General features: G+C 34.4%; 50 protein-coding genes and 1 tRNA gene (2 of these 51 running past the window's edge). 22 read left to right on the forward strand and 29 right to left on the reverse strand.

Annotation, left to right across the window (positions count from 1 at the left end; genetic code table 11):
* Together AP058_RS15350 and AP058_RS15355 are read left to right on the forward strand one after the other, a co-directional pair.
* A protein-coding gene (locus AP058_RS15350) for an HlyD family secretion protein (protein WP_066312847.1) crosses the window boundary here: on the forward strand, window positions 1-449 show its end. The gene continues 598 nt to the left of window position 1, outside the view; only the last 449 of its 1047 coding nucleotides appear in the window; its start codon lies off the left edge, out of view; it ends in the stop codon at window positions 447-449.
* A 1-nt stretch (window position 450) separates the two neighbouring features.
* Entirely contained in the window at window positions 451-2034 is a 1584-nt protein-coding gene (locus AP058_RS15355) for an MFS transporter (RefSeq protein WP_066312849.1), read from the forward strand.
* Here the strand turns inward: AP058_RS15355 and AP058_RS16725 are convergent.
* Window positions 1987-2280, reverse strand: coding sequence for a DUF6814 family protein (locus tag AP058_RS16725; RefSeq protein WP_369815181.1), 294 nt, complete (start codon window positions 2278-2280; stop codon window positions 1987-1989). The two genes, AP058_RS15355 and AP058_RS16725, sit on opposite strands and share 48 nt — an antisense overlap.
* A gap of 676 nt (window positions 2281-2956) precedes the next feature.
* Window positions 2957-3029: transfer RNA gene (locus tag AP058_RS15360), tRNA-Phe, on the reverse strand.
* Window positions 3030-3128: 99 nt separating this feature from the next.
* Between AP058_RS15360 and AP058_RS15365 the strand changes: the two genes are divergently transcribed.
* The 6 genes from AP058_RS15365 (at window position 3129) to AP058_RS15390 (ending at window position 9371) form a co-directional block, all read left to right on the forward strand.
* Window positions 3129-3863 carry a type III pantothenate kinase gene (locus AP058_RS15365; protein WP_066312851.1) on the forward strand — a complete coding sequence of 245 codons (735 nt, stop codon included), beginning with the start codon at window positions 3129-3131 and terminating at the stop codon, window positions 3861-3863.
* Window positions 3856-5100 (forward strand): hypothetical protein, encoded by a 1245-nt coding sequence (locus AP058_RS15370; RefSeq protein WP_066312853.1) that lies wholly within the window; start codon window positions 3856-3858, stop codon window positions 5098-5100. Before AP058_RS15365 ends, AP058_RS15370 begins: the two co-directional genes overlap by 8 nt.
* Window positions 5101-5145: 45 nt before the next feature.
* Window positions 5146-5703 (forward strand): LPS export ABC transporter periplasmic protein LptC, encoded by a 558-nt coding sequence (lptC, locus tag AP058_RS15375; RefSeq protein WP_066312856.1) that lies wholly within the window; start codon window positions 5146-5148, stop codon window positions 5701-5703.
* Window positions 5704-5707: 4 nt separating this feature from the next.
* Window positions 5708-5902, forward strand: coding sequence for a hypothetical protein (locus tag AP058_RS15380; RefSeq protein WP_066312858.1), 195 nt, complete (start codon window positions 5708-5710; stop codon window positions 5900-5902).
* Between the two features lie 4 nt (window positions 5903-5906).
* A complete protein-coding gene (locus tag AP058_RS15385) occupies window positions 5907-7166 on the forward strand; it encodes a hemolysin family protein (RefSeq protein WP_066312859.1) in 1260 nt (419 codons plus the stop codon).
* 108 nt (window positions 7167-7274) lie between these two features.
* Window positions 7275-9371: a peptidylprolyl isomerase gene (locus AP058_RS15390; protein ID WP_066312861.1), complete on the forward strand. Its 2097-nt coding sequence runs from the start codon at window positions 7275-7277 to the stop codon at window positions 9369-9371.
* Window positions 9372-9450: 79 nt separating this feature from the next.
* Here AP058_RS15390 and AP058_RS15395 read toward each other — a convergent pair whose 3' ends face one another.
* Window positions 9451-10368 carry a GYDIA family GHMP kinase gene (locus AP058_RS15395; protein ID WP_066313541.1) on the reverse strand — a complete coding sequence of 306 codons (918 nt, stop codon included), beginning with the start codon at window positions 10366-10368 and terminating at the stop codon, window positions 9451-9453.
* Between the two features lie 85 nt (window positions 10369-10453).
* Window positions 10454-11779, reverse strand: coding sequence for a hydroxymethylglutaryl-CoA reductase, degradative (locus tag AP058_RS15400; protein WP_066312863.1), 1326 nt, complete (start codon window positions 11777-11779; stop codon window positions 10454-10456).
* Between the two features lie 202 nt (window positions 11780-11981).
* Here AP058_RS15400 and AP058_RS15405 point away from each other — a divergent pair, with 202 nt between their 5' ends.
* The 6 genes from AP058_RS15405 (at window position 11982) to AP058_RS15430 (ending at window position 20329) form a co-directional block, all read left to right on the forward strand.
* Window positions 11982-14150 (forward strand): S9 family peptidase, encoded by a 2169-nt coding sequence (locus AP058_RS15405; protein WP_066312865.1) that lies wholly within the window; start codon window positions 11982-11984, stop codon window positions 14148-14150.
* A gap of 8 nt (window positions 14151-14158) precedes the next feature.
* Window positions 14159-15661, forward strand: coding sequence for a peptide MFS transporter (locus AP058_RS15410; protein WP_066313547.1), 1503 nt, complete (start codon window positions 14159-14161; stop codon window positions 15659-15661).
* Window positions 15662-15767: 106 nt separating this feature from the next.
* A complete protein-coding gene (locus tag AP058_RS15415; protein ID WP_231739699.1) occupies window positions 15768-17351 on the forward strand; it encodes a peptide MFS transporter in 1584 nt (527 codons plus the stop codon).
* Window positions 17352-17368: 17 nt separating this feature from the next.
* Window positions 17369-19174 (forward strand): peptide MFS transporter, encoded by a 1806-nt coding sequence (locus AP058_RS15420; RefSeq protein ID WP_066312869.1) that lies wholly within the window; start codon window positions 17369-17371, stop codon window positions 19172-19174.
* 37 nt (window positions 19175-19211) lie between these two features.
* Entirely contained in the window at window positions 19212-19673 is a 462-nt protein-coding gene (locus AP058_RS15425) for a thioredoxin family protein (RefSeq protein WP_066312873.1), read from the forward strand.
* A gap of 206 nt (window positions 19674-19879) precedes the next feature.
* On the forward strand, window positions 19880-20329 hold the full coding sequence (locus AP058_RS15430; RefSeq protein WP_066312876.1) for a hypothetical protein: 450 nt from the start codon (window positions 19880-19882) through the stop codon (window positions 20327-20329).
* A 6-nt stretch (window positions 20330-20335) separates the two neighbouring features.
* Here the strand turns inward: AP058_RS15430 and AP058_RS15435 are convergent, their stop codons facing one another.
* The 5 genes from AP058_RS15435 to surE form a co-directional block, all read right to left on the reverse strand.
* On the reverse strand, window positions 20336-22249 hold the full coding sequence (locus AP058_RS15435) for a ComEC/Rec2 family competence protein (RefSeq protein ID WP_197413414.1): 1914 nt from the start codon (window positions 22247-22249) through the stop codon (window positions 20336-20338).
* A gap of 141 nt (window positions 22250-22390) precedes the next feature.
* Window positions 22391-22870: a C40 family peptidase gene (locus AP058_RS15440; RefSeq protein ID WP_066312882.1), complete on the reverse strand. Its 480-nt coding sequence runs from the start codon at window positions 22868-22870 to the stop codon at window positions 22391-22393.
* A gap of 4 nt (window positions 22871-22874) precedes the next feature.
* Window positions 22875-23990 carry a lipid-A-disaccharide synthase gene (gene lpxB, locus AP058_RS15445; protein WP_066312885.1) on the reverse strand — a complete coding sequence of 372 codons (1116 nt, stop codon included), beginning with the start codon at window positions 23988-23990 and terminating at the stop codon, window positions 22875-22877.
* A 48-nt stretch (window positions 23991-24038) separates the two neighbouring features.
* Complete coding sequence (locus tag AP058_RS15450; protein WP_066312888.1) at window positions 24039-24311, reverse strand: hypothetical protein; 273 nt, start codon at window positions 24309-24311, stop codon at window positions 24039-24041.
* Complete coding sequence (gene surE / locus AP058_RS15455) at window positions 24304-25083, reverse strand: 5'/3'-nucleotidase SurE (protein ID WP_066312889.1); 780 nt, start codon at window positions 25081-25083, stop codon at window positions 24304-24306. The genes AP058_RS15450 and surE overlap by 8 nt, the downstream gene beginning before the upstream one ends.
* Window positions 25084-25300: 217 nt before the next feature.
* Between surE and AP058_RS15460 the strand changes: the two genes are divergently transcribed.
* Together AP058_RS15460 and AP058_RS15465 are read left to right on the forward strand one after the other, a co-directional pair.
* A complete protein-coding gene (locus tag AP058_RS15460) occupies window positions 25301-27490 on the forward strand; it encodes a carboxy terminal-processing peptidase (RefSeq protein WP_066312890.1) in 2190 nt (729 codons plus the stop codon).
* Window positions 27491-27565: 75 nt separating this feature from the next.
* Window positions 27566-28387 carry a DNA/RNA non-specific endonuclease gene (locus tag AP058_RS15465; RefSeq protein ID WP_066312892.1) on the forward strand — a complete coding sequence of 274 codons (822 nt, stop codon included), beginning with the start codon at window positions 27566-27568 and terminating at the stop codon, window positions 28385-28387.
* A gap of 1 nt (window position 28388) precedes the next feature.
* Here AP058_RS15465 and rodA read toward each other — a convergent pair whose 3' ends face one another.
* From rodA to purH, 6 genes are all read right to left on the reverse strand, one after another.
* Window positions 28389-29624: a rod shape-determining protein RodA gene (gene rodA / locus AP058_RS15470; RefSeq protein WP_066312894.1), complete on the reverse strand. Its 1236-nt coding sequence runs from the start codon at window positions 29622-29624 to the stop codon at window positions 28389-28391.
* Between the two features lie 17 nt (window positions 29625-29641).
* Window positions 29642-31594, reverse strand: coding sequence for a penicillin-binding protein 2 (gene mrdA / locus AP058_RS15475; protein WP_066312896.1), 1953 nt, complete (start codon window positions 31592-31594; stop codon window positions 29642-29644).
* The gene (locus tag AP058_RS15480) at window positions 31591-32097 is read right to left on the reverse strand and encodes a rod shape-determining protein MreD (protein ID WP_066312898.1); all 507 of its coding nucleotides are present in this window, start codon (window positions 32095-32097) and stop codon (window positions 31591-31593) included. The genes mrdA and AP058_RS15480 overlap by 4 nt, the downstream gene beginning before the upstream one ends.
* Window positions 32090-32914: a rod shape-determining protein MreC gene (gene mreC, locus AP058_RS15485; protein WP_066312901.1), complete on the reverse strand. Its 825-nt coding sequence runs from the start codon at window positions 32912-32914 to the stop codon at window positions 32090-32092. The genes AP058_RS15480 and mreC overlap by 8 nt, the downstream gene beginning before the upstream one ends.
* A gap of 84 nt (window positions 32915-32998) precedes the next feature.
* Complete coding sequence (locus AP058_RS15490) at window positions 32999-34027, reverse strand: rod shape-determining protein (protein ID WP_066312904.1); 1029 nt, start codon at window positions 34025-34027, stop codon at window positions 32999-33001.
* Window positions 34028-34082: 55 nt separating this feature from the next.
* Window positions 34083-35609, reverse strand: a complete 1527-nt coding sequence (gene purH, locus AP058_RS15495; RefSeq protein ID WP_066312907.1) for a bifunctional phosphoribosylaminoimidazolecarboxamide formyltransferase/IMP cyclohydrolase — start codon at window positions 35607-35609, stop codon at window positions 34083-34085.
* 165 nt (window positions 35610-35774) lie between these two features.
* On the opposite strand from purH, the gene AP058_RS15500 reads away from it, so the two are divergent.
* Window positions 35775-37025 carry an ABC transporter permease gene (locus AP058_RS15500; RefSeq protein ID WP_066312910.1) on the forward strand — a complete coding sequence of 417 codons (1251 nt, stop codon included), beginning with the start codon at window positions 35775-35777 and terminating at the stop codon, window positions 37023-37025.
* An 83-nt stretch (window positions 37026-37108) separates the two neighbouring features.
* On the opposite strand, the gene accD is transcribed toward AP058_RS15500, so the two are convergent.
* The 3 genes from accD to AP058_RS15515 all read right to left on the reverse strand — a co-directional run bounded on the left by accD (window position 37109) and on the right by AP058_RS15515 (window position 41760).
* Window positions 37109-37963 carry an acetyl-CoA carboxylase, carboxyltransferase subunit beta gene (gene accD / locus AP058_RS15505; protein WP_066312913.1) on the reverse strand — a complete coding sequence of 285 codons (855 nt, stop codon included), beginning with the start codon at window positions 37961-37963 and terminating at the stop codon, window positions 37109-37111.
* A 109-nt stretch (window positions 37964-38072) separates the two neighbouring features.
* Entirely contained in the window at window positions 38073-39140 is a 1068-nt protein-coding gene (gene fbaA / locus AP058_RS15510; RefSeq protein WP_066312915.1) for a class II fructose-bisphosphate aldolase, read from the reverse strand.
* 64 nt (window positions 39141-39204) lie between these two features.
* Window positions 39205-41760 (reverse strand): BamA/TamA family outer membrane protein, encoded by a 2556-nt coding sequence (locus AP058_RS15515; protein ID WP_066312918.1) that lies wholly within the window; start codon window positions 41758-41760, stop codon window positions 39205-39207.
* A 37-nt stretch (window positions 41761-41797) separates the two neighbouring features.
* On the opposite strand from AP058_RS15515, the gene AP058_RS15520 reads away from it, so the two are divergent.
* Window positions 41798-42526: an RNA methyltransferase gene (locus AP058_RS15520; RefSeq protein ID WP_066312920.1), complete on the forward strand. Its 729-nt coding sequence runs from the start codon at window positions 41798-41800 to the stop codon at window positions 42524-42526.
* A 29-nt stretch (window positions 42527-42555) separates the two neighbouring features.
* Here AP058_RS15520 and AP058_RS15525 read toward each other — a convergent pair whose 3' ends face one another.
* The 11 genes from AP058_RS15525 to AP058_RS15580 all read right to left on the reverse strand — a co-directional run bounded on the left by AP058_RS15525 (window position 42556) and on the right by AP058_RS15580 (window position 52672).
* The gene (locus AP058_RS15525; protein ID WP_066312922.1) at window positions 42556-43269 is read right to left on the reverse strand and encodes a porin family protein; all 714 of its coding nucleotides are present in this window, start codon (window positions 43267-43269) and stop codon (window positions 42556-42558) included.
* Between the two features lies 1 nt (window position 43270).
* The gene (gene ubiE / locus AP058_RS15530) at window positions 43271-44002 is read right to left on the reverse strand and encodes a bifunctional demethylmenaquinone methyltransferase/2-methoxy-6-polyprenyl-1,4-benzoquinol methylase UbiE (protein WP_066312924.1); all 732 of its coding nucleotides are present in this window, start codon (window positions 44000-44002) and stop codon (window positions 43271-43273) included.
* A 600-nt stretch (window positions 44003-44602) separates the two neighbouring features.
* Window positions 44603-45085: a dihydrofolate reductase gene (locus AP058_RS15540; RefSeq protein WP_066312929.1), complete on the reverse strand. Its 483-nt coding sequence runs from the start codon at window positions 45083-45085 to the stop codon at window positions 44603-44605.
* 2 nt (window positions 45086-45087) lie between these two features.
* Window positions 45088-45438 (reverse strand): 2TM domain-containing protein, encoded by a 351-nt coding sequence (locus tag AP058_RS15545; RefSeq protein WP_066312937.1) that lies wholly within the window; start codon window positions 45436-45438, stop codon window positions 45088-45090.
* A 317-nt stretch (window positions 45439-45755) separates the two neighbouring features.
* Window positions 45756-46607, reverse strand: coding sequence for a thymidylate synthase (locus AP058_RS15550; protein ID WP_066312940.1), 852 nt, complete (start codon window positions 46605-46607; stop codon window positions 45756-45758).
* A 31-nt stretch (window positions 46608-46638) separates the two neighbouring features.
* The gene (locus tag AP058_RS15555; RefSeq protein ID WP_066312943.1) at window positions 46639-47268 is read right to left on the reverse strand and encodes a bifunctional nuclease family protein; all 630 of its coding nucleotides are present in this window, start codon (window positions 47266-47268) and stop codon (window positions 46639-46641) included.
* Between the two features lie 174 nt (window positions 47269-47442).
* Window positions 47443-48411, reverse strand: coding sequence for an electron transfer flavoprotein subunit alpha/FixB family protein (locus AP058_RS15560; protein ID WP_066312946.1), 969 nt, complete (start codon window positions 48409-48411; stop codon window positions 47443-47445).
* A 74-nt stretch (window positions 48412-48485) separates the two neighbouring features.
* Window positions 48486-49232 (reverse strand): electron transfer flavoprotein subunit beta/FixA family protein, encoded by a 747-nt coding sequence (locus AP058_RS15565; protein ID WP_066312952.1) that lies wholly within the window; start codon window positions 49230-49232, stop codon window positions 48486-48488.
* A 108-nt stretch (window positions 49233-49340) separates the two neighbouring features.
* The gene (locus tag AP058_RS15570; protein WP_066312955.1) at window positions 49341-50150 is read right to left on the reverse strand and encodes a hypothetical protein; all 810 of its coding nucleotides are present in this window, start codon (window positions 50148-50150) and stop codon (window positions 49341-49343) included.
* Window positions 50151-50354: 204 nt separating this feature from the next.
* Entirely contained in the window at window positions 50355-51986 is a 1632-nt protein-coding gene (locus AP058_RS15575; RefSeq protein WP_066312958.1) for a carboxypeptidase-like regulatory domain-containing protein, read from the reverse strand.
* A complete protein-coding gene (locus tag AP058_RS15580) occupies window positions 51986-52672 on the reverse strand; it encodes a GLPGLI family protein (protein WP_066312961.1) in 687 nt (228 codons plus the stop codon). The genes AP058_RS15575 and AP058_RS15580 overlap by 1 nt, the downstream gene beginning before the upstream one ends.
* Before the next feature lie 434 nt (window positions 52673-53106).
* Here AP058_RS15580 and AP058_RS15585 point away from each other — a divergent pair, with 434 nt between their 5' ends.
* From AP058_RS15585 to AP058_RS15600, 4 genes are all read left to right on the forward strand, one after another.
* On the forward strand, window positions 53107-54084 hold the full coding sequence (locus tag AP058_RS15585; RefSeq protein WP_066312964.1) for a pyruvate dehydrogenase complex E1 component subunit beta: 978 nt from the start codon (window positions 53107-53109) through the stop codon (window positions 54082-54084).
* A 65-nt stretch (window positions 54085-54149) separates the two neighbouring features.
* Window positions 54150-56654, forward strand: coding sequence for a DUF5686 and carboxypeptidase-like regulatory domain-containing protein (locus AP058_RS15590; protein WP_066312966.1), 2505 nt, complete (start codon window positions 54150-54152; stop codon window positions 56652-56654).
* Between the two features lie 142 nt (window positions 56655-56796).
* A complete protein-coding gene (locus AP058_RS15595) occupies window positions 56797-57327 on the forward strand; it encodes an inorganic diphosphatase (protein WP_066312968.1) in 531 nt (176 codons plus the stop codon).
* Window positions 57328-57432: 105 nt separating this feature from the next.
* Window positions 57433-57671 carry the 5' portion of a sodium-translocating pyrophosphatase gene (locus AP058_RS15600; protein ID WP_066312971.1) on the forward strand. 2323 nt of this gene lie beyond the right edge of the window, so 239 of the gene's 2562 nt are visible here — the first part of the coding sequence; the start codon lies at window positions 57433-57435; its stop codon lies off the right edge, out of view.

Genomic DNA, 57671 nt, shown 5'->3' on the forward strand with positions numbered 1-57671 from the left:
TAATTCAGGCAAAGCAAGCGGTCGCAGATCATGCCGCACTCTTTTTCTCGTACACAATAATAACAGCTCCGTATGACGGTTGGGTTGGTAAAAGAACGATTCAACGCGGACAGTTAATTAAAGAAGGGCAAACTGTAGTGTCTATAGTAAGCAAAGAGAAATGGATTACAGCTAATTTTAAAGAAACGCAATTGCAATATTTGAAGGTGGGACAAGAAGTAAATGTGGAAGTCGACGCAATGAGTGGAGTTAGTTATGTCGGAACCATCAGTAGTATTTCACCTGCTAGTGGTGCACGTTTTTCGCTACTTCCGCCAGATAATGCGACAGGTAATTTTGTAAAAATTGAACAGCGAATTCCAGTAAAAATTAAACTTAAAGAAATGAATAAGCAGTCCGATTTTTTGAGAGCAGGCATGAACGTAAAAGTCATCGCAGAAGATCGTTAGTATGAATAATCAAAGTGTTTTTAAATCATGGGTTCCCAATTGGGCGATTATTGTAATTTTATTTGTTTGCTTGCTGCAATCGATGATTTTATTAGGAGTATATACGTCGAACGTGGCGTATGCAGCCAGTTTTTTAGACATAGAGCCCGAAGATCTGCAATTTGCAATGTCTGTAACTTACGGCACGCTATTAGCCACGATTTTGATAGAAAACAGATTCTCTAGTTTCTTTCCTGCAAAAAATTACTTGATGGCGATTTATTCGCTAATTGCGATCACGATTATTTCATCTTCTTACACTCATAATTTTGCTTTATTTCTTTTATTACGAATGATCGAAGGGATGTTAATGGCGTTACCCGCACTTACCATTCGACAGTTATTAATCGAGCGTTTTCATAGCAAAAATGCTATTGTAATTGGCTTTTCATTTTACTACGGTTCTTTGTTATTATCTACGCCTTTCATAATGAATATTGGGGTTTGGTTTCTGGATAATTACGATTGGAAATATATGTTGTATGTTTCGGGTATGTTGCAAGTTCTGAATGTTTTTTTAATTCTGATAACATTTAGAGGGCATCGAATTACAAAGAAAATTCCATTGTATCAAATCGATTGGGTCAGTTATGTTTTGGTATTGACTGCTATTTTATCTGGCGCGTATTTTTTTGTATATGCCGAAAAGCTGTACTGGTTCGACTCGTCACAATTGGTTTTTAGTTTGATACTTTCGCTCCTCACTGCAGGTTTATTTGTTTTTAAAGAACTGTCGGTGAAAAGACCAAGTTTTAATTTTGAAGTTTTTAGGTACGCCAATTTGCGAATTGGTTTTTTACTTTTTTTTCTGTTTTATATCTGTAGAGCAACACTCAGTTTGTGTCATACGGCAATGTTTTCGATCTGGAACTGGGATCCGTCAAGAGTAGCAGCGGTACAATATCTCAACGGATTTGGAAACGTGATCGGACTTGTTTTGGCAGCTCTTTTTTTAATAAAGTCCGTGCCAACAAAATATATTTTTATAATGGGATTTTCACTTTTAGCACTTTTTCATTTTTGGTTTAGTTTTCTTTTTGTGCCAGATGTTGCTTTGTCAGATATTGTACTCCCTTATGTAATTCAAGGTGTTGGCGTCGGGTTATTGTTTGTCCCTTTGGTGTTTTTTACCACATCAACTGTTCCTCAAAAGTTAATTCCTTCTTCGGGAATTGCTGCTGTTTCCGCTCGTTTTTGGGGAAGCACCATCGGATTTTGTATTATGCAAAATGCAGTAGTTTTTTTGCAGAAGAAGCATTTTTTAAAATTCAGTCAATTTGTAACTGCAAGTAGCATTAAAACTCAAGAAGCATTAGCAAAATCGGCTCAAGGTTTTATCGCTAAAGGATTTTCTGATGATGATGCTCATACGCTAGCTTTAAAAAAAATTTTGAACGCCGTGAACAAACAGTCAATTTTACTGAGTGATATGGAGATTTATACAGCAGTCGGTTATGGCTTAGTGCTTTTAATTGTTTTTATTTTCTTCAATCAACATTTAAAACAAAGCTTTAACTTCTTTAAAAAGAAACTCTGGATTGGTTAAAATAGAGTCCTTCGCTCCTTTATAGATTTTCACTATCCTAATCTCTTTAATGGCGAAGTAACCAAAAACACCTAATCTGGATACTATAAGTGGCGTAAGAATAAATAATATAATGATTCCGAAAACCAAATCTTCTTGCTTATGAGAGAAGAATTTTGGCAAACCAAATTCGAATACACAAAAATAAGAGGCAGCAGCAGCTAATACCAACCAAAGGATTCCTAATATTCTTTTGACTTTAGTCATGTTTACTACTTTTAAAAGTGGTTAATCGTTGGTCTTTTTAGTATTATCAATGTAAATCATTCCGATGACAAAACAAATAGAAGCAATTGTGATTGAATACCAAAGCCCATTGGTCTGAAGCATTTATTGTAATTTCGGTACGACCGTCTCATTTCATTTTCTGACTAGAAGTTTCTGTAATTCTTTTGTATATGGCAACTGTTTGATCAGTATAAATAATAGTAGTAGCGTAGCTTTGTTTGTTATCTATATTATTTGCTGAGGTAGCAAGAGTACATAATTCTGTTTTGTTGACCAAGTTTGTGGTTTCGTACTGTTTTGTTAAATAGGACGATATAGTAAAACGGCCAAGAGCATCCCGCTCATCATGAGGTACTTTCTTCCAATTTTATCGCTTACTCAACCAAATAGCACGAAAAGAGGAGTGCCGAGTAACAACACAATTCCTAGTAATTCACCAAATAGTCGTACAACAAATCCGGCAGCAAAAGTGGTCAAAGTAGATAAAAAGCAGTAAAAGTAGGGAAAGAGTGCTCGTATTTTTCAATTCACTTTTTTCGTGTCTAATTGTTTACTGAAAAGCATAGTTGTAGAGCGGAAAATTTTAGTAGAAGAGAATGTATGTTTTTTACAAACTGTATAAAAACAAAAAACCCACTCGTTTGAGTGGGTTTTGTGGTACCTCCAGGGTTCGAACCAGGGACACATGGATTTTCAGTCCATTGCTCTACCAACTGAGCTAAGGTACCGTGCTTGTTGCGGGTGCAAATATAGGATGTTTTTTAGTTTATCCAAAACAATTTTTAAAAAAAATCTATTTGTACCTTTGCCAAAGCAAATATTTAAATATGATTTTAGCAATTGATGTGGGTAATACCCGAATTAAAGCAGCTGTTTTTGAGGATACTAGTCTTTTAGAAGTTTTTGTTTTTGACGCGATTGAGCTCGAAAAAAAAATTGAAAATATTTTAAAAAAATTTCGAAAGACTACAGTTTTGATGGTTGCTTCGGTTGGGAAAATAGAAAAACACGCTTTTTTGGCTTTCGAAAAACAACTCACCGTTCATTTTATCACACATAAGGATATTTTCCCCTTTCAAAACAAATACGAAACACCTACCACATTAGGAATTGATCGAATGGTATTGGCTGCTGGAGCTACTTTGTTATATCCAAAGCAAAATAGATTAGTGATCGATGCAGGTACTTGCGTGACCTACGATTTTATAGATGCGGAAGATAATTATCTAGGCGGCGCCATTGCGCCAGGTTTGCGACTGCGTTATGAAGCGCTACACAATTACACGGCAAGATTACCATTGTTGCACCTTGAAGAACCACAAAGTTTTATAGGAAATTCAACCAATCAATCGATTCATTCCGGAATAGTGAACGGATTTATCTATGAGATAGATGGTTTTGTAGTCGAATATGCCACTTCTTTTTTAAATTTTATAATAATTTTAACGGGTGGAGATTCAGATTTTTTGGCTAAACGATTAAAAAATACCATATTTGCCAATTCAAATTTCCTTTTAGAAAGTTTGAATCAATTATATCTATACAAAATCAACAATGATTAAAAAAATTCTTATAGGCACTTTTTTGCTCGTGTCTCTTGTTTCTTTTGCTCAAGAAGGAACTTCTTCCCCTTATTCTTATTTTGGTATTGGTGATATTCGGTTCAAAGGATCATTAGAAACACGCTCGATGGCTGGAGTAGGAGTAGAAATGGATAGTATTCACTTAAATATTCAGAATCCAGCGAGCTATTCTGCTTTAAAGTTAACCACTTTTGGGGTGGGAGCCTCTTATTCAAGTACGACACTAAAAACAGATAAAGAAAGCGTGGGCACAAATCGATCTACTTTCGATTATTTAGCTGTTGGTGTTCCAATGGGTAAATTCGGAATGGCGTTTGGTTTGATTCCATATTCTTCAGTGGGATACCGCATCGAATCGATATCGAACGATCCAACAATCGCAAGTAAAAGAAACGATGGTTCTGGAGGATTAAGTAAAGTATTTTTAGGCCTTGGTTATATGATAAAACCGGGATTCTCTATAGGAGCTGATATTCAATATGGTTTTGGTAAAATAGAGTCGACTAGTTTAGAATTTATTCCGACTGTTCCAGTTGGAACGCGACAAAAAAATCGATCGGAATTATCTGGAGTTAATTTTAATGTGGGCGCCATGTACGAAACAAAAATTAACACCAAATTAAATTTGTACGGAAGCGCTAGTTACGGATTCGCTGCAAATCTTAATTCTGACAATATGCGTCAAATTTCAACTTTTGACTCTAATAACTTTATATTAGATAGTTTGCCTACAATGCGCTCGAAAGTCGGACTTAAAATTCCAGGAAAAATAAGTCTTGGTGCAGGTATTGGTGAAAAAAGAAAATGGTTAATAGGTACGCAACTTACTTTTCAAGGAGCTTCAGATTTTGATGACAACTTGGGAACTGCGCCGTCTACAGATGTGATTTATAAAAGCTATGCTAAATATGCCGTTGGAGGATATTATATTCCAAACTACAATTCATTTTCAAGCTATTTTGAAAGGATTGTTTACCGTGGAGGATTTAGATATGAGAAATCTGGATTAATTATTAATTCGGAAGATATTAACGATATCGCTCTTACCGTTGGAGCTGGATTTCCTATTACTGGAGTGTTCTCTAACGTTAATTTAGGATTAGAAGTAGGTAAAAAAGGAACTACTAACTCTGGATTGATACAAGAAAATTATTTTAATGTAAGTATCGGTTTTTCACTTAACGACAAGTGGTTTAGAAAGAGTAAATTTGATTAATTCATTTTCTAAATTGGCGTGAATTTAAATGTGTTACATTTACAAATGATTCAACTAAAAAATATCAGAATACCTACACTTGTCACAGCTCTTGCTGTGACACTGTTTTTTGGTTGCGAGAGTAATTTTAAAGATGTTCAGAAAATAAACTACAGTGAGTTTGTACCTGCAAGTGACGCGGATACAGTCGATGTAAAATATACTGATTCTGGTCGAATTACAGGCGTTCTTAAAAGCCCTAAAATGCTAGATTATGCTACCGTAGCTTTTCCGTTTACCGATTTTCCAAAAGGTATTGATGTTACTTTGTATGATAAAAAAGGAAAACGTACCTTTATTGTCGCTAATTATGCTGTTTCTTACAAACAAACCGGCATAATTGATTTGCAAGGAAACGTAAGAATTAGTTCTGAAGCAGGGCAAAAATTAGAAACCGAACAGCTGTTTTTTGATCAAAAAAACGAATGGTTTTACACCGAAAGAAAATTTAAATTGACTGATAATACGAAAGGTGTTTCGTATGGTCAAGGAATAGATTTTAGTAAAGATTTTAAAATTATTAATTCGCAACGCGTCAGTGGCGAGTTAGAAACAAAAGAGTAATATTATGCGCTATTTAAAATATACAACGTATGTTTATTTGTTTTTTGGGGTTTTTTTCCTCTACGATGGTTTTGTAAAAGTATCGCATGAAGATACAACGTACTGGCTTAGTTTTGCTATTGCAGTAGTAGCCATTTCGATGTTCTTCTTTAGAAAAAGATTTGCCAAGAAAATGGAAGATCGCAACAAAAAACCATAAATAAATGGAAATTAGTATTATCGTACTATGTTTGTTTTTTTCTGCTTTTTTCTCAGGAATGGAAATTGCTTTTATTTCTTCAAATAAAATCTATTTAGAAATTGAGAAAAAACAAGACAATTTCCTGTCCAAAATATTAACCAGACTTACAGCAAAACCATCCAAGTTTATTGCTGCGATGCTTATTGGTAATAACGTGGCGCTCGTTATTTACGGGTTTTTTATGGGGGATTTAATTTTAAAATGGATCGTTTCTTCCGGATATGAGTTTTCAGAATTTACAGCTTTACTAATTCAAACCGTAATATCTACGTTTGTCGTCTTGTTAACAGCCGAATTTTTTCCGAAAGTCTTTTTTCAGATTTATGCCAATAGTTTAATTAAGATTTTTGCTATTCCTGCTTACATTTTTTACCGTCTTTTTTACTATCTCTCCACATTTTTTATTTGGGTTTCTGATTTTTTTCTGAGAAAATTTTTCAAAACTGAAGGAGATCAAGTGCAGTTGTATTTTTCGAAAGTAGAATTAGGCAATTACATTACCGAACAAATGAGTTCTGTTGAAGACAACGAAGAGGTTGATTCTGAAATTCAAATTTTTCAAAATGCATTGGAGTTTTCAGGTGTAAAGGCAAGAGATATTATGACGCCTCGTACCGAGATTTCTGCGGTTGATATATCAGACTCTGTATCTGAACTTAGAGAAATCTTTGTAGAAACAGGCTATTCTAAAATATTGATCTGCAATGAAAGTTTAGATGATATTGTGGGCTACGTACACTCTTTTGACTTATTTAAAAAACCCAAGACGATTCAATCTATCTTAATGTCGGCAGAATTTGTTCCTGAAACAATTTTTATAAAAGATGTACTTAATATATTGATTAAGAAACGTAAAAGTGTTGCTATCGTTTTAGATGAGTATGGTGGAACGTCGGGAATAATAACGGTAGAAGATATTGTAGAAGAGCTTTTTGGAGAAATTGAAGACGAACATGATTCTGACGAGGAATTAATCGAGAAAGAAATTAAAGAGGGCGAATATCTATTTTCAGCTCGATTGGATGTGGAGTATTTAAATGAAACGTACAAACTAGATATTCCAGAAGAAGATTCATACGGTACTTTAGGAGGGTTTATTGTGGATCACACCAAAGAAATTCCGCAAATAGGTGAAGAAATTACAATAGGAAATTATCACTTTATCATAGAAGAAGCCATAAATAAGCGTGTCGAATTGGTTCGAATGACAATAAAAGAGTGATTATTTTTAGAAAATAGAAAAATCTTTTAAAATAAAACAGTACTTGTATTATTATTAAGTAGATAATTGTATTTTCGCAAACTGAATATCAAATTAACAACAATAAAAATGGCAGTTTTAGAAAAAATTAGACAGCGTTCCGCTTTATTGATAGGGGTTATTGCAGTTGCATTATTTGCTTTTATCATTCAAGATCTTATTGGTAACGGAACATTAAGTCAAAGTTCAAAAGATGTAGGAAGTATCAATGATAAAGATATTTCATTTGAAGATTTTAGAGTAAAAGTAACGAATGTTGAAAAAAGTGGACAAGGAATTACGTCTACTGAAGCTGCAAACAGAGTTTGGGACCAAGAAGTTTCGGTTGCTTTATTAACTTCAGAATTTGATAAATTAGGTTTACAAGTTGGCGAAAAACACTTACTAGAAGTTTTAAAAACAGATCAAAATATTGGTGGAAACCCGATGTTTTTAAATGCTGCTGGAATGTTTGATGTAAATAAATTCAAAGAATTCTTTAAAAGCAATCCAGAGCAAGCGCAGTTTTTAAAAGATAGAGAAGCAGATGCTGAATTGAATGCAAAGTTCCAAATGTACAATACATTGGTAAAAGCAGGATTATACACTACAGTTGCTGAAGGTAAAATGCAATATGAAATGGAAGCTGGAAAAGCTAACTTTTCTTATGTTGCTGGTTTGTTTTCGTCTATAAAAGATAGTGATGTCAAAATTAGCGATGCTGATATTACTTCATACATGAAAAAAAACGAGAAAAAATTTAAAGCAGATGAATCTCGTGAAGTAGAATATGTAGCAATTGAAGATAAACCTTCGACAGAAGATGTGTCAGATATTAAAGCAAAATTAAATTCTTTATTGAGCGGAAGTGTTGTTTACAACCAAGCTACTGGTAAAAATGATACTTTAGCTGGTTTTAGAACTACAAAAAACATGTCTGAATTTGTGAACTCTAATTCAGATGTTCCTTACGATTCAACTTACATTGCTAAAAACAGTTTGCCAGCTGTAGATGCAGATAAATTATTCAATTTAGCTCCAGGAGAAATTTACGGACCTTATGTTTTTGGAAACTACATGTGTATTTCTAAATCATTAGGTAAAAAAAGTGGTGTGAATGTAAAAGCAAGTCATATTTTGATTAGCTATGAAGGTACTCAAGTTCCAAACCAAAAAGAAAAAAGAAGTAAAGAGGAAGCAAAAGCAAAAGCAGAAGAAGTTCTATCTCAAGTAAAAGCAAATCCAGACAGTTTTTTAATGTTAGCATTTACTGCATCTGATGATTCTTCGGCACAACAAGGTGGTGATTTAGGTTATTTCGGACCAAACCAAATGGTAAAGCCATTTAATGATTTTGTATTTAATAATTCGATTGGAAGCATTGGTTTAGTAGAAACGCCTTTTGGTTTTCATATCATTAAAGTAACAGACAAACAAGACGGAATTCGCTTGGCAACTGTTGCTCAAAAAGTACAAGCTTCTGAAAGCACGTCGGACAGAATATTTACACAAGCAACTAAATTTGAAATGGCTGCTGCTGATAAAGATTTTAACGCGACTGCAAAAGAAATGAAATTAACTGTTGCTGCTCCAGTAACTTTAAAACCAATGGACGAGCGTTTTGGACCTATTGGAAATCAAAGAACGTTAGTGAGATGGGCTTTTGATAAAGAAACAAGCACTGGTGATGTAAAACGTTTTGAAGTAGCAAACGTAGGTCACGTTATTGCTAAATTGAAAAAAGTAAATAAAGAAGGTTTAATGCCTGTAGATCAAGCACGACCTTTTGTAGAGCCAATTTTAATTAAAGAGAAAAAAGCAGAAATGCTTAAAGCTAAAATGAAAGGAACTTCTATGGACGCTGTTGCTAAAGCGGCGGGAACTACAGTCTTACAAGCTACAGATGTTACTTTGGCAAATCCAATGTTGACTGGTGTAGGTTTTGAGCCTAAAGTAGTGGGAACTGCTTTTGCTTTGGCAGCAAACAAAATGTCTACTCCAATTGAAGGTACAACAGGGGTTTATGTAGTGCAAACAAAAAGTGTTGTTAAAGCACCTGCTTTAAAAGACCACGCTTCGTACGTAGCTTCTTTAAATTCGCAAAATGCTTCACAAGCGGGTAGAGTTCTTCCTGCATTGAAAGACAATGCGAAGATAAAAGATAACAGAAGTCAGTTTAATTACTAAGATTCTCTGAAATTATAAAAGGTAAAAAAAGCCGAAACATATATTTGTTTCGGCTTTTTTTATTGAATAAATTTTTTGGTTATAAAAGTATCATTTCGTCGTAAGCCAAAACGGTATCGTAACCTTTGTCTGTAAAATATTGTTTTGGATTTTCTTTTGAGATAGCCATGACAAAATCGCCTCCCCATGCACCTAGGCTTTTAATTACCCCATCAAAATCAGAGAAAAAATGTTCTTTGACTGTGTGCAGTTCTAAAACATTACTCATAAAAATCTCGTGCTGCTGCAGGGTCTTAGCGAAATCTTTTGCGGTCTCGGCAGTTAAGGTTTTTTCGGTGAGGTTGTTTATGGTGGCTATATTATGTGCTAAATTGTTGCTTTTGTGGTTGTAGTATGCGCTGATGGCAGCTTTGCTACTTTGCTTTTTATTGAGGTAGATAAAGTGAATGTTAGCTGTAAAATCAGGTTCAAAACTGACGGTTGTAACTTTTGGTTCTCCATCGATTAATTGATAAGTTATGGGCTTGTCGTTTTGCGCGCAAGCAATATCGTATCCACTGCCTCCAAAGCTATTTTTAAGCAGCGTAAACGCGTCAATTTTGGCCCATTGCGCTATGTTGTTTAATAGAGTGGAAGATGTGCCTAATCCCCATTTTCTAGGAAACGTAAGATGGGTTTCGACTTGATAGCCTTTTGCTGTTTTTATAAAATTTGGATCAAGTAAATACGCTTCGTGCAAAATGTTGATCAGCGTACTTTCGATGGTTTCTATTTCTGGTTTTTTGTTTGCTATGATGGCGTCAAAGGAAAAATTATTTTCGAACCAGATTGAACCGTCAAAATCGTAGCTTTTCCATTGAATTTGTTGATTTTCTCCAGGTGAAACCACTAAATTTTGTCCGGTTTTGGTGGGTAATGCCAAAGCAATTGCACCGTCTAAAACTAAGTATTCACCTGTAATTAGGAGTTTTCCGTTACTGTAATAAGTTTGTTGCATGTCGGTTTTTTTAGCCCCGGTAGCAGCGGCATCCTTTTGTGGCGGTGTTCGCCACAAAAGATACAGCGGATGACGGGATTAGCTACTACAAAATAGTAGTTCGAATTTCTTGAATATAATTAACAACGGCGCTATGAGAAACCGTGTGTTTTTTGAAGTGTTTTTGGATCAGAGCGCGTTCGTCGTCGGTTGCTTCAAATTGATTGATGATGTTATTTAGGTGCATTTTCATGTGGCCTTCTTGTATACCAGTGGTTGTTAAGGAGCGTAAAGCAGCAAAATTTTGTGCTAAACCAGCTACGGCAACCACTTGCATTAATTCTGCTGCAGATGGTTTTTCGAGCATTTCTAAACTAAATTTCACGAGCGGGTGCAAGGAAGTTAATCCGCCAACTGTACCTAAAGCCAATGGAATGTCTAGCCAAAAAGTAAAAATATCGTTCTCGATTGTGGCATGTGATAAGCTAGAATATGATCCACTTCTGGCTGCGTAAGCATGTACGCCAGCTTCTACAGCTCGGAAATCATTTCCGGTAGCAAGTACGACCGCATCGACACCATTCATAATTCCTTTGTTGTGCGTCACCGCTCTAAATGGTTCTATCTCGGCAATTTGAACGGCTTGAACAAATCGTTTGGCAAACTCGTGTGGATTTGTAATGTGTTTTTCTTCGAGTTCTGCGACGGGGCAAGACACTTCGGCTCTAACGATACAATTAGGAACGTAATTAGACAAAATACTCATAATTACCTCGACTCTTTCGTCGTTTTCTCTAAGCAGTTCGTATTGGTGCGCGTTTTCAGTAAGCGTCTTAGCAAATTGCTCCAAGCACGAATTGATAAAATTTGCACCCATGCTGTCCTTGGTGTCAAAAGTAGCATGCAATTGATAATAATTCGGGAGCGATTCGGTTTTGTCTTTAAGAACAATATCCAAAATTCCGCCACCGCGCTGTTGCATGTTTTTGGTTAAAGCCTGCGTATCCTCAAAGAATTTGGCTTTGGTTTGTGCAAAAAACAGATCTAAGTGCGACGCATCTCCACTATATAAAAAATGAACTTGTCCTATTTTTTCGGTGTTGAGAACCGTTGCTTTGAAACCGCCACGAGTTGCCCAAAATTTTGCCGACTTGGATGCTGCTGCCACAACCGAACTTTCTTCGATTGCCATCGGAATTGTTTTGTATTGCCCATTAATTAGGAAATTTGGAGCAATACCAAGCGGTAAATAGAAATTGGTAATGGTGTTTTCGATAAACTCGTCATGCAGTTTTTGGGTTTTCTCGTCAGAATTCCAGTATTTTTGAAGTAAACGTATGGCTTCGTTTGGAGAGGAAAAGTACTGATTGGCGATCCAATCTATTTTTTCTTGTTTGGATAATTTTGAAAATCCAGCAACAGCGTTGTTCATTATCAATTGATTAAATTCGTAGTGAGTTGCAAAGATAGAGTTTTACAACTTTTAATGCAGCCTTGTTTGTAATCTTATCCCTAAGTTCGTTTCGCTCCAATAATGTTTAGTTTATTTTTCCTTAACATTTAACACACAAAATATGCTATATGTGTTTTTTTTTCATTAAAATTGGGCTCTTTTTTAGATTTAAATCAAAAGTATGAATTTACACAAATTTACTGCAGTTCTTTTATTTATAAGTTGTTCAATTTTTGCACAGCAACAAATTACAGTTGAAAGTCTTTACAATGGTACTTTTCGCACCAAAGGAATGGACGCGTTGCAAGCCATGAAAAATACGAATCAATATACCGTATTGGATTTTGACAGGGCTAGTCGTAGTATGAAAATTGATTTGTATGATTATGCAACTTTAAAAAAAGTATCTACTTTAATTGATACCAAAGAACATTCGGATTTACCGATGATTGATAGTTATACTTTTGATACCAACGAAAAATCGATTTTATTAGCGTGCAAAACCACTCAAATTTTTCGTCATTCGTTCACGGCCGATTATTATTTGTTTGAAATTGCCTCTAAAAAACTAACTAAATTATTTGATTTCCAGGTTCAAGAGCCTACTTTCTCTCCAGATGGAACGAAGATAGCCTACGCCAAAGACAACAATTTGTTTTTATACGATATCGCTTCTAAAAATAGTAAGCAATTAACTACGGATGGTAAAAAGAATGCTGTAATTAATGGTATTACGGATTGGGTTTACGAAGAAGAATTTGCTTTTGTTCGCGCGTTTGATTGGAGTAAAGACAGTAAAAAATTAGCGTACATTCGTTTTGATGAAACGCAAGTTCCTGAATTTTCGATGTCAATTTTTGAGAAGGATTTGTATCCAACCATTCAAACCTTCAAGTATCCAAAAGCAGGAGAGAAAAACTCTGAAGTTTCTTTGCATATCGTAGATGTTGCAGCAAATACCACTAAAAATGTTGATTTAGGAAAGTACAATGATTTTTATATCGCAAGAATACAGTGGACCAATGAGGCTAATGTGTTATCGGCCCAAGTTTTAAACCGCCACCAAAATAATTTAGATTTACTTTTTATCGATGGTATTTCGGCAGCACCGAAAGTGGTTTTGAATGAAAAAGATAAAGCGTATGTTGATGTAACCGATAACTTGACATTTTTAAAAGACAATAGTTTTATTTGGACTAGCGAAAAAGACGGATTCAACCATATATATGTATATGACAAAAACGGGAAACTTAAAAATCAAGTAACCAAAGGAAACTGGGAAGTAACAGGCTACTATGGTTTTGACGAAAAATCGAAAACGGTATTTTACCAATCGACAGAAAATGGGTCGATTAATAGAAGTGTGTATAAAATTGGTTTAGATGGATCTAAAAAAGTAGCATTGTCTAACGAAATTGGAACAAATAATGCCACCTTCAGTCCGAATTTTGACTACTATATCAACACTTTTTCTACTGCTTCACAACCTACAATTTATACTTTAAATAATGCTAAAGCTGGTAAAGTGGTTCAAGTAATTGAAGACAATAAAGCGCTAGCTGAAAAATTGAAAGCGTATAATTTACCGCAAAAAGAGTTTTTTGTCTTAAAAACTGAAAAAGAACAGGAGTTAAATGCTTGGATTTTGAAACCAAAAGATTTTGATCCAAATAAAAAATATCCTGTTTTTATGCATCAGTATTCTGGTCCAGGATCACAACAGGTAGCAAATCAATGGATCGGTTCTAACGATTATTGGTTTGCGATGCTCACGCAACAAGGCTATATTGTGGCTTGTGTAGATGGTCGTGGTACTGGATTTAAAGGTGCTGAATTTAAAAAAGTGACGCAACTGCAATTAGGGAAATACGAAGTAGAGGATCAAATTGATGCAGCGAAAGTTTTGGGCAATTACAGTTATGTAGATAAAACTAGAATTGGAATTTTTGGCTGGAGTTATGGTGGTTTTATGGCATCAAACTGTATTTTTCAAGGAAACGAGGTGTTTAAAATGGCAATTGCTGTGGCACCCGTAACCAATTGGAGATTTTATGATAGCGTTTATACGGAGAGATACATGACCACACCGCAAGAAAATGCAACAGGATATGATCAAAATTCGCCAATTAACCACGTAGATAAACTAAAAGGTAAATTTTTACTTATTCATGGTTCTGCCGATGATAACGTGCATGTGCAAAATACAATGCAAATGATGGAAGCATTAATTCAAGCTAATAAACAGTTTGAGTCGCAAATTTATCCAGACAACGATCATGGTATTTACGGTGGGAAAACGCGAGTGCAGCTTTACACGAAAATGACTAACTTTATAAAAGATAATTTATAATGAGTCAGATGAATACCGCAAAATTAAGCTTAGAAGAAATTCAAAATTTTGAAGGAAAGTATCCAAAACAGCTTTGGTATTTGTTTTTAGTAGAAATGTGGGAACGTTTCTGTTTCTACGGAATGCGTGGTGTTTTGACCATTTTTATGGCTGATCAGCTATTAGGTCTTTCGCTTTCTGATAAAGAAGCAAATTTAAAATACGGTGCAATTCAGGCTTTTGTCTACGCTTTTACTTTTATTGGAGGAATTTTTGCAGATAAGATTTTAGGTTTTAAAAAGTCCTTATTTTTTGGTGGAATTGTTATGATTGCGGGAAATTTAATTATCGCTTTTTCTCCCCAAGATTTATTTTACTTAGGAATCGCATTAACCATTATAGGGACTGGTTTTTTTAAACCTAACATTTCTTCGATGGTCGGTGAATTGTACAAAGAGGGAGACAGCCGACGTGATGCTGGTTTTGGTCTTTTTTATTCGGGTATAAATATCGGTGCACTTTTAGGAGGTGCTGTTTGTGTGTATTTGGGTACTAGTGCAGATTACGGATGGAGTTACGCTTTTATGGCGGCAGCAATAGTTATGGTTTTTGGGTTGATTACTTTTATGATTACCAAAAATTCTTTAGGACCTATAGGCGATTCGCCACTTGTAGACTCGACTCCATCTAAACGAACTACTAAAGAAATAGCCGTTTATATTGGTGCTTTGTTAAGCATTCCGTTAATTTATATCATGATTAAGAATACTGATTATACCGATTATTTCATGTACACAATCGGACCATTAGCGGTATTGTATTTTTTATATGAAACGTTTAAGGAAAAGGACAATGCTGCCAAAAAGAAATTATACGCAGCCTTTATTTTTATACTTTTCTCGGTTATTTTTTGGGCCTTCTTTGAGCAAAGTGGTGGTTCTTTAGCCTTATTTGCCAAATATAATTTATCGGATGAACTGTTGTTCTTTAATATAAACCCGAATATCGTTAACAATACTTCAAATTCATTATTTGTAATTATTTTTAGCCCAATTGTTGGTTTACTTTGGTTGGGAATGGCCAAGCGAAAAATTGAACCGAATACAGTGATTAAATTTGGAATCGGATTTTTAATTTTAGCAGCAGCTTTTTATGTGTTTTACTACACCCGATTTTTTGCAAACGTCGAAGGAATAACTTCTTTAAATGTATTTACAGTAGCGTATTTGGTAGTTACTTTTGCCGAATTATGTCTTTCGCCAATCGGACTTTCGATTATGACAAAATTGTCACCGAAACGTTTGTCAGGAATGATGATGGGAATGTGGTTCTTAGCTAGTGCTTACGGACAATATGCTGCAGGATTATTGGGTGCGGGAATGTCTTCACCAGATGAAAACGCTTCTGTGCATGAAAAATTAATTGGTTTTACCGATGGCTACTATCAATTGGCAATTTATGCGTTAATTGCGGGAGTTATACTAATTGTAATTTCTCCGTTGATTAAAAAATTAATGCAAGAAGTAAAATAGTACAGTAGATCTAAAAAAAATGCTTTTCATTTTTTGAAATGTGCTTCTTTTGAATATTGTACAGTACTCACTTTTTTAAAGATAACTTATAACTTAAACCTATATAATGATGGTATCAAAGCAGGATGAATTATTACTAAAACATTTAGAGAACAGAGGCGTTGATCAGGCGTTGGTTATGGATCACCCCGCTTCGTTATTTGTATTGTTTTTCACAGAAATGTGGGAGCGCTTTTCATATTACGGAATGCGTGCTTTATTAACAGTTTTTCTAGTAAGTGAACTTATCAATGGTGGATGGGCTTGGACAAATGAAGAAGCTCTAAAATTATACGGTGTATATACAGGGCTGGTTTATTTGACTCCCTTATTAGGAGGAATGATAGCCGATCGATTTACTGGCTATAGAAAAGCAATCTTGATTGGAGCTTTGGTGATGACTTTAGGTCATATTTCTATGGCGCTAGAAGGTTTTGGATCTAGTTTTTTTTATATAGGATTGCTCTTTATGATTTTGGGTAACGGTATGTTTAAGCCAAATATTTCATCAATGGTGGGTCAGTTGTATCCAGATACTAGTTCGAAAAAAGATTCAGGCTATACTATTTTTTATATGGGAATCAATGCAGGAGCATTTTTAGGAATGTTATTGTGTGGTTATATTGGTGAGAAAATCGGATGGCATTACGGATTTGGATTAGCAGGTGTATTTATGTTTTTCGGAATGTTACAGTTCTTCTTTGCGCAAAAAATATTCGGTGTAATTGGACAAGATGTAAATATTGCGAAAAAATCAGAATTAGCTGCTGAAGAAAGTGCGGAAGTTGCAAATGAGCCACACGTTGTTAGAGATCGATTAATCGTTGTTTCGGTTTTAATGATTGCAAGTATATTTTTCTTCTTTGCCTTTGAGCAAGCGGGAGGTTCGATGACTTTGTTTGCAAAAGATTATACGCAAAGAGCTTTAACAGGAGATTCGGCTGTATTTTTTAAATGGGTAGATGCTATTTTAACCATTTTTCCAATAGCGATTGTAACTTATGTTCTAGTTGGTTTGGCCAAGAAAATTTATGCGAAATATCCATTAACTATAATTTTTACCAGCATCTCTTTTGTAATAATCTGGGGATTAGGAATTTGGAAAGTTAACCGTGAGTTTTCTCTAGAAACTACGGAGGTTACTGTTTCTTGGTTTCAAATTTTAAATTCATTCTTCATCATTACGTTAGCTTCTTCTTTTAGTAAAATATGGGAGAAAGTATGGAATCCTTCGGGACCCGTTAAATTTGCAATGGGACTTATTTTTGTTGCGGTTGGTTTTTTTGCACTTTCCTACGGAAGTATGAGTATACCGCAAGGAGCAAAAACGGCGAGTGTTAGTATGATTTGGCTAGTTTTAGCATACTTCTTTCATACTGTGGGAGAATTGTGTTTGTCACCGGTAGGATTGTCTTATGTTAGTAAATTATCTCCTAAGAAATTTGTTGGCCTGTTGTTCGGACTTTGGTTTACTGCTTCGGCAATTGCTAATTTTATTGCAGGATTTACAGGAGCATATATAGATAAAATTTCAGCAATGTATTCTATGTCTACTTTCTTTATCATTATCGCTGCCATACCGTTGTTCGCCGCATTAATGTTGTTGCTGTTCAATAGGAAATTAGTAAAAATGATGCACGGTATTAAATAAAAAGAAACAACTATTTTATGAATCAAAATTCAACGGATCAATTTTTTGAAAATCCTGTTTTAGGTCACCCTTCGGGTTTATTTGTTTTGTTTTTTACAGAAATGTGGGAGCGTTTTTCATTTTACGGAATGCGCTCATTGCTGATCTTATTTTTAACCACCTCTTTTGTAGACGGTGGTTGGGCATGGACACGTGAAAACGCATCTGCCTTATTCGGGTCTTATGTGGGCTTGGTCTATTTATCAACTATGTTGGGCGGGTATTTTGCCGACAAAATAATCGGGTTCAGATGGGCTGTTGTTGTCGGAGCGGTGTTAATGACATTAGGGCACGCATCAATGGCGTTAGAGTCAGAGTTTTCGATTTACTTGGGATTGGTTTTGTTGGTTTTTGGAAATGGTTTTTTTAAGCCAAACATGACCTCAATTATATCTGAAATGTACAAAGATCGACCAGAGAAGAAAGATGGAGCTTATACTTTGTTTTACATGGGTGTAAATGCGGGTGCTTTCTTCGGAATCTTACTTTGTGGCTATTTAGGTGAGAAAGTGGGTTGGAGTTATGGTTTTGGATTAGCAGGAATATTTATGTTTTTCGGAATGTTACAATTTTGGTTGTCGCAAAGTATTTTTGGCGATATCGGTTTGAAACCAAGTAAAGAAAGTATTGCGAAAGCAGAAGCTTTGGATACCGATAAACGAAATCCGTTTGCACCTTGGCAGTTGGTTGTTATAGGTTTGTCAGCCACTTTAGGACTTTTGTGGATTTTGAACGATCCGGCATCAAAAATATCTGGTGGTAAAATAAATGTATTTAGTTTCTTAGGCGAAAATGGAAATTCAATTGCAATTGTAACTGCACTGCTTTTATTCATCATATTATTGGTATATCGTTTTACGCAGTATTCCACAATAACGCGTCAAAAATTAATGGCGGTTACGTTTTTTGCTTTTCTAACTATTTTCTTTTGGGCAATATTTGAACAATCTCCAAACAGTTTAACGATTTTCGCGAGTGATTATACTAATCGTGTCCTGGAAGGAAGTTGGAGTTTAACGTTCTTAGTCATTAATTCGTTAATCACTATTTTGCCACTTGCAATTATAACTTATGTATTATTGTCGTTGTTTCAAAAAACATTCAAAAATTACGCAGTAGCGAATCTTATATTAAGCACAAGCTTTATCATTGTTTGGGCCATCGCAATTTGGATGTTAGCCCGCGATTATTACACTGCAGGTTATCTTACGCTATCAGATGACACCTTACAAATGCTTAAAATTGAAAAAGTTACCACGGCCTTGACTGAAGTTCCCGCTACGTGGTTTTCTACTTTAAATTCATTGTTCATTATAACTTTAGCCCCTTTATTTTCTAAATGGTGGGAAAGTAAATACAACCCTTCTGCGAATATGAAATTCGGAATCGGTATGGGATTATTAGCGCTTGGAATGGCTTGCATTGCTTTTGGAGCCAATGGAATCGAAGCTGGAGCAAAGACCGCTTCTGTTAGTATGATCTGGCTGATTTTAGTATACTTATTCCATACGATGGGCGAATTGTGTATTTCTCCTGTTGGATTGTCTTACGTAAGTAAGCTAGTTCCAGCACGTATGATTGCATTTATGTTTGGAGTTTGGTATTTAGCCGTAGCTATTGGTATGAAAGGTGCTGGTATGTTTGGAGAGAATATTGACAAGATCGCTAATGAGCACGGTTTGAGTTATTTCTTTTGGATGTTAACGATAATATCGCTAGCCGTAGGTTTGTTCTCGATCGTGATGAGCCCTGTTATTAAAAAGTTAATGCACGGTGTACGCTAAAAAAAATAGTATTTTTGTAGCCTAAAATAAATTTTTAATGAAAAAGATAGTAATGATGCTCTTTGTGGTCTTTGGATCACTATCGATGCAAGCACAAAATTTGAATTGGCATACTGATGTTAAAGAGGCAATCGCTGTAAGTAATAAAGTAAAGAAGCCTTTACTTCTTTTTTTTACTGGAAGTGATTGGTGCGGATGGTGTATTCGTTTGCAAAAAGAAGTTTTAACAACGCCAGAGTTTGCAAAGTGGGCAAGTGAAAATGTAGTGTTGGTAGAATTAGATTATCCAAGACGTTCCAATCAATCTCCAGAAGTGAAGAATCAGAACAATGAATTACAGCAAGCCTTTGGTATACAAGGTTTTCCAACCGTATATTTTGCAAGTGCAGAAAGTATTGGTGGTAGAATAAATTTTAAAGGTCTTGGTAGTACTGGCTATGTAGCTGGTGGTCCAGCACCGTGGCTTCAAGCAGCCAATAGTATTCTTAGTCACAAATAGCATTTATTTTTAACTAATAGAAGTCCTTAATGATAACGTCATTAAGGACTTTTGTCGTTTAGTTATGCTATTTTATTGCGTATCTTTTCTCTTAATTTATTTTTAACCGCTATTTGTATATAAAATAATCAATAAAAAAACATATAATAAAAAAATTATGTTAAATTGGCTTTTTAAATACCAGCAACGCCTCAAATATAGATACTATGAGAAGAACTTTACTATTTTTATTATTACTCGTATTTTCAAATATAAACGGTCAAATACTTGAGTGGAAAACAAGTTTGACTGATGCTATAGAAATTAGTAATAAAACGCGCAAACCGATGCTAATCTTGTTTACAGCCAATAATATGGACGGAGATTTGCAAGCCGAAGTTTTTAAAACGTATGATTTCAACGATTGGTATAAAAAGAATGTCGTTTTGGTTCGACTAGACTTGTCTGATTCCAGCTTATTGCCAGAGGTAAAAGACAGCAATTTAAAGATTAAAAATGCTTTTGGTGTGCAGGACTTACCGGTGGTTTGCTATGCTAAAGCTAATATTCGGAACAATCGAACCACGTTTCAACTTTTAGGAAAAGTGGCTTACGATCGTTCAGGGGTTAAAAACTGGATTAGAAAATCCAATGATGCAATTAATGAAGTAGAATAAGTTTTTTTAGTGAATATTGTAGTATCCCATTTCATACGTTGTATGAAATGGGATTTTTTTAGCAGCACAGGTTTGTCTCCAACTATCCACAATATATTTTGAATTGCTTGCGTCAGCTATGACTAATTTTGCTGATGTAGCTTTAAGTAAACGCTCTAAATTTACTTTTGGCGATTCGCGAAGTACTACGATGTCAGATGCAATTGTGTCGATAAAAAAACTAGAGCTATCAATTATTTGTATTTTATGATTGTTGAAGAAAAGAAAATTAGGCATTTGTTTAATGGTGATCTTAGCCGTGTTTTTTGTTAGATAGGGCTTGGTGTCCCAATCTCTATTTGATGTTTCAGTCTTGTTTAGAGATTGAAAAATTGTAATTTGATTGCCTTTCTTTAAGCTCATGATCGTTTTTTTAGGGCTGTTAAATACGATCATTTCTGATTCACTTTCTGTTTTTATTTTTTCATAAATTAAAACTAGCTGCAGTGAGACAAGAGCAATACCCATAACTATTAGATGGGGGTAATTGGCTTTTTTAAGATAAAATACAAAAGTAACAATCAGAAGAAACGCACTTAACATTAGAATGCTTGAAAAAGAAATGTCTTGGATCACAAAATGCTTAAAGGAGGCGATTTGTGCGATGAATTTATTCAAATATATAATTAAGTAATGCAGTATTTTGCAAGGTAGGAAAGAAGGAATTCCGATTAAAGCTAAAATAATTGTAATAATTCCAACATACATAATTATAGATACTAACGGAATTACAACCAAATTAGTAATAAAAAATAGTCCTGGAAATTGATGAAAGTAGTAGAGGCAAAGTGGTAATGTTCCTAATTGTGCCGCTAGAGATACGGTTAGTAAATCATATACTTTCGAAAAAAAATAATGTTGTGGTCTGTATTTTTTAAATAAAGGCTGCATCCAAACAATAAAGAATACGGCACTATAACTCAACTGAAAACCAACATCAAATAAACTGTTAGAATCGAATAGAAGAATTAAAAATGCCGAAAGTAATAAAGTGTGATACGTATTGCTAGGTCGTTTTAAGTAATCTGAAATCGCAAATGCAGAGAACATTAACGTGGCTCTAACTATAGAGGGAGAAAGCCCTGTTAGAATAGCGTAGAAAGACAAACAAACTAATGTTAATAATAATTTTGCAAAGTTGTTCCGTTTGGAATTAGGGATCCGACTCAAGAAGAAATTAATAAATAATAATACAAATCCAACATGCAGGCCAGAAACAGCTAGTAAATGTGTGGCTCCAGCAAATTGATAATTTGTAATTGTCTCTGCATTTATATCTTGTCTTTGACCTAGGAGTAAAGCAATGGCGACGTTTAATTCATCATTATTTAAGCCATTTACTTTTAAATTTTCAATTATTCTCGATCGTATCTTGTCACAGTAATACCAAATATCTTTTCGGTAGGAATTTGAATTTAGTACAGAACTGGGACTGCAATAGACTTGAGCATAAATTTGCTTGGTGTTTAAGTACTGCGCATAATTAAACTGAAACGGATTTTTAGGTGTTGCAATTGGTACGAGTTTCTCCTTTGTTGCTACTAGTAACCCAGTTTTAAATTGTTTGTCGCTAACGTCTTTTTTGACATTTAGGATAATTTTGCCCGTGTAGTTTTTATTGTCAATGCTTTGTATTGTGCCGATGTATCGGTGATGAAATGAATTTGATTTTAATTTTTCTCTAATTACAACTTGCAGATAGACAGCTTCCTTAAAGGCTTTAAGGTAGTTCGTATAGTTTGTTTGTTGTTTGCTTTGTGTCTGCAAGTTGTAGACAACAGATCCTGCTGAAAAAGCAGTGAAGCAAGTGAGTACGCCAAATAGTATCGTTAGCTTGTGCAGATAATTTAAGAAAGCAAGAATAACGGTAAGCAAAAACAAAAAAAGAATGTTTTTGTCAGTATCTAAAAATACTTCAAACGAAAATAAAATGCCTAAAATAAAGCAAATTATAAGTTTAGTTAAAGGAAATTGTAGCAGTTTCATCGCTGCTAAAATAATAAAATTTAGTAAGAAATACGCTTAATTTATTACTCGATTAATCTGCGCGAAACTATTTTTATAATAATTTTGTTTTGTTGAAGAAATAATAACTCCTTTAGAGGTTGAGGAGTGTATGAATTTTATTTCTTCTGCAGTGACTTCTGTAATTAAACCCACATGATTTATCTTGGAACTGTTGTTTGTTTTAAAAAAGATCAAGTCTCCTTTTTGCGCTTTTTTTATCGAAATAATAGTTCCGATTTTTGATTGTTCGTAAGAGCTTCGCGGTAATGATATCGATTTTGTTTGAAAAGTGTTGTAAACCAATCCAGAGCAATCAAAACCCGCTTTAGTGGTTCCTGCGTATTTATATTTGGCTCCCAAATTATTCGAAGCTGTGTTAACTAAATCAGTAGTAACTTTATATGTATCGAAAGTACTACTTGTTGCTGTTGGTGCAGTCGATTTACAAGCAGTAAAGAGCGCAAGAGCGATTACTATTAGTGTGATTTTCTTCAAAAGATTAATTTTTTAATGCTTCTACAATTAAATGTGCCGTTTTTTCGCTAGCACCTAAACCACCTAATTTCGACTCTAGTTCATCGTATTTTGTTAACACTTTTGCTCTGTAAGTTGGCTCTAGTATTTTATTTAATTCTTCTTTAATGCGTTTGGTAGAGCAGTCGTCTTGTATCAATTCAGTTACAATTGGTTCATCCATAATTAAGTTAACCAACGAAATGTATTTTAACGTAATTATGCGTTTGGCAATTTGATACGAAATTGCGTTGGCTTTGTAACAGACTACTTCTGGGATTTTGAATAGTGCAGTTTCTAAGGTTGCCGTTCCAGAAGTTACCAAAGCAGCAGTTGAACTGCGCAATAAATCGTACGTCTTGTTGGAAACAAACGTAATGTTTTTATGATCAATGAATTGTTCGTAAAACTGATAATCTTGACTAGGAGCACCAGCAATTACAAACTGATATTCTTTAAAATCAGGAACAACACTAAGCATTACTTGCAACATTTTTGTAATTTCTTGCTTGCGACTTCCTGGTAAAATGGCAATGATCGGTTTATCAGATAAATTATTTTCTTCTTTAAATTTTTTTTCATCAAATGCCGATTGATTATGTATCGCATCAATCAAGGGATGGCCTACAAATTCTACTGGAAAATTATGCTTCTTTTCGTAAAAGTCTTTTTCGAATGGCAAGATTACAAACATCTTGTCGATATCTCTCTTAATTGCTGTAATTCTGTTTTCTTTCCAAGCCCAAATTTGTGGCGAAATATAATAGTATGTTTTGTATCCTAAACGTTTTGCCCACTTTGCAATTCGCATATTGAATCCCGGGTAATCAATAAAAATTAATACATCAGGCTTGAATTTTAAAATATCTTTTTTGCAAAAGCCAATATTACTTAAAATAGTTTTTAAATTAAATACTACTTCAGCGAAACCCATAAAAGCTAGGTCACGGTAATGTTTTACCAAATTTCCGCCTGCTTTTTGCATTAAATCACCGCCCCAAAAATGAATTTCAGCGGTCGGATCTTCTTTATACAAAGCCTTCATTAAATTAGATCCGTGCAAATCGCCCGAAGCTTCTCCAGCAATAATGTAGTATTTCATTTTTTGAGAATTAAAAGTGAAGCTCCAAAGAGTTTTACAAATATAAAATTAAATAATCAAAGTGAAAAAAGTGAGTAACAGCACTGCAGCAATAACTCCTTTTGCCATGCTTTCTTTGTTCTTTTTTAGCAAAAAAGCAAAGAGAATTAAATCGAGAATTGTGCCCAATGTAATTACTTTTCCTAAATGGTTATTGCTTTTTATAGCAAGATAACTTTCTCTAAAAGGTATATCGGTAAAAAGAGTAATAAATAATATGGTTCCAATAAGTGCCATTGCAATTCCGCTAAAAAGTCCGATAATAAAATCTTTTTTATTCATTCCAGTTCCAAGTGTTAAGTTGTTGTTTAAAATGATGTGCAGTTAAGTCGAATTGAACGGGTACGATAGAAATGTAGCCGTGTTTTAAAGCCCATTCGTCAGTATCTTCGCCTTGATCTTGATTGACAAATTCACCCGAAAGCCAGTAATAATCCTTACCCGAAGGCGTTTGTCTTTTGTCAAATTTCTCCACCCAAAGTGCATTGGCCTGTCGGCATATTTTTATTCCTTTTATTTCTTTTTTAGCAAGTTTAGGAAAGTTTACATTTAATACAACACCATTTGCTAAGCCATTTGCCAGCGTTTCTAAAGTAATTTTTTTAATGAATGATTTTATTTCTTCAAAATTGGCATTCCAATCATAATCCAGTAAAGAAAATCCTATGGCAGGAATTCCTTCGATTCCAGCTTCAACTGCAGCACTCATTGTTCCCGAATAAATTACGTTTATCGAGGAATTTGAACCGTGATTCACTCCTGAAACACATAAATCTGGTTTTCTTTTAAGTATTTCATTTACTGCTAATTTTACACAATCGACAGGTGTTCCAGAACAACTGTATTCAGGAATTTCGGCATCATCTTTCGAAATTTTGTTTAAATACAAAGTATTGTTTATGGTAATTGCGTGACCCATTGCACTTTGCGCTTTGTCTGGGGCAACTACGACAACCTCTCCAATTTCACTCATTACTTCAATTAAAGCGCGGACGCCTGGTGCCGAAATTCCGTCGTCATTAGTTACTAATATCAGTGGCTTTTTATGCTTCATTTGTATATTTTTGTAATTTCTTATTTAAGACGTAAAACAGGTCATTCTGCAAATGTACAGACACCATTTCTTTATATTTACTTAAAAGTAATATATTTTTAAAGTGTTCGTACAAGACGTTTTTGATAGAGAAACATTTGTCTATCTTTAACAAAAAATTGTGGCGTGCTTTTTTTTAACACGTCGTTTTTAATGTAAATTAGACTAAAAATTTTTGATGAATGCTTTAATTGAGTTTATGAAAAGAAATTATAAAATTATCTTAGCTGTTGTTTTGCTTTCGGCGACTTTGTTCGCGTTCAAAATGAACACAAAAGATACGATTGATGGTGAAGGAGGGGATAGCGATAAAGTATTGATGGAGCTGTTGGCCTTTGTCATCGAAAAAGGACATTATAGCCCAGCGCCTATAAATGATGCTTTTTCAAAAGGAGTTTATAAAGATTATATTGAAGGGCTAGATCCTTCCAAACGTTTCTTTTTACAGTCTGATATTGATGAATTTTCGCAATTTGAATTGTTGCTGGATGATCAGTTTTTGAATAAAGACCTTACTTTTTTTAACTTAACCTACACGCGTTTGCAACGCCGTATGGAAGAAAGTAAGAAACGATACAAAGCAGTATTAGCGACCCCTTTCGATTATAAAACAAGCGAAAGTTTCAATACTGATTATGAGCATACTCCGTATGCGAAAACGAGCGCCGAACTGAATGAAAAGTGGAGAAAGCAAGTTAAATTATCGACACTTTCTTCGTTAGTTACTAAAGAGAAAATTGAAGAAGATAAAAAAGCAAAAGACGCTACGTATCAAGTAAAATCATTTGCAGTCTTAGAGAAAGAAACTAGAGATAATTCTTTAAAATCTTTAGATGAATATTTTGACTTTATTGACGATTTGAATCGTAAAGATTGGTTTTCAGTGTATGTAAATTCAATTATGTCTCGTTTTGATCCACATACTAGTTATTTAGCTCCAGAAGATAAAGAGCGTTTTGATGTAAATATTAGCGGTAAATTAGAAGGAATTGGTGCACGTTTGCAAAAGAAAAACGATTATACCGAAATTTCAGAATTGATTTCTGGCGGACCAGCGTGGAGAGGAAAACAATTGCAAGCCGGAGATTTAATATTAAAAGTAGCTCAAGGCAACGCCGAAGCTGTTGATGTAGTTGGTATGCGCTTGGACGATGTGGTAAAGAAGATCAAAGGTCATAAAGGAACTGAAGTTAAACTAACTGTTAAAAAGGTAGATGGAACGATTGAGGTAATTTCAATAATTCGTGATATTGTTGAAATTGAGGAGACCTATGCGAAATCAAGTATCGTGACTAAGGATGGTTTGAAATACGGTGTTATTTACTTGCCTAAATTTTATATAGATTTTGAAAATAAAGACAGCCGTGATGCCGGAAAAGATATTGCGTTGGAAGTGGAGCGCTTGAAAGCAGAAAACGTAAGTGGAATAATTTTGGACGTTCGTGATGATGGTGGAGGCTCGCTATCGACTGTAGTTGATATTGCTGGATTATTTATCGAGCAAGGTCCTATCGTGCAAATTAAATCGGCTGGACGTAAAAAAGAAGTGCTATACGACAAGGACAAAAGAATTGAATGGGCTGGACCTTTAGTAATTATGGTCAATGGTTTTTCTGCGTCTGCATCGGAAATTTTAGCCGCTGCAATTCAAGATTATCGTCGAGGTATTATTTTAGGAAGTAAGCAAACGTACGGAAAAGGAACAGTTCAAAACGTAATCGATTTGAATCAGTTTGTGCGTAGTAATGATATTGGAGATTTGGGTGCTTTAAAAACGACTACCCAAAAGTTTTATAGAATTAATGGTGGTTCAACACAACTAGAAGGAGTGCACAGTGATATTGTTGTTCCAGATCGTTATGCCTATTTAAAGATGGGTGAACGTGATATTGACAATGCAATGCCGTGGGATAAAATTGATCCTGCCGAATATACATTATGGGGAAAAGCGAATAACTTTAATCAAGCCATTGCAAATAGTAGATTGAGAATTGCCGCTAATCCGCAGTTTAGATTAGTGGAAGAAAATGCACGTTGGATTGACACTAGGAGCAAAGAGAATTCTTATAGTTTAAATATAGATGATTTTAAACGCACACAAAGTGAGTTAGAAACAGAAGCTAAAAAGTACAAACCAATTTCTGAGTATAAGAATAATCTTGTTTTTGCTTCCTTACCTTATGAAATTGCAGAAATTAAAAAGGACAGTTCATTAAGAGAAAAACGGGAAGCTTGGCATGAAGCATTGTCTAAGGATATTTACGTAGAGGAAGCGTTGAATGTTTTAGATGACTTGCAAGCAAAAGGATTGACTGGAAAGACATTATCTATTAAGTCAAAAAAAGATAAATTAGTAAATAAATCATAACTTAAATTTTGATTTTTTTAAAGCTCCAAAAGTTTAGTACTTTTGGAGCTTTTTATTTTTAATAAATGATGTAGTATGAAATCGATGTCTATTTTATTTGGGTTTGCGTTTAGTCTATTACTTTTTATGGCTTGCAGGGAGAGTTCTGAAGTGCAACAGAATGTTTGGAAAGAATCTGTTTTTCAGGAGAAAGGGCAGTCAAATACTGCTTCTAAAAAGGATTTAGACTTTATACCGACTTCTACAACGAATCAAATTGTAAAACACACCTATTACACGTTGTCTTACAATGAAAAGCATGAGCAGGCAGAGTGGGTCTTTTATAATTTAAAGAAAGAGTATTTGAAGAGTAATAATTTTAAACGACCGTATTTTATTCAAGATCCCAAAGTCACTACTGCGTCTGCAGATTGGCGTAATTATAAAAATTCGGGCTATGACAAAGGACATCTGTGTCCTGCTGGTGATATGGATTTTGATCAGCAGGCGTATGAAGATACTTTTTTCACTTCAAATATTTCGCCGCAAAATCATGAATTCAATAGTGGAATTTGGAATAGATTAGAACAAAAAACTAGGTATTGGGCCGCGCAATTTGAGGGCTTGTATGTGGTCACTGGAGGTGTGCTAAAGGATTATAGTAAGACTATAGGTTCAGAAAAAGTGGTTGTTCCAAATTCTTTTTACAAGATTTTGTTTCATCATTCTGGAGGACATTATAAAATGATTGCTTTCTTAATTCCAAATAAAAAGTCAGATAGACCACTTTACGATTATGTGATCGCTGTTGATGAATTAGAAACAATAACAGGTATCGATTTCTTCCACAATTTGGAAGATGCTATCGAAAATAAATTAGAGAAAAGAGCTGATTATGAATCGTGGATTAAAAATTAATCTACCACTCATTTACTTTGTTGGCATCCATTTTTAAGAAGATAAACAGCAAGATAGTAAAGCCCCACAATCCCGATCCACCATAAGAAAAGAAGGGAAGTGGTACTCCAATTGTTGGAAAGACGCCTATAACCATCGCAATATTAACAAAGAAGTGCGTAAACAATATTCCTGCAACACAGTAACCGTAAACGCGGCTAAATTTGGTTTTCTGACGCTCTGCTAAATAGATAACGCGCAAAAATAATCCAACAAATAAAGCTATCACAACAAAAGAGCCGAGAAAACCCCATTCTTCTCCAACCGTTGTAAAAATGTAGTCGGTATGTTGTTCGGGTACAAATCCGCCTTTAGTTTGTGTTCCTTCAAGAAATCCCTTTCCCATCCAGCCGCCAGAACCAATTGCAATTTCAGATTGATTGGTATTGTAACCGACACCTTTTAGATCGACAGTTTTTCCGAGTAAAATATTGAAACGGTCGCGGTGGTGTTGTTTAAAAATATTGTCAAAAACATAATCTACTGAAAGTATAAATCCGGTAATTAACGTAAAAATTATAGCACTGGCCAAGATATTACGATCGACCAATCTGCTTTTAAAATAAACAGCTACTATTACCAATAAGGCTATTAATATAACGTATTCAGGCTCTAATACTAATGTTAAAACAAATAGTAAAACGGCAATAAATCCAGTCCATACGTACCAGGAAGGGAGTCCTTCTCTAAAAAGGACAATTATAAAAATACTGTAAATAAGTGCACTTCCAGGATCGGGCTGCGGTAATATTAAAAGCACCGGAAGAAATACAATAGCTAATGCTTGAATTTGCCTGTTGACGTCTTTTAAATTGATTTGCGAGTCACTAAGATACTTTGCTAACGCCAAAGCTGTTGCTGCCTTTGCGAACTCAGAAGGCTGTAAGGTAAAGCTTCCTATGGCATACCAACAACGCTGTCCAGCAATTGTTTTTCCGAAGGCGAATAAACCGAGTAAAGAGAGTAAAGAAATAGAGTAAATAATACTTGCATATTTTTCGTAAAATTTTCCATCAACAAACAGAACGATAAAAATCAACGGAATGGTTAATACAATAAATATAAGTTGCTTTTCGTAAGTGCCATCAGTAGACGATAGGGAAGAAGAATAAATATTCAACCAGCCCAAGCTCACTAAAAAAATGTAGATGATTACACTTATCCAATCAATATTATTTTTTACGCTTTGATTTTTCATTTAAAATGAATGCAATTTTAGTTTTGTTTCGTTGTGTCAACCTTTACTTGTTTCTGTACAGGTGGTGTGGTTGCTATTATTTTTGCTTGTAATCTTGGGTCTTTTGGTGTGCTTTCTACTGCACTTCCTGCTTCCATCCCACCCAAAATGGCATATCTTGGCTTTAAATTGCTATTTAATATGCGCGTTTCTAAGTCTGTTCTCGTAATTCTCTTACGCAAATACTGTTCAATCATTAAGCTCGCAATTGGTCCCGCGATTGCTGCTCCGTATCCCCCATTTTCTACCATAACCGCAATTGCTATTTTAGGATTGTCTTTTGGTGCAAACGCAACAAATATAGAGTGGTCTTCTAACTGAGTTCTCTTGCCATTAATTTTTGCGAAATTTTCTGCTGTTCCTGTTTTTCCACAAATTTCAATACCAGAAACTTTTAAAGACCTTCCTGTTCCAAAATTGAACACATCATACAAACCTTGAATTACCGGTGGAAAATATTTTTTATCAATGGACGTTTCGTGTCTTGTTGTATATTTCTTGTCTATTTTTTCACCTTCAATTTTTTTGATGATATGAGGTGTATAATAATGCCCTTGGTTAGCAATTGTTGCCATCATATTAGCTAATTGAATCGGAGTCATTAGTACTTCACCTTGTCCAATTGAATTGGAAACGATGGTCGTACTTCTCCAGCCTCCGCTAGGGTAGATTTTATCATATGTTTTTGAAGTCGGAATATTTCCTCTTTTACCGGTTGGTAAGTCGTAGCCCATAAAAGTGCCAAGTCCAAAACTCTTCAAGTGATTGGACCAAACATCCACTGCTTTTCCTGGATTTTTGTACTTGTTAATTGTCAGCATATACGTCTGTGCAAAGTACGTATTGCAAGAATTATAGATACCATTATTTAGCTGCTGGCTTGCAGGATGACTGTGGCATTTCATAAAACGACCTCTACCATAACTGAAACCATGATGACACACAAAAGTCGTTTTCTCATCAATAACTCCTTCTTGCAAGCCAATCAGTCCCGTTAAAATTTTAAATGGAGATCCTGGAGGATATTCTGCTAGCAGACCTCTGTCGTACAACGGTTTTGCAATTGAGTCGTGGTATAATAAGGTATAGTTTTTAGAACGTTGGCGTCCTACTAAAATACCCGGATCATACGAAGGCGCTGTTACCAAAGCAAGTATTTCTCCTGTTTTAGGTTCAATTGCGACAATTCCACCGCGTTTGTTAATCATTAATTGTTCGCCATAGCGTTGCAGTTCAGCATCTATAGACAAGTTAATGTCTTCTCCTTGTACGGCAATCGTATCATATTTGCCCTCTTTGTAGGAACCGATTTCTCGATTGTATTTATCTTTTTGAATGTATTTTACTCCTTTTACACCTCGTAGAACTTCTTCGTAACTTTCCTCAACACCTTGACGACCAATTAAATCACCGCTATTGTAATATGGATTTTTTTTGAGTTGGCTTTCGTTTACTTGGGTGATGGATCCAAAAATATTCGCGCCATAGTCTACTTCGTAATCACGTAACGAACGCTTTTGAACATAGAAACCTTCAAATTTTCGAATTTTCTCTTGAAAAGCAGCAAATTCTGATTTGTTTAATTGTGAAACAAAAACACTAGGTAATCGTGGACTGTAAATTTTAGCTTTGGCTACCTTTTTAATAAAATCTTCTTTGGTAACGTTGAGTAGTTGGCAAAACTCCAAAGTGTCTAGATTTTTAATTTCTCTAGGAACAACCATGATGTCATAAGAAGGTTGGTTGGCAACTAAAAGCTTACCAAAACGATCGTACATGTATCCTCTTTCCGGATAGTCATATTTGATTTTTATTGCGTTGTTTTCCGATTTTAATTTAAAAGAATCATCAATGACCTGTAAAAAGAATATGCGCGTTAGAAGCACGACAGCTGCTAAAATTATTAAGGCTGGCAGCAAAACTTTTCTCATCTTTTATTGGGCTTGATTAAATAAATTAAAATAATACAAATTAGTATTGTAAATACGGTACTTGCTAAGGTACGAAGTAAGACATCCAAAACGAAATTAAATTGAAAGGCTTCAATTATAAACAATGTAAAATGATGAATAATTACCGATACTAAAATAAACGAAAATCGCTCTGGTGTTAGGTTGTCATTGATTCTAATAGTCTGATATTCGTAGCTTAAGCCGAAGGCAAATTTAAAAATATAAGGTCTGAAATAAGCGAGCATTAAACACGCTGTTGCATGAATTCCACCTGAATTTGAGAATAAGTCCATTACTATTCCTAATAAAAAACTACTGATTAGTAAGCCAGATTTGTTTCCGTTCACGGGATACAACATAATGAACAAAATATACGGATACGGTGTAATGTAACCTAAAAAGTTCATGTTGTTGAATATGACTACTTGTATTGCCAGTAGCAATAAGAATCGAAAAACATTCATTAACAAAGCACTATTCATCTTTTCCTTTGTTTTCTAAATTAATAAGTTCTTCGCGGTCTTTACTCTTAATTACGTACACGTGCCCTAGATTAGTCATGTCATTAAATAAGCGAATCTTCAACGTGTAATAGTTTGTTTTTTTATCGATGTATACCTTATCAATGGTTCCAATGTTGATGTTCTCTGGGAAAATCACCGATTGTCCACCCGTAACAATTGTGTCGCCTTTTCTTACTGAAGCCAGACGTGGGACATCAGTCAATTGAACAAAACCAGTACTCTTTCCGTCCCAACTTAGAGAGCCAAAATGATTGGATTTCTTAATTTTTGCGTTGATTCTCGATTTCATGTTCAAGATACTTATAACAGTAGAATATCGAGGTGAAGTATCGTCAATAATTCCAATAATACCTTGGCTATTGATAACACCCATGTCGGGTTTGATGCCTTGTTTAGTACCTGCATTTAACGTAATAAAGTTTTCATGCACATTGTACGAATTGTGAATTACCTTAGTCACAATAATATCAGATGGATTGACCCCTTTTATAGAATCAAGATTTGGAATTTTAAGAGTGTCTTCAATATTGAAAACTAAACTCTTCAATCGCGCATTTTCTAATGCTAATTGTTCGTTTTGGGTACGTAAGTTTAAATATTCATTAACGTCACTAATTTTTTCATAAACATTTCCTGTAAAAAAATTAGCAGAAGTAATTACTCTACTTTTATGGAAAGCATGTGATTGAATAGTTAGCGCTAGCGATAATCCCAAAAGCAGCAAAAACAGTATTCGGTAACTGTTTCTTATAAAGAAATTAAAAATTTGCTGCATTTTTTTTATTTAAAATTATATAATTCAATTACTAAATCCCAATTTTGAGATAGTTAAAATCGGGATCTAGTTTTTCTGAATTTGTTATTTTATAAGAATACTTTTAAATTTTGCAATGTTTTTTAATGCCATTCCAGTTCCACGAACTACCGCTCTTAAAGGATCTTCTGCTATGTAAACCGGAAGATCTGTTTTTTGAGAAATACGTTTGTCTAAGCCTCTTAGCATTGATCCACCACCAGCAAGATAAATACCAGTATTGTAAATATCAGCTGCTAATTCTGGAGGGGTTTGAGATAAAGTTTCCATTACGGCATCTTCTATACGTTGAATTGATTTGTCCAATGCTTTAGCGATTTCGCGGTAAGAAACTTCTACTTGTTTTGGTTTACCTGTAAGTAAGTCACGTCCTTGAACAGACATGTCTTCTGGAGCAGATTCTAAGTCTTCAATGGCAGCTCCAATTTGAATTTTTATTTTTTCTGCAGTACTTTCACCAACAAAAAGGTTGTGTTGCGTACGCATATAATATACAATATCATTAGTGAAAACGTCACCAGCAATTTTCACCGATTTATCGCATACAATTCCGCCTAACGCAATTACTGCAATTTCGGTTGTTCCACCACCAATATCTACAATCATGTTTCCTTTAGGTTGCATAATATCGATACCAATACCAATTGCCGCAGCCATTGGTTCGTGAATTAAATATACTTCTTTGCCGTTTACACGTTCACACGATTCTTTTACCGCGCGCATTTCAACCTCTGTAATTCCAGAAGGAATACAAACAATCATACGTAAGGCAGGTGTGAACATTTTTTTCTTTAATGCAGGAATACTTTTAATGAACATATTGATCATTTTTTCAGAAGCATCAAAGTCAGCAATTACACCGTCTTTTAAAGGCCTTATGGTCTTGATGTTTTCATGAGTTTTACCTTGCATCATGTTGGCTTCCTTACCAACGGCAATGATTTTACCTGAGATCCTGTCTCGGGCAACAATCGATGGGCTATCAATAACAACTTTATCATTGTGAATGATTAAAGTGTTTGCGGTACCAAGGTCTATCGCAATATCCTCGGTCATGAAATCAAAAAATCCCATAAGTTTTTTAGGGGTTTAAAAAGTTATAAATTAGTAACGAACAAAGTTAAACAAATTAATGTTTAAAATGACGCGTACCTGTAAATACCATTGCCAAATTATTTTCGTTGCAATAATCAATGCTTAACTGGTCTTTAATCGATCCGCCAGGCTGAATTACTGCCGTTATTCCTGCGTTTTTTGCTAACTCTACACAGTCAGGAAAAGGGAAAAAGGCATCACTTGCCATAGAGGCTCCTGTCAAATCAAAATTGAAGGCTTTTGCCTTTTGAACTGCTTGCAGTAATGCATCAACTCTTGAGGTTTGACCTGTTCCCGATGAAATTAAAGTGCCGTTTTTAGCAAATACAATGGTATTGGATTTGGTGTTTTTACAGATTTTTGAAGCAAATATTAAATCTTCTACTTCTTGTTCGGTAGGCGCTTTAGTGGTAACGGTTTTTAAGTCGGCTTTATTGTCGGTTATATTATTTCTTTCCTGAATTAACAATCCGTTAAGACACGTACGAACTTGTTTATTTGGTAATTCAACATTGTTCTGAATCAGGATAATTCTATTTTTCTTTTCTTCTAAAATAACAAGTGCTTCGTCATCGTAAGAAGGAGCAATTACTACTTCGCAAAATAATTTATTAATTTCTTGTGCTGTAGCAACGTCAATTTGTGTGTTTGCAATTAAAACGCCGCCAAAAGCTGAAGTTGGATCGCAAGCCAGAGCGGCCACATATGCATCGCTAATCTTTTCTCTTGAAGCTAAACCGCAAGCATTATTGTGTTTTAAAATAGCGAAAGTGGGTCCGTCGTTTTTAAACTCATTAATTAAATTTACAGCTGCATCAACATCCAATAAGTTGTTGTATGATAATTCTTTTCCGTGTACTTTGTTAAACATTTTGTCAAATTCTCCAAAGAAAAATCCTTTTTGATGTGGGTTTTCTCCGTATCGAAGGGTTTGACCATCAGCAATACTTTCTTTGTAAAATGTTTCGTCTGTATTAAAATAATTAAAAATAGCGCCATCATAATGTGATGAAACGTGAAATGCTTTAGTCGCTAATAATTTTCTGTTTTCTAAAGTAGTGGTTCCTTTTTGCTCGGTAATTAAATCCAACAGCAAACCGTACTCGTTCATCGAAGCAACAATTACAGTGTCTTTGAAATTTTTGGCAGCAGCACGAATCAATGAAATTCCACCAATGTCAATTTTTTCTATAATATCTTCTTCACTTGCACCTGAAGCAACTGTTTTTTCAAAAGGATACAAATCAACAATCACTAAATCTAGCTGAGGAATATCAAATTCCTTCATTTGTTGCACATCACTTTCGTTGTCTTGACGATTCAAAATTCCGCCAAAAACTTTTGGATGTAATGTTTTTACTCTTCCACCTAAAATAGAAGGATAAGAGGTTACATCTTCAACAGGAACTACGGGAATTCCTAAATTTTTGATAAAATCTTCAGTACCTCCAGTCGAGTAAATGGTCACATTTTGTTCGTGTAATTTTTTAACGATTGGTTCAAGTCCATCTTTCGAAAAGACTGAAATTAAGGCAGATTGAATAGTTTTTGTTGTGCTCATGTGTAGTTAAAATTATAAAATGCAAAAGTAGTTTTTTTTTAATTATATCAGACAAGGAATTTATGTAACATTTTCATAAAAAAAGGTACTTATTAGTAGCCCTGTTTTTATTAGGTTTTTTATCAAAATTTGTTGAATTTTACTTCAACCTAAACACGCATACTTATGTTACTTTACCTTCGCTTGTTAAAAGAAAGTTTTGGGTTTGCCATAAATGCCTTACGAAATAATAAATTAAGGACTTTGCTTTCTTTGTTAGGAGTAACGATTGGTATATTTTCGATCATCGCCGTATTAGCTGCAGTAGATTCTTTAGATCGAAAAATTTCTAAAGATTTAAGTAATTTAGATAAAAACACGATTTACTTAATGAAGTTTTCATTTGGTCCCTCTGAAATCCCACAATGGAAAAGAGAACAATTCCCGAATGTAAAATACGATGAATACACCGCTTTAAAAAATTCTTTGACTAATACAGATGCTGTGTGCTACCAGCTTTTTGTAGCCAGAGAAAGCATTAAGTACGACTCTAAGACAGTTGCTGCCGTAAAGGTTATGCCCGCTTCTTATGAATTTATAAATGTGCAAGGACTGGAATTTGATGAAGGTCGTTTTTACAACGAGTCTGAATCTAACTCTGGAGCCGCGGTAGTTGTTTTAGGACACGATATAGCCGAAGGACTTTTTGGTACTGCAAACCCAATTGGCAAAAACGTTCGTTTGTATGGCCAACGTTTTACAGTAATTGGAACTATTAAAAAAGAAGGTGCAGGCTTATTTGGTGATAGTAATGATACGTCCATTTATATTCCGGTAAATTTTATGCGCCGTATGTACGGAGATAATAATGATGCCCTGACACCTGTAATTGTTTTAAAACCGACTAAGAGCGTGGACATGGAAGCCTATAAGGCAGAAGTTGCCTATAAGTTGAGGGCGATTCGTGGGATGAAAGCAGGGGAGATGGATAATTTCTTCATCAATGTTTTTTCTGGATTTACCGATTTCATTGACGGCATTATCGGTCAGATGAATGTAGTAGGCTGGATTATTAGTGGATTTTCGCTCTTGGTAGGTGGATTTGGAATCGCTAATATCATGTTCGTTTCGGTAAAAGAACGAACAAACTTAATTGGAATTCAGAAATCGTTAGGAGCTAAGAACAGGTTCATTTTGTTTCAATTTTTGTTCGAGGCGATTATCCTTTCTGTAATTGGTGGTTTAATTGGTTTATTGTTGGTTTGGATCATTGCATTTATCTTATCTAATGCATTTGATTTTGATTTTGTGCTTGGTATGGGTAATGTTTTATTAGGAACTGGTCTTGCTGCGCTGATAGGTTTAATATCGGGTATCTTACCTGCAATTTCAGCAGCAAAATTAGATCCAGTAGAAGCAATTAGAACAGGAATGTAATAATCGTAAGATTTTAAAATCTAAGCAATAAAAAAAGGCGCAAATTGTAAAATTTGCGCCTTTTTAATTTTGGATATTTTGAATTATCTAATTTCGTTATTCTGAATCAAATCAATATATAAATTGATTTTGTCTTTTAACTCTTTTCGTGGTGTTATAAAGTCAAGGAAACCGTGCTCTAACAAAAATTCAGCAGTTTGAAAACCTTCTGGTAAATCTTTTCCAGTAGTATCACGAACCACGCGTGGTCCAGCAAAACCAATTAATGCGCCTGGCTCAGAGATATTAATATCTCCTAACATCGCGTAAGAGGCAGTTGTTCCGCCCGTTGTTGGATCAGTACATAAAGAGATGTAAGGTAATTTTGCCTCAGCCAACTGTACTAGTTTTACAGATGTTTTAGCCAATTGCATCAGCGAGTAAGCAGCTTCCATCATGCGCGCGCCACCAGATTTAGAAATCATGATAAAAGGCGTTTTGTTTTTGATAGCGTGGTCAATTCCTCTTGCGATTTTTTCACCAACAACCGCTCCCATAGATCCACCAATAAAGGCGAAGTCCATACAGCAAATAACAACTTCTTTTCCTTTTGATTTTCCGACTCCAGTACGAACTGCGTCTTTAAGTTGTGTTTTCTCCATAACGTCTTTCAAACGCTCTGCATATTTTTTTGTATCAACAAATTGCAGAGGGTCTTTTGAAGTCATGTTTTTATCTAATTCAACAAATTCGTTGTTGTCAAATAAAATCTCAAAGTAGGTTGCGCTTCCAATTCTAACATGAAAATCATCTTCTGGACTTACAAATAAGTTGCGAGCCAATTCATCAGCATCGATAATTTTTCCTGTCGGAGATTTGTACCACAATCCTTTCGGCACGTCCATTTTGTCTTCTGTCGCGGTCGTAATCCCTTTTTGTTGTCTTTTAAACCAAGCCATTTGTCAAGTATTCAGTGTTCAGTAATCAAATATTCGGTTTAGCGTTCAGTTTTTTAAGATGTGATTGTTGGTAATCAAGCCTTAAAAAACTGAAAACAAAACACTTTTTTTATAATGTATTTACATTGTTCAAGTCAGCAAAAGCTTGCTCTAATCTTGTGTTGAATGTAACTTCGCTTTCACGAATCCATTTTCTTGGATCGTAATATTTTTTGTTAGGAATGTCTGATCCGTCTGGATTACCAATTTGTGTTTTTAAGTAATCGATATTTTTAACCATGTAGTCACGAATACCTTCTGTGTATGCAAATTGCAAGTCAGTGTCAATATTCATTTTGATTACTCCGTATCCAATCGCTTCTCTAATTTCTTCTAAAGTTGAACCAGAACCTCCGTGAAACACAAAATCAACTGGGTTAGCTTCGGTGTTGAATTTCTTTTGAACGAAATCTTGAGAATTTTTCAAGATTTTTGGAGTCAATTTTACATTACCTGGTTTGTAAACACCGTGAACGTTTCCAAAAGCAGCAGCAATTGTAAACTTCGGACTTACTTTAGATAATTCTTCGTAAGCGTATGCTACTTCTTCTGGTTGTGTGTATAATTTAGAGCTGTCAACATCAGAGTTGTCTACACCATCTTCTTCGCCACCAGTAATTCCTAATTCGATTTCTAATGTCATTCCCATTTTGCTCATACGAGCTAAATACTCTTTACAGATTTCGATGTTTTCTTCAATTGGCTCTTCAGATAAGTCAATCATATGAGAACTGAATAATGGCTTTCCTGTTTCAGCAAAATGTTTTTCAGATGCATCTAACAAACCATCAATCCAAGGCAATAATTTTTTTGCGCAGTGATCAGTATGTAAAATTACAGTCGCGCCGTAAGCTTCTGCCAATGCGTGAATGTGTTTTGCTCCAGCGATTCCACCAGCGATAGCTGATTTTTCTCCAGCATTAGAGAGACCTTTACCTGCATTAAATTGTGCTCCTCCGTTAGAAAATTGAATAATAACGGGTGCATTTAATTTAGCAGCAGTTTCTAAAACACCATTTATAGTACTTGAACCGGTAACATTTACTGCAGGAAGTGCAAAGCCTTTTTCTTTTGCATAGTTAAAAATCTCTTGTACTTGATCTCCTGTCGCTACTCCGGGTTTAATGTTGTGTGCCATTGTAATTCTTTTTTAGTTTTTAGTTTTTTAGTGTCAAGATTGCAAAAATAAGAATTAATTAGCATTAGAACGGATAATTTATTCCAAAATTTAAAACCGAGCTTCCTAAGTTGAAATCTTTTAGCCATCTTCTTCCCGTTTCATTTGCAGGATTATAGACTTTAAAGCCTAAGTCAAGGCGAATTACAAAGAAGTTTAAATCATATCGAAAACCGTATCCTGTGCCAAGTGCTAATTCTTTTAAATCTTTTAAACTATCAAATTTCGCATCTGGATCTGTAACTATGTCAGCGATATTCCAAATATTTCCAGCATCTACAAATAAAGCTCCTTTTAAATCCCCTAAAACTTTAAAACGATATTCGGCACTTAACGATATTTTCATATTAGCTTCGTTAAAATCATTTAAGGCGTTCGTGCTTCCTGGCCCTAACGAGTACGGTTGCCAACCTCTATTATCGTTTGATCCGCCGGCGTAATAACTGCGAGAAAAGGGAATGTAATTTGCGTTTCCAAACGGAATAGCGATTCCGAAGAAGCTCCTTACCGCTAATACATTTTCTCGTGAAAAATCCCAGTGTTTGATGTAGTCAAATTCGGTTTTTATGTATTCTGAATATTCAAGATTGAAAATTTGATAATTGCCATTTTCGTTTCTCTTTAAATTTCCGACGTCAGAAATTAAAGAAAGTAACGTTCCCGCTGATTCTATTTTAGCTTTAAATACGTAGAAATTATTGTCTAGTAAGTTTCGCTTGGTCGTTGTTGTAAACGTGTAGCTTGTCGCAAAAATAAAATCATTTTCTGTTAAACGCATTCTGCGCTCTTCAATGCTTTCGACAGTTTGATGGGCTTTATCGGTTGATCGCAACGCAGTTCTATCTGCCAAAACATCATCAATAAAGGCTTGTGTGCCAGTGTTTATTATTAAATTTTGATCTCCATCTATGTTCGAAATATCGGTGTTGTATAACTTTCCAATTTCATTTAAAGACTTATATGACGAATTGTAAACATTAAAATAATTGCTTGGATTTAGATTTCGAACGTATTGCGAGTTAAACAAGTCAAAGCGTGCTGTATTATTTCTTTTTGGAGTCCAATTGTAGGTAAAAGCAGTGCTGAAGTTTTCTTTGTCCAAACCGATATTGTTCTGTTTAGAAAAGCCTATCGATGCTGCAGTCGACGGAATCATACTTTTAGGTATGATTTTCTCCGTTCCAAAGGGGAGTAATATTCTTGGAAAATTTAAACTCATGTCCACTCCATACTCAGAGGCATTGAAAAATATATTTCTGGGGTTTGCAAAATCTTTTGAGGAACCAATATTTCCTCTAGCAGAGATTTGTAGTGTTTCTGCACCGTTAAATACATTTCGGATCGTTTGAGTGATCGTCATTCCTATTCCGAAATCCTGAATGTTAGAGTGTGTAAAATCCAAAGAACTTCCAAAACTGAATTTCTTTCGTGGCGTCAAATAAATTTTCGCAATGAGTGAACGTCGTGTCGAATCTCGTTTATCTACTTCATATTGCACCGATGGATAATTAAAAATCTTCAAATTATTAAAATACCGAGAGGTCAAAATGGTATTATTGTCTGCAAAGTAATCTCCTTTATTAATAAAAACGGCATCAGCAATAGCGCGCGGTTTGTATTTTAATTTTTCATAACTGTATAAATGTACATTGTTGTAGGTCGCACTATCTCTAATAACTCCTTTTGCTTTTGCAGCAGTATAATCAGTATAGACATGAACGTCACTTATTTTATATAATTTAAAAGGCTCTGTTCTAGTTGAATCTCCATCTTGATACGAGTAATCATTAATGATCATATTTATGTCTAACTTTTTGCCTTTTTCGATCGTATCTATGTCAAAAGAAATGTAATTGGGCTGAAAGTTATAGGCGCCGTGATTTCTAAAATAGGTTGTGATTCTGTTTTTTTCTTCTTCAAAATCGGTCGTCTTGTACTGTTTTCCAGGAACTAATAAACTAGTTCTTCTGGTCGTTTTAAGTAATGAGTCTAATGCAGGTGTTGTTATGGTAGCGCGAACAGAATCTATAATGTAAGCGCTTCCTGTATTTATTTTATAATCTATTCTGGCTTTTTTTCGTCCAGTGCTATCAATGTCATAATCTGTTTTAACATCAAAAAAGCCTTCGTTAAAATAATAGTATCGCAAGCGAAGCATTGATTTCTGTATCTTGGTCGTGTCAATAATTACAGGAGCTTCTCCAGTGCTTTTTAAGAAATCGTTGATGCCAGAATATAAAAAAGATTTGCCTAAACGATCTACTTGTTTAGCTGAATATATTTTGGATAAACGCTCATACCGACCTGGATTTTGGTCAAATTTTGCCTGAAAAGTAGAGTCAGGATTTAGGTTTGCTAAATTGTACAGATTCAGCCTTAATCGAAAACCTAAGAGCTTTCCATTTGGCTTTTGATACAATTGATTGTACGCATTTTCATCCTTTACTGATTTATCATTTACAAAAATTGAGTTTTTGGTCAGTAAATTTTTGTTTTCAGGAACTCGTTTTACACTATCACAGGCAGATATAATAATCCCTATTAAGATAAATAAAGCTATTTTTGTGGTAATATTTTTCAAGTGATTTACTAAATTTAATTCAAAAGTACATTATTTTATGGTTAGTAAAAACCAAATAAAACTTATATCGAGTTTACATCAAAAAAAATACCGGTTTGCCAATCAATTATTTTTTGCTGAAGGCGTAAAAGTAATTCAAGAGCTTTTGGACTCTGATCTTGAGCTCGAACATCTGTTCACTACTCAAAACGATTTTGAAACGGTTTCATTGCATAAGAGGTCAGAAATATCAGAGAGTGATCTAAAAAAAATCAGCGCGCTAACGACACCTAATTCTTGCTTGGCCGTTTTTAAAATTCCTGTCGAAAAATCTTTGACGCAATCGGGACTAATTGTCGCGCTAGACGACGTTCGCGATCCGGGAAATTTAGGAACAATTTTGCGTTTGTGCGATTGGTTTGGTATCGAGCAACTAGTGTGCTCGGTTGGAACAGTAGATTTGTATAATCCGAAAGTGGTACAAGCTACAATGGGCTCTATTGCTAGGGTTAATGTAGTGTACACTGATTTAGGGAAATTTATTTCAGAAAGTAAATTGCCTGTTTATGGTACATTTATGGATGGGGAATCAGTCTATAATTCAAAATTACCTTCAGAAGGAATTATTGTTATGGGAAATGAAGCGAATGGAATCTCTGGTTCGATTGAAAGTAAGGTGTCGAAGCGAATTACAATTCCTCGTTTTGGTGACCTTCAAAAGACAGAAAGTTTAAATGTTGCTACCGCGACAGCTGTCATTTTAAGTGAATTTAAAAGGAATTCATAAATTTAGAATTCCTTTTAAAGTAAAATATTTTAATGAAAAGTGAAATTAACCAGTAACGCTCTTGATTTCATAGAATCTATGTTCCCTGTCCAAGGACTATTTGGGTTGTTGTCGCGAATAAGCTCGTCTCCAATTCCGAATTGACCTCTAACAGAAGGAGAGAAGATGAAGTATTCCGTAAAAATATCAATTCCAAATCCGATCTCATAATTGAATGTCCACGGCTTAACTCTAAATTTTTGATCGTAATTATCGTCTATAGACTTGTTATTAGCCGATAAATTTAAAGTTGTTGATGCTCCTCCTAACAAATAGGGACGAACATTTCCAGCACGCAAAGCAGAAAATTTTAGTAAAAGCGGAAAATTAATATACGTACTACTTACTTCTCTTAAATAATCTAACTCTTTATCAAATCCTGGATAATATAAATCACGTTTGGTGTAGTACAATCCGGGTTCAAAACGGAGATTAAAGTATTCGTGTAAACGTAAATCGGCTACTACTCCAACATTAAATCCAATAGTTTTTTTTACCTGAATATCTGTACCTTCTGGCACGAAATTCTTGTAATCAAATTTTAAATCGTAGCTGTTAAATCCTAAATAATAACCAAAATAGAGCCGTTGCTTTTGCCACGTTTCTAAATTGATAATAGGATCCTTGCTAAAAATGCTTTTAGTAAATTGAGAATTTGCATGAATGGCAAACAGAAGCAGGAAAACAACAATTAATTTTCTCATATTATTTTTTAGAAGCTGAATATATAGTAGCCACACCAAAAGTTTGCGGCATAGCTACAACATCTATAAACCCAATTTTTCTCAAAATATTGTTAAAGGCTTCTCCAAAAGGAAATGCAGCTGCAGATTCAGATAAATAACCATAAGCACTATTGTCTTTGGAAAACAATTTACCGATTAGGGGCAATATATTTTTAGAGTAAAAAGTATAGCCTTGTTTATAAGGTGCTTTTGTTGGCACTGAAGTTTCTAGTATCACAAAAACACCACCCGGTTTTAAGACACGAAGTATTTCCGAAAGTCCAGTTTCTAAATTCTCAAAGTTTCGCACACCAAAAGCAACCGTAATAGCATCAAAAGTACTGTCATCAAAAGGTATTTTTTCTGAATCGGCTAAAACCATTTCAATACGTTTAGAAAGATCTTTAGCATTAATTTTCATTTCGCCAACCTTTAACATTCCTGCCGAAATGTCCAATCCAATAATTTTTTCGGCTTTGGTCTCAGCCATCAATATCGCTAAGTCGCCAGTTCCTGTAGCAATGTCAAGTATTGTTTTGGGTGCTTTATCAGCGACAATTTTTAAGACTTTTTTACGCCATTTCACATCGATACCAAACGAGATAACACGATTTAAATTATCGTAATCACCCGAAATGTTATCAAACATTTGCGCTACTTGTTCTTTTTTGCCTAGAGCCGAATCTTTATATGGAGTTATTTTCTGAGTCATTTTTTTTGTTTGTACAAATATAACACAAACCCGATAAACAGTAGTGTTGTTTTTTAAATTCTGCGTTTCTTGTATTTTATGTTTTTTTGATTGTTTTTTAAATTATTTTGGTTTAAAAGATGCAGTATGTTTTGGTTTTTAATGATTTTATTAAATATCACTAAAAGTGGGTATTGTGCGATGCGTAGAAATTTATGAATTTAGCCAATGTAAAATAGTATTATTTTTCAATGACCAATAGAGAATCAATGACCGACATCAAATGGATAGTGCTTGCGCTTGTTATCTCGTTTGTTCTAGTAAGCTGTTTTGAGGGTGTTGTTTTTGAGGGCAACACTATGTTTAAAGCGCAAAATACGTTCTTAGGATTAAATTTGTTTTTGGAAATTTTAATTTTCTTTGTCTTTAGTACCTTCGTGGTATTTGGTATTAAAGGCTTTTTTGAGATGTACTCTCAGAAACTATCAAATATTATTATATTCATTTCTGGTGTACTTTTAATATTTGTAATTTTTATTTTATGTTATCAAATACTCTTTCTAGAGTAGGTTATAACTTTAAAGGTCAAAAAAAACATCCCAATCGGGATGTTTTTTTATTTTATAGCTTATCGTAAGTTTCGTAAGTGTAATCGTAGGCATGTCGTTCATCTTTAGCATTGAACTCCGATTCAATTAATTTCCATTCTTCAGGTTGTATTGTCGGAAAAAAAGCATCTCCTTCAAATTCTCCGTGAACCCTTGTAATTTCGAGGCAGTTCGCAAATGGTAACGCAAGTTTATAAATTTCCCCTCCACCAATTATGTAACTATCTTGATCATTAGGGCAAAGTTGCAACGCTTTTTCGATACTGTCAACAATTAAACAACCCTCTGCTTGATAGTCTAATTGTCTGGTAATTATTATATGAGTTCGATTAGGCAATGGTTTTGGGAAACTCTCAAAGGTTTTTCTTCCCATTACAATATGATGACCTGTTGTTAGTTTTTTAAACCGCTGAAAGTCGTTAGGTAAATGCCAAACTAATTCATTGTTTTTCCCTAAAGTGTTATTTTCGGCTACAGCCGCAATCATAATAATCATAATTATAAGGTATGTGTGTCCGTTTCTTCGACAAGATCGTTTTGTAATTGCGTGATTCGCTTTTGCTGTAGCGATACTAAGCGCTCAATTTGAGCTTTTTCCCAATTTTTATTCATAAAGCGATCAGTGATGTATACTTTGATAAAGTGTAAGATGAAAATAAAGAACCAACATGTTATTGCCCAAACAGCCCAATTTGTAGTAGTGCTAATGTCTAGAAATCGGTTGGCGACGAACATAAATAAACTTCCAAGTAAAAAGAGGACGAAGTGAAAGTAAAGGTTTTTTTTCTGCTTAATTCTTTTTCTAGCGTATTCGTATTGTTCAAATTGTTCGTGCACTTCTTTTTCCATGTTATTTGAATTAGATTATAAAGTTAAAATTTATTTTGAATTCATCATACAGCGCTGCTTATAATTTATTTTGAAAACGATTTCGATTATTGGAATCGCAATATGTAGGTTGACTTTCAACAGGTAATTTAAAGTTTACAATTGTGTAAATCTCTTAGTAAGACGATGAATCAAGTGTTCGGGCGTTTGTCGAATCGGATAGGAATTACCTTCACTTTTGAAAATTATTAGAATTTCTTTACTAGAAGCTAGCAAAAATTTTGTTTAAGTAAAGTTTTATTTTAGACCTAAAAAAATCCGCAATTGCGGATTCTATTTTATACAGCTACGCTGCCTTTAATACCAGCATGCGGTTCATAATCTAGTAAAGTGAAATCATCGAAAGTGAAATCGAATATGTTTTTTATTTCTGAGTTCAAAATCATTTTTGGTAATGCTTTCGGTTCACGAGAAAGCTGCAACTCTAATTGTTCGACATGATTGTTATAAATGTGCGCATCTCCAAAAGTATGAATAAATTCTCCAAGTTCTAAATCGCAAACTTGAGCGATCATCATGGTAAAAAGAGCATAAGAAGCGATGTTAAAAGGAACTCCTAAAAAAATATCTGCCGAACGTTGGTACAATTGGCAAGATAATTTGCCTTTTGTTTCACCTTTAGTTTGATCGGGACTTGCAACATAAAATTGAAAAAAAGCATGACAAGGTGGAAGTGCTGCTTTATTATCGGCTACGTTTTCTTCAAATGATTTCTTTGTATCTGGCAGAACCGAAGGGTTCCACGCCGAAACTAACATTCGTCTGCTGTTTGGGTTCGACTTTAATTCTGTGATTAATTCTGCAATTTGGTCAATTTCTTCGCTGTTCCAATTGCGCCATTGGTGTCCGTAAACGGGTCCAAGATCGCCGTTAGAGTCTGCCCAAGCATCCCATATTTTTACCCCGTTTTCTTGAAGGTATTTAATATTGGTGTCGCCTTTTAAAAACCAAAGTAATTCGTAAATGATTGATTTTAAATGTAGTTTTTTGGTTGTAACCATCGGAAAACCCTCGTTTAGATCGAAACGCATTTGGTAACCAAAAACACTTTTTGTTCCTGTTCCTGTGCGGTCTCCTTTTTGGCAACCATTTTCTAATACATGTTGAACCAAATCTAAATACTGCTTCATTTTTTGGATTTTATATAATAAAAAATAGGTTTTATTCTCTTTTAGAAATTTCGTCTCTTATTTTGGCTGCTTTTTCGTAATCTTCATTTTCAACTGCTTGCTCTAATAATTCGTTAAGTTCTGAAGTCGTGTGCGAGCTGTACTGATCACCAGATTTATTGCTTTCTTCGTTGTTCCCAAAAGTGTCAGGATTTGAAAGTACATCGTCTAAGTCTTGCGAACCTTGATGTGGATCTGAAATCGGATTCGACTTTAAATAAATTCCAGCTTTGTCTAAAATATTTTTATAAGTAAAAATTGGAGCTGCAAAACGTAATGCTAAAGCGATAGCATCAGAGGTTCGAGCGTCTATAATTTCTTCAATTTTATCTCTTTCGCAAATTAAACTGGAGTAGAAAACGCCATCAACCAATTTGTGAATTATCACTTGTTTGACTACGATGTCAAATCGTTCAGCAAAATTTTTAAACAAGTCGTGCGTTAAGGGGCGAGGAGGTTTTATTTCTTTTTCTAACGCAATGGCAATCGATTGAGCTTCAAAAGCACCAATAACTATCGGTAATTTTCGTTCGCCATCAACCTCATTCAATATCAAGGCATAAGCGCCATTTTGAGTTTGACTGTATGAAATTCCTTTTATAGATAATTTGACTAAGCTCATAAGATGCAGAAGTAAAAGGTTTTATAACCTTATTTTAAATGTTGTTTTGTGTGTAATTTGAAGGTGCAATTTTAATCAAAAATTAAGAAATAAAAAAGCTGCCTAAAAGCAAAGATACGATTATCTAGTTTTAGGCAGCAATTTTCTTGAGGATCAATTTTTAGATTTCTAAAGCTACGATTGTTGCGCTTTAAAAGCTTTTAATTTTTCGATTAATTGAGGTACAATTTCGAACGCATCACCTACAACTCCGTAGTCTGCCACTTTAAAGAATGGAGCTTCTGGATCATTATTGATAACAACTTTTACTTTAGATGAGTTGATTCCGGCAATGTGCTGAATTGCTCCTGAAATTCCGATGGCGATGTATAAATTGGTTGCAACTGGTTTTCCTGTTTGTCCAACGTGCTCTCCGTGAGGTCTCCAGCCTAAGTCAGAAACGGGTTTAGAACAAGCTGTCGCTGCTCCAAGTACAGAAGCCAACTCTTCGATCATTCCCCAGTTTTCTGGACCTTTTAGTCCACGACCACCAGACACAACGATGTCTGCATCAGCAATCGAAACTTTTCCAGACACTTTTTCTACCGATTCAACTTTAACGCCAAAATCGTTGTCTCCGATTGTTGGGTTAAAATCTTGCTCCGTTAAAGTAGAAGCGCTTTCGTGAATTCCGTAGGTGTTTTTTGCTAAAGCCAATACTTTTACATCCGTATTGATTTCTGTAATAGTAAAAGCTTTGTTTGAAAAAGCAGTTCTTTTAACCTGAAAAGGCGAAGTACTTACCGGAAGGCCTACAACGTTTGATGCGTATCCAGCCTCTAAAGCAACTGCTAAAAGAGAAGATAAATAAATACTATCTGTTGTTGATGATAATAAAATTAATTTAGATGATTCTTGTTGTGCCGCCTGTTTGATTACATCAGCGTAAGCTTTTGCAGTAAAGCCCGAAAGTTTATCGTTGGCTACTTTTAGCACTTTATCTACTCCGTATTTGGCCAATTCGCTAACATCCGAAGTGTTGATTGTTACTGCCGTTACTGTTGTACCTAATGATTCGGCTACCTTTTTTGCGTAGGATGCCAACTCAAAAGCTACTTTTTTAAATTTTCCTTCTGCAGATTCTGCATATATTAATATTGACATGAGATTTGTGATTTTAGATTAAAGAATTTTGGTTTCAAATTTTAAATCGAAACACTAAAAACTAAATGAGATTACTAGATTACCTTCGCTTCGTTATGTAATAAACTGACTAATTCATCCAAATTATCTGGAGAAACTAGTTTCACAGCCGATTTTGCAGCAGGCTTTTCAAATTTAACTGCTTTGGTATTTGTCGAAGCATCAATTGGTTCAACAATAGTCAACGCTTTAGAGCGAGCAGTCATAATTCCTCTCATATTCGGAATACGTAAATCTTTTTCTTCAACTAATCCTTTTTGACCACCGATAATTAACGGGAGTGAAGTGCTTACTGTCTCTTTTCCGCCATCAATTTCACGAACGGCCGTTACGTTTGTTCCTTCAACCGTTACACTTGTACACGAGTTTAAGAAGTTATAACTTAAAATTCCGGCAATCATTCCAGGAACCATTCCCCCATTATAATCTAAAGATTCTTTTCCAGCAATTACTAAATCGTAATTTCCGTTTTTAATAACTTCTGCTAATTGTTTTGCAACAAAGAAACCATCAGTTGGTGTTGCGTTGACACGAATCGCTTCGTTTGCACCAATTGCCAATGCTTTTCTTAAGGTCGGCTCCGTATCTGGTCCGCCAACATTTACAACAGTAACCGTTGCTCCTTGTTTTTCTTGAAACCAAATTGCTCTTGTTAAACCAAACTCATCATTTGGGTTAATCACGTACTGTACTCCGTTGGTATCAAATTCAGAATCACCATTTGTAAAGTTAATTTTTGAAGTAGTATCAGGCACATGGCTGATGCAAACTAATATTTTCATAAGTATATTTTTTATAAATTTTGATATCGTTTTACAAATTTAAAGCTTTAATTTGAATATTTTACTATGCACGCATAATATTTTAGTAAAACTATTTCGATTTCGTTATCAGAGTTTAATTTTAGCAGAGACCATGTAATATCCTGCTAATGTTTGCGATGTTTTCTCTTGATTGTAGTTGGCGAATCTCAAAATTTTGATTTCTTCGTTGTTCTTAATGTTGAAAATATTATTGCCGAAAGCACTTAATTCAATTTTTGATTTTGGAATTTTGTATCTGATTTTTGGACTAAAATTATAAATCGTATTTTGAGCAGTGGTCGATTTAAAATTTTCAACACTAAAGGCACTAGTAAAGGACAGTTGTTGTGTTAGCTGTATGTTGGTGTTGAAATTTGGGCTTAGTACCGTAAGTAAGTTTTTAGAGAAATTGTCGGTATAGATTTCTTTAGAATATTGTATGCCGGTTTCAAATTGTATATTTTTATTCTTTAACCTTGATACCAATGCGATAAATCCAGTAGCTGTTTCCGAATGTAGAGAATTTTTTAAATTCTCGTAGAAAATGTGTTTTACATTGGCCGAATATGAAATGCTGCCTTTTACTGAAAAGGGAAAATTTGTAAATTGTTTTTCTGAAAACACAAACGAATCAAAGTAGTTTTCGTACGGTGTAATTTTATAAAGGATTAAATTCGAGTTTTGAGACGCAAACGAATTAGTAGTGATTGGATTTTTAGAACGTAAGAAAGAGACTCTTGATAAAATATTAAATTTTCTTTTAAAATTATTATAATAATACTCAGCAGTAGCTTGGCTGCTTTTATTGATAGTATTATATCTAACATCATCATTTCCGTATTGAGTTCTGTAATCAGTACTAATTTGATTTTGAATGGTGTTTTCTGATGCAACCAACTTGGTGTTTAATGCATAATTGAATTTGATGTAATGCTGTTTGCTAAAATTAGTTTTCAGTGTAAAACTGGGTGTAAATAATGATTTATTCGTCTCGTTGTAACGTGTCTGAAGTTTAAGTGAAGTATGCGCTAGTGAAGTAGTAAATTTTGTTTTTGAAGTTAGATTAAATTGAGAGACAAGACCTATCGTGTGGATGCGGTTTTATATATATTCACTATTGTTAAAAGAGCTAAAGTTGGTCTCGAAGCTGTCAAATTGATCTTTTTTTTGAGTCAGTTCTGTAAGTAAAGTAAATGGTAGTTTATGGATGTTAAAATCATAAGAGGCATTTAAACTTATAGTCTTTTTTATCGATTGGGTATTTTGATTGATTTGATAAGTGCCTGACGGAAAATTTAAGTTTAAAAAAGGTTGATTCGCTGTGATTTGTAAGTCATTTAATTTGTTGCTTATATCTTGAGCTGCTCTAATTTTTATGTTTTTATTGTTTTTCAAGGATGTTGTGTATTCTAAACTATGGCTGAAGTTAAAATCAACAGCGTGGTTTTCTGATTCATTTGAACTGTTAGTATTCGAAAGAAATAGTAGGTTGTTTTTCTTAAAGCTTGACACTGAAGAACTATAATTTACTATGGATTTTTCGTTGCTTTTATAAGTTGCATCAATCGCAGTTGTGTTAAAAAATGATTTCTCAGAGTCTTTTCTAGTTTCTCTATTTAAAAAACTGCTAGTGCTAGTATAGAATTCTTCTTTAATTAGTTGTTCTTCTATTTGTGTGCTAGTGTTGAAAAGAGAAAATGCATTGACTTGAACTTTTTGGGACGAAAAATATTTTAAATTTAAGCCAGTAAAGTAAGAGTCTCTGTTCTTGACATTATTTCCCAATGTTAAAAAACGAGGTAAATCTTCATTTCTCGAAAATGTAACTTCGCCAGCGTTGAGGTCATTTTTTTTATTAACGAAAGTTTGATAGTCATTTACAGTAATCGATAGTTCGCCAGTAGTATTAGAATCACTAATAAGACTGATAAATATTTTTTTTCCAAAATTAAACAGTGTTGCATGTAAATTAAATTTGTTTTCACCAACACCAGCTAACAAATTTCCTGTTACTCTGTTTTTATACTGTTCTTTAATTGAAACATTAATGGCTGTTATTCCTGATTCTTCATTCTTTTTAATTTTTTTAAAATCAGTATAATTTTTAATAATCGCAATATTTTTTACCATTTCAGCATTAATATTATCTGTCGCTTTTTTATGTTGGTCGGTAAAAAATTCTTGATCATCTATTAATAATCGGTCCACTGTTTTTCCGTGCACTTTTATTTTTCCTTGATTGTCAACATTTAGTCCCGGTAATTTATTTAAAATATCTTTAAGGTTTTCTTCGGTACCATTCATGAATTTTTCGATGCGATAGTGTAAAGTATCTCCAACTTCAGTCATCCCAGAACTTTCTTTTTCAATAAAAATCTCTTTTAATTCTATAGAAGACTCTTCTAAAATAATGTTTTTTAAATCGAGTAACGAGCTGGTTATATTAATTTCTTTTATACTAGTTTTAAATCCTAAAGCGGTAATTCTAAGGTGATAATTTCCTTTCTTATTTATATTTAGGTTAAAAACACCTTCGTTGTTTGATTGTCCAAAAGCAATAGTTTGTTCGTCTTTATTTAATTTTATCTGTACGCTGGCATTACTAACTGTCTTGTTTGTTTGAGATACAATTTTTCCTGTCACCATATTTTGTGAATAAATACCACTTGAAAGGAACAAAAAAAAGCAGATGAACTGCTTTTCTATATTTTTTCTAGTTTTTAAAATCTTCATTACCGATTTTTTTGAGCAGAAAACTCTTTATAGCTTAAATCTGCTGCATTGTTTTTAGGTTCCTCTATGGATGTATTCTCTTTAGATACTTTCAATTTTTCAAATGTTTCAATGACGCTGTCATCTAACTCTATTTGCATGATAAAACCAGGTAAACCTGAATAATGCGTCGGTCCTCCATCTATTGGAATATCTTCGCAATACCATGCAATAACTTTTTGGTTACTGTTAAAATAGGTGTTTGTAGTGGTTGCTTTTTTGCAGTTGTATCCGCTGATTATTTGGTTTTCAGATTCTAATTTCCAATTAAATTTTGGTAAAGGCTCTTTTATAGTAACGTCGTTGCTCTCTTTTGTATACAGTACTTTGTATATTTTACTTTCTTCGTTTTTAAAATAAGTGACAGAAGACGCTGTTTTGTAGGTTCTTGTTGTCTGAAAAGCATGGTCATCTTTGTGTATGGAGGCGGTATCTACAGTGGTTCTTTCATCAGAAATCAATTTTTGAATTGACTTCTTATTTGAATACAGATAACTATAGATTTTTGGCTTTTTAGCTCTTTCCGACAGTTCTGTATGGTCTCCAACTCCTTTTAATGATTTAGAAATTAGAATGGCTTTAAGCGTTTGAGAGTAGCAAAAAGAAGTTAGTAGAAATGCAATTAATAATAGTAGATTTTTTTTCATTGGATTTTAAAATCGTTGATTAAGTATAAGTGCTGTCAAGTAGAATTCTAAGTGTTCAAGAATTAAAAATCGAACCTAGACAAAATTGTGTATTTCTGGAATTTGCTGTCCCTATTTTATAAACTATTTTCACTTTGCTGATTGTATTAATTAGAGGAATGATAGTCCCTACGATTACTTGTAATTTTTAGGGGTTAAATAAATAGAAATAAAATGAACTTTGCAAGAATTTACTGCAGAAGATTACTGTGGCTTTTGAAAGATAATTGGGTTAATTATTTGCTTTGTTGCCAGCTAAGATGCATTTTTGTGAAATCTGTTGGAATTGCCACATCAAAGGCATCGAATATGTATATTTTAAACTAACATTATGCTTTTTAATGAGATAAAATAATTAATTTTGCAGTTCGAAAATTACATCAACAATAATAAATATGAGAACAATACAATTTAGAGAGGCCATTTGCGAAGCGATGAGTGAAGAAATGCGTCGCGATGAATCCATATATTTAATGGGAGAAGAAGTTGCTGAGTATAATGGAGCTTACAAAGCATCAAAAGGAATGCTTGATGAGTTTGGTGCAAAAAGAGTAATCGACACACCAATCGCAGAGTTAGGTTTTACGGGTATTGCAGTAGGTTCTGCTATGAACGGTTGCCGTCCTATTGTAGAGTACATGACGTTCAACTTCTGTTTAGTAGGTATTGATCAAATTATTAATAATGCAGCAAAAATGCGTCAAATGACAGGTGGGCAATTTAATGTGCCAATCGTTTTTCGTGGACCAACTGCTTCGGCAGGACAATTGGGAGCAACGCATTCACAAGCTTTAGAAAACTGGTTTGCAAATACACCAGGTCTTAAAGTGATCGTTCCTTCTACTCCTTATGATGCAAAAGGATTATTAAAAGCAGCTATTCGCGATCACGATCCGGTTATTTTTATGGAATCGGAGCAAATGTATGGTGACAAAGGAGAAGTTCCTGACGGAGAATACGTATTGCCTATTGGCGTGGCTGATATTAAAAGAGAAGGTACGGATGTAACAATTGTTTCTTTCGGAAAAATTATAAAAGAAGCTTATATTGCTGCTGATGAATTGGCTAAAGAAGGGATCTCTTGTGAGATTATTGACTTAAGAACCGTTCGTCCAATGGATAAAGATGCGATTATCAAATCGGTTAAAAAGACAAATCGATTGGTTATTCTAGAAGAAGCTTGGCCGTTTGCTAGTATTTCTTCTGAAATCACATACTTAGTTCAAGAGCAAGCATTCGACTTTTTAGATGCGCCAATACAACGTATTACAACTGCAGATACACCAGCGCCTTATTCACCAGTTTTGTTAAAAGAATGGTTGCCAAATTCTGGTGACGTGATCAAAGCAGTGAAAAAAGTATTGTACAAATAATAAAAACAGCATACTACTTAAGCTTCATCATTTAGTTATATTTGATGAAGCTTTTTTTGTAAATTATGAAAAAATCAATTTTTATCTGCGTTAATTTTCTCGTTGCTTTTGCAAGTTGCGTTTTTGCACAAACTAAAGTGAGCGGAGTTGTTTTTGATGCGTCTAACTCGCTACCGATTCCGTATGCGAACGTTGTTTTTCAGGGTTCTAAAATTGGAACAGTCTCAAATGAAGACGGTCGTTTTTATTTAGAAACAGAGCAAGATTTTGATGCACTTATTGTTAGTTCGGTTGGATTTTCAGATAAAATACTGTCTTTAGATAAAGCGGTGAGCTACAACTTGAAAATTTTTCTAAAAGAACCGCAGGCGTTAAGCGAGGTAATGATTTTTACCGGAAAAACGTCCAAAAAAGACAATCCTGCGCTCGAAATCCTAAGAAAGATTTGGGCTCATAAACGTAAAAATGGGTTGTACCTTTTCAATCAATACCAAATGGAAAAGTACGAAAAAGTCGAATTTGACATGAACACTATTGATAGTGCATCCATGAAAAATAAGCTTTTTAAAGGAATGGAGTTTATCTTTAATCACGTAGACACTTCTAGCGTTACGGGTAAGACTTATTTACCAATTTTTATAAATGAATCATTGTACGATGTTTACGGCGATAATACGCTTAAAAAAACAAAAGAAAATTTAAAAGCAAGTAAAACGTCTGGTTTTGAAGGAAATCAGCAAATTTTAGCGTTTGTAAAAGACTTGTATTCTGATTATAATATATACGACAACCATCTTAAGTTTTTCGATAAAAGTTTTACTAGTCCATTATCGACTACAGGAATTGATGTGTACAATTATATTTTACGCGACAGTACTTTTATAGGTAACAAATGGTGCTACAATATTGTTTTTTATCCGAGAAGAAAAAATGAACTGACTTTTAAAGGTGATTTCTGGGTAAATGACACCACTTTTGCCATCAAAAAAATTAATATGGCCGTAACGAAAAGTGCTAATATTAACTGGGTAAAAGACATTTATATTGAACAAGAATTTGACGTAGAGAACGATTCAGTGTTTTTGCTAACGCGAGATTATATGATGTCTGATTTTGCTTTGAATAAAAAAGAAGAATCAAAAGGAATGTATGGTAAACGTACCACGCTTTTTAGAGATCATCAATTTAATGTAGAGAAACCATCTGAGTTTTATAAAGAAAAAGTAAACTATATCGACAACGAAGTTTACAATAAATCTGAAGAGTTTTGGACGGAGAATCGTTTTGAGAAATTAAACAAAGACGAGCAAGGTATTTATAAAATGTTGGATACGTTACAAACGGTCAAAAAGTTCAATCAATTGTATAGTCTCTTTACTATTTTAGGTAGTGGTTATGTAGCATTTCCTAATATTGATTTCGGACCTATTCTTTCGACAATTGGGTATAATGAAGTCGAAGGGTTTCGTTTGCGAGTTGGTGGTCGAACGTATTTTGGACGGAATGACTTATGGCGTCTTCAAGCGTACACCGCGTACGGATTTACAGATAACAAATTTAAATACGGCGTTTCTGGAAAATGGATGGTTGACACCAAAAACCGAATTATTCTATCGGCAGGAAATCGTCGCGATGTAGAACAAATTGGAGCTAGTTTAACGTCAACGAGTGATGTTTTGGGTCGAAGTGTCGCATCTTCTTCTTTGTTTACAGTTGGCGGAAATGGTAAATTAACCAACATCAATTTGTCCAGTGTCGCCGCAGAAATAGAGCCAGCTAAGAACTTAACTGTTGCCTTAGCATTTTCGTATAGAACTTTAGCATCGGCATCGAAAACGTTTAGTTTAGATTATTATACCGCATTGCCAAACACTTTAAATCCCGCAGGTGTAGTAGAAAGTAATGTGAAACAATCGGAGGCGAGCATAGAAATCGAATTCACTCCAAAGAGAAAAACGATTGGTTACGGTGTAGAACGAAGTGATGTTGATAGTCCATACAGTCGCTTTTTTGTAAATTACAGCCACGGTTTTAAAGGTGTTTTAGACAGTGATTTTATGTACGATAAAATTCAGTTATTCTATAAACAACCGATAATTATTGGACCTTTAGGTCGATCTGATATCATTTTAGAAACTGGTAAGACGTTTGGAACTATTCCTTTGGGTTTACTGAGTATTATTCCAGGAAATCAAAGCTATTTTACCATTAAAAACACGTTTAATAATTTAAGTTATTATGAGTTTGTATCTGATGAATATGCCACTTTAAAATGGGAGCACAATTTTGGAGGCAGACTTTTTGGAAGAATCCCGATGATGCGTAAATTGAATTGGCGCGAAATTATTGGTGTTAAATCGGTTTACGGACACATATCAGAAAACAATAGAGCGATCAATGCTTCTGGTTTAGTGTACAAAGCACCAGAAGATGTATATTGGGAGTACAGCGCTGGAATAGGGAATATTTTTAAAGTATTCCGTCTGGATTTTTCTTGGAGAGGAAATTATCGAGATATGCCAGATGCAAATAAATTTGCATTAATAGGCTCTTTCGGTTTTTATTTTTAAGAAAAAGGCTCAAAATCAAATATTGTTGCCACTCAAGCGATCTCATTGAGCATTAATACAGATATAACTGTAAAAAGCTTTTGAGAAAGAGGATTCTTTGCCTATTTTTGCAACCGAAATTAAAAGACTAATAAAAAATAAAATGACCGCAGACAAAATAACTACTTTCGATGTTTTAATCGAAATACCAAGAGGAAGCAGAAATAAATACGAGTACGATTTTGAAATCAAAAGAATGCGTTTTGATAGAATGTTGTTTTCGTCGATGATGTATCCTGCAGATTACGGATTTATTCCTGAAACTCTAGCATTGGATGGAGATCCATTAGATGTACTCGTTTTGGTAACCGAACCAACTTTTCCTGGTTGTGTTATGGAAGTGAAGCCAATCGGTGTTTTTCATATGGCAGATGATAAAGGACCAGATGAAAAAATTATTTGTGTACCGATGTCAGATCCAATCTGGAATTCATTAAATGACTTGTCTGATATGAATCCGCATTTGGTTAAAGAAATCGAGCATTTCTTCCAAGTGTATAAAGATCTTGAGAACAAAAAAGTTGATGTTGGTGGCTGGGGAGACGTAAAAGAGGCATACTCTATTATTGCAGAATGTACCGAGCGTTTTAATGCAATTCCAAATAAACCAGAAGGATTATTTAGTATTAAATAAAGGCATATTAAAATTTTATAAAAAAAGCAACACTCCGTTAAGAGTGTTGCTTTTTTGTTTAAATTCGTTTAGTAACAGACTATTAACCAAAACCAAAAACCAATTATGAATGCATTTATGATTTATTTGCCAATAGTTATGGCCATTTTAGGATTACTTTTTATGGGAATAAAAAGGAGTTGGGTGTTAAAGCAAGATCCTGGAGATGGTAAAATGAAAACCATTTCTGATCATATTTACGAGGGAGCACTCGCTTTCTTAAAAGCAGAATATAAATTATTAGCCATATTTGTCGTTTTAGCTAGTATTGTTTTAGCTGGAATTACTTTCATTCCAGGAGTTCA

This window comes from Flavobacterium sp. TAB 87 (assembly GCF_001529295.1).
GTDB lineage: Bacteria > Bacteroidota > Bacteroidia > Flavobacteriales > Flavobacteriaceae > Flavobacterium.

What these genes read in the sequence shown, in the direction of transcription:
- AP058_RS15355 (WP_066312849.1), top strand. Translation starts at nt 451, where the DNA reads ATGAATAATCAAAGTGTTTTTAAATCATGGGTTCCCAATTGGGCGATT.
- AP058_RS16725 (WP_369815181.1), bottom strand. Translation starts at nt 2,280, where the DNA reads ATGACTAAAGTCAAAAGAATATTAGGAATCCTTTGGTTGGTATTAGCT.
- AP058_RS15365 (WP_066312851.1), top strand. Translation starts at nt 3,129, where the DNA reads ATGATTTTAGCAATTGATGTGGGTAATACCCGAATTAAAGCAGCTGTT.
- AP058_RS15370 (WP_066312853.1), top strand. Translation starts at nt 3,856, where the DNA reads ATGATTAAAAAAATTCTTATAGGCACTTTTTTGCTCGTGTCTCTTGTT.
- lptC (WP_066312856.1), top strand. Translation starts at nt 5,146, where the DNA reads ATGATTCAACTAAAAAATATCAGAATACCTACACTTGTCACAGCTCTT.
- AP058_RS15380 (WP_066312858.1), top strand. Translation starts at nt 5,708, where the DNA reads ATGCGCTATTTAAAATATACAACGTATGTTTATTTGTTTTTTGGGGTT.
- AP058_RS15385 (WP_066312859.1), top strand. Translation starts at nt 5,907, where the DNA reads ATGGAAATTAGTATTATCGTACTATGTTTGTTTTTTTCTGCTTTTTTC.
- AP058_RS15390 (WP_066312861.1), top strand. Translation starts at nt 7,275, where the DNA reads ATGGCAGTTTTAGAAAAAATTAGACAGCGTTCCGCTTTATTGATAGGG.
- AP058_RS15395 (WP_066313541.1), bottom strand. Translation starts at nt 10,368, where the DNA reads ATGCAACAAACTTATTACAGTAACGGAAAACTCCTAATTACAGGTGAA.
- AP058_RS15400 (WP_066312863.1), bottom strand. Translation starts at nt 11,779, where the DNA reads ATGAACAACGCTGTTGCTGGATTTTCAAAATTATCCAAACAAGAAAAA.
- AP058_RS15405 (WP_066312865.1), top strand. Translation starts at nt 11,982, where the DNA reads ATGAATTTACACAAATTTACTGCAGTTCTTTTATTTATAAGTTGTTCA.
- AP058_RS15410 (WP_066313547.1), top strand. Translation starts at nt 14,159, where the DNA reads ATGAATACCGCAAAATTAAGCTTAGAAGAAATTCAAAATTTTGAAGGA.
- AP058_RS15415 (WP_231739699.1), top strand. Translation starts at nt 15,768, where the DNA reads ATGATGGTATCAAAGCAGGATGAATTATTACTAAAACATTTAGAGAAC.
- AP058_RS15420 (WP_066312869.1), top strand. Translation starts at nt 17,369, where the DNA reads ATGAATCAAAATTCAACGGATCAATTTTTTGAAAATCCTGTTTTAGGT.
- AP058_RS15425 (WP_066312873.1), top strand. Translation starts at nt 19,212, where the DNA reads ATGAAAAAGATAGTAATGATGCTCTTTGTGGTCTTTGGATCACTATCG.
- AP058_RS15430 (WP_066312876.1), top strand. Translation starts at nt 19,880, where the DNA reads ATGAGAAGAACTTTACTATTTTTATTATTACTCGTATTTTCAAATATA.
- lpxB (WP_066312885.1), bottom strand. Translation starts at nt 23,990, where the DNA reads ATGAAATACTACATTATTGCTGGAGAAGCTTCGGGCGATTTGCACGGA.
- AP058_RS15450 (WP_066312888.1), bottom strand. Translation starts at nt 24,311, where the DNA reads ATGAATAAAAAAGATTTTATTATCGGACTTTTTAGCGGAATTGCAATG.
- surE (WP_066312889.1), bottom strand. Translation starts at nt 25,083, where the DNA reads ATGAAGCATAAAAAGCCACTGATATTAGTAACTAATGACGACGGAATT.
- AP058_RS15460 (WP_066312890.1), top strand. Translation starts at nt 25,301, where the DNA reads ATGAATGCTTTAATTGAGTTTATGAAAAGAAATTATAAAATTATCTTA.
- AP058_RS15465 (WP_066312892.1), top strand. Translation starts at nt 27,566, where the DNA reads ATGAAATCGATGTCTATTTTATTTGGGTTTGCGTTTAGTCTATTACTT.
- rodA (WP_066312894.1), bottom strand. Translation starts at nt 29,624, where the DNA reads ATGAAAAATCAAAGCGTAAAAAATAATATTGATTGGATAAGTGTAATC.
- mrdA (WP_066312896.1), bottom strand. Translation starts at nt 31,594, where the DNA reads ATGAGAAAAGTTTTGCTGCCAGCCTTAATAATTTTAGCAGCTGTCGTG.
- AP058_RS15480 (WP_066312898.1), bottom strand. Translation starts at nt 32,097, where the DNA reads ATGAATAGTGCTTTGTTAATGAATGTTTTTCGATTCTTATTGCTACTG.
- mreC (WP_066312901.1), bottom strand. Translation starts at nt 32,914, where the DNA reads ATGCAGCAAATTTTTAATTTCTTTATAAGAAACAGTTACCGAATACTG.
- AP058_RS15490 (WP_066312904.1), bottom strand. Translation starts at nt 34,027, where the DNA reads ATGGGATTTTTTGATTTCATGACCGAGGATATTGCGATAGACCTTGGT.
- purH (WP_066312907.1), bottom strand. Translation starts at nt 35,609, where the DNA reads ATGAGCACAACAAAAACTATTCAATCTGCCTTAATTTCAGTCTTTTCG.
- AP058_RS15500 (WP_066312910.1), top strand. Translation starts at nt 35,775, where the DNA reads ATGTTACTTTACCTTCGCTTGTTAAAAGAAAGTTTTGGGTTTGCCATA.
- accD (WP_066312913.1), bottom strand. Translation starts at nt 37,963, where the DNA reads ATGGCTTGGTTTAAAAGACAACAAAAAGGGATTACGACCGCGACAGAA.
- fbaA (WP_066312915.1), bottom strand. Translation starts at nt 39,140, where the DNA reads ATGGCACACAACATTAAACCCGGAGTAGCGACAGGAGATCAAGTACAA.
- AP058_RS15520 (WP_066312920.1), top strand. Translation starts at nt 41,798, where the DNA reads ATGGTTAGTAAAAACCAAATAAAACTTATATCGAGTTTACATCAAAAA.
- AP058_RS15525 (WP_066312922.1), bottom strand. Translation starts at nt 43,269, where the DNA reads ATGAGAAAATTAATTGTTGTTTTCCTGCTTCTGTTTGCCATTCATGCA.
- ubiE (WP_066312924.1), bottom strand. Translation starts at nt 44,002, where the DNA reads ATGACTCAGAAAATAACTCCATATAAAGATTCGGCTCTAGGCAAAAAA.
- AP058_RS15540 (WP_066312929.1), bottom strand. Translation starts at nt 45,085, where the DNA reads ATGATTATTATGATTGCGGCTGTAGCCGAAAATAACACTTTAGGGAAA.
- AP058_RS15545 (WP_066312937.1), bottom strand. Translation starts at nt 45,438, where the DNA reads ATGGAAAAAGAAGTGCACGAACAATTTGAACAATACGAATACGCTAGA.
- AP058_RS15550 (WP_066312940.1), bottom strand. Translation starts at nt 46,607, where the DNA reads ATGAAGCAGTATTTAGATTTGGTTCAACATGTATTAGAAAATGGTTGC.
- AP058_RS15555 (WP_066312943.1), bottom strand. Translation starts at nt 47,268, where the DNA reads ATGAGCTTAGTCAAATTATCTATAAAAGGAATTTCATACAGTCAAACT.
- AP058_RS15560 (WP_066312946.1), bottom strand. Translation starts at nt 48,411, where the DNA reads ATGTCAATATTAATATATGCAGAATCTGCAGAAGGAAAATTTAAAAAA.
- AP058_RS15565 (WP_066312952.1), bottom strand. Translation starts at nt 49,232, where the DNA reads ATGAAAATATTAGTTTGCATCAGCCATGTGCCTGATACTACTTCAAAA.
- AP058_RS15575 (WP_066312958.1), bottom strand. Translation starts at nt 51,986, where the DNA reads ATGAAGATTTTAAAAACTAGAAAAAATATAGAAAAGCAGTTCATCTGC.
- AP058_RS15580 (WP_066312961.1), bottom strand. Translation starts at nt 52,672, where the DNA reads ATGAAAAAAAATCTACTATTATTAATTGCATTTCTACTAACTTCTTTT.
- AP058_RS15585 (WP_066312964.1), top strand. Translation starts at nt 53,107, where the DNA reads ATGAGAACAATACAATTTAGAGAGGCCATTTGCGAAGCGATGAGTGAA.
- AP058_RS15590 (WP_066312966.1), top strand. Translation starts at nt 54,150, where the DNA reads ATGAAAAAATCAATTTTTATCTGCGTTAATTTTCTCGTTGCTTTTGCA.
- AP058_RS15595 (WP_066312968.1), top strand. Translation starts at nt 56,797, where the DNA reads ATGACCGCAGACAAAATAACTACTTTCGATGTTTTAATCGAAATACCA.